The 55096-nt window shown below is 64.7% G+C and carries 57 protein-coding genes and 2 pseudogenes (2 of these 59 cut by a window edge); 31 read left to right on the top strand and 28 right to left on the bottom strand.

Annotated elements, in window-relative coordinates:
• The 3 genes from ACFR99_RS15345 to ACFR99_RS15335 all read right to left on the bottom strand — a co-directional run.
• Positions 1-450, bottom strand: the 5' portion of a protein-coding gene (locus tag ACFR99_RS15345) for a DUF7344 domain-containing protein (RefSeq protein WP_390288936.1). 330 nt of this gene lie to the left of the window's left edge; only the first 450 of its 780 coding nucleotides appear in the window; the start codon lies at positions 448-450; its stop codon lies beyond the left edge, outside the window.
• A gap of 232 nt (positions 451-682) precedes the next feature.
• Positions 683-1732 carry a diphthamide biosynthesis enzyme Dph2 gene (dph2, locus tag ACFR99_RS15340; protein ID WP_390288933.1) on the bottom strand — a complete coding sequence of 350 codons (1050 nt, stop codon included), beginning with the start codon at positions 1730-1732 and terminating at the stop codon, positions 683-685.
• Between the two features lie 66 nt (positions 1733-1798).
• Positions 1799-2386, bottom strand: coding sequence for a HalX domain-containing protein (locus ACFR99_RS15335; protein WP_390288931.1), 588 nt, complete (start codon positions 2384-2386; stop codon positions 1799-1801).
• 241 nt (positions 2387-2627) lie between these two features.
• Here ACFR99_RS15335 and ACFR99_RS15330 point away from each other — a divergent pair, with 241 nt between their 5' ends.
• Both ACFR99_RS15330 and ACFR99_RS15325 read left to right on the top strand, forming a co-directional pair.
• Positions 2628-3545, top strand: coding sequence for a cell division protein CdpA domain-containing protein (locus ACFR99_RS15330; protein WP_390288928.1), 918 nt, complete (start codon positions 2628-2630; stop codon positions 3543-3545).
• Between the two features lie 96 nt (positions 3546-3641).
• A complete protein-coding gene (locus tag ACFR99_RS15325; RefSeq protein WP_390288925.1) occupies positions 3642-4673 on the top strand; it encodes a disk-shape morphogenesis protein volactin in 1032 nt (343 codons plus the stop codon).
• A gap of 62 nt (positions 4674-4735) precedes the next feature.
• On the opposite strand, the gene ACFR99_RS15320 is transcribed toward ACFR99_RS15325, so the two are convergent.
• Positions 4736-4918 carry a hypothetical protein gene (locus ACFR99_RS15320; protein WP_390288923.1) on the bottom strand — a complete coding sequence of 61 codons (183 nt, stop codon included), beginning with the start codon at positions 4916-4918 and terminating at the stop codon, positions 4736-4738.
• A gap of 133 nt (positions 4919-5051) precedes the next feature.
• On the opposite strand from ACFR99_RS15320, the gene ACFR99_RS15315 reads away from it, so the two are divergent.
• Positions 5052-5696 carry an METTL5 family protein gene (locus tag ACFR99_RS15315; protein ID WP_390288920.1) on the top strand — a complete coding sequence of 215 codons (645 nt, stop codon included), beginning with the start codon at positions 5052-5054 and terminating at the stop codon, positions 5694-5696.
• Between the two features lie 20 nt (positions 5697-5716).
• Here ACFR99_RS15315 and ACFR99_RS15310 read toward each other — a convergent pair whose 3' ends face one another.
• The gene (locus ACFR99_RS15310) at positions 5717-7549 is read right to left on the bottom strand and encodes a rhomboid family intramembrane serine protease (RefSeq protein WP_390288917.1); all 1833 of its coding nucleotides are present in this window, start codon (positions 7547-7549) and stop codon (positions 5717-5719) included.
• A gap of 124 nt (positions 7550-7673) precedes the next feature.
• Here ACFR99_RS15310 and ACFR99_RS15305 point away from each other — a divergent pair, with 124 nt between their 5' ends.
• Complete coding sequence (locus ACFR99_RS15305; protein WP_390288915.1) at positions 7674-7955, top strand: DNA-directed RNA polymerase subunit L; 282 nt, start codon at positions 7674-7676, stop codon at positions 7953-7955.
• Between the two features lie 144 nt (positions 7956-8099).
• On the opposite strand, the gene ACFR99_RS15300 is transcribed toward ACFR99_RS15305, so the two are convergent.
• Both ACFR99_RS15300 and hisF read right to left on the bottom strand, forming a co-directional pair.
• Positions 8100-8981, bottom strand: a complete 882-nt coding sequence (locus tag ACFR99_RS15300; RefSeq protein WP_390288912.1) for a hypothetical protein — start codon at positions 8979-8981, stop codon at positions 8100-8102.
• Positions 8982-9041: 60 nt separating this feature from the next.
• Entirely contained in the window at positions 9042-9857 is an 816-nt protein-coding gene (gene hisF, locus ACFR99_RS15295) for an imidazole glycerol phosphate synthase subunit HisF (protein WP_390288909.1), read from the bottom strand.
• Positions 9858-9985: 128 nt separating this feature from the next.
• On the opposite strand from hisF, the gene ACFR99_RS15290 reads away from it, so the two are divergent.
• A complete protein-coding gene (locus ACFR99_RS15290) occupies positions 9986-10168 on the top strand; it encodes a DUF7550 family protein (RefSeq protein WP_390288906.1) in 183 nt (60 codons plus the stop codon).
• Between the two features lie 128 nt (positions 10169-10296).
• On the opposite strand, the gene ACFR99_RS15285 is transcribed toward ACFR99_RS15290, so the two are convergent.
• Together ACFR99_RS15285 and ACFR99_RS15280 are read right to left on the bottom strand one after the other, a co-directional pair.
• The gene (locus ACFR99_RS15285) at positions 10297-10524 is read right to left on the bottom strand and encodes a ribbon-helix-helix domain-containing protein (RefSeq protein ID WP_008014354.1); all 228 of its coding nucleotides are present in this window, start codon (positions 10522-10524) and stop codon (positions 10297-10299) included.
• 157 nt (positions 10525-10681) lie between these two features.
• Positions 10682-10981 carry a hypothetical protein gene (locus ACFR99_RS15280; protein ID WP_390288903.1) on the bottom strand — a complete coding sequence of 100 codons (300 nt, stop codon included), beginning with the start codon at positions 10979-10981 and terminating at the stop codon, positions 10682-10684.
• 321 nt (positions 10982-11302) lie between these two features.
• Here ACFR99_RS15280 and ACFR99_RS15275 point away from each other — a divergent pair, with 321 nt between their 5' ends.
• The 8 genes from ACFR99_RS15275 to menE all read left to right on the top strand — a co-directional run bounded on the left by ACFR99_RS15275 (position 11303) and on the right by menE (position 21181).
• A complete protein-coding gene (locus ACFR99_RS15275) occupies positions 11303-11899 on the top strand; it encodes a sulfite oxidase-like oxidoreductase (RefSeq protein WP_390288900.1) in 597 nt (198 codons plus the stop codon).
• 145 nt (positions 11900-12044) lie between these two features.
• The gene (locus ACFR99_RS15270; protein WP_390288896.1) at positions 12045-13376 is read left to right on the top strand and encodes an isochorismate synthase; all 1332 of its coding nucleotides are present in this window, start codon (positions 12045-12047) and stop codon (positions 13374-13376) included.
• 6 nt (positions 13377-13382) lie between these two features.
• The gene (gene menD / locus ACFR99_RS15265) at positions 13383-15218 is read left to right on the top strand and encodes a 2-succinyl-5-enolpyruvyl-6-hydroxy-3-cyclohexene-1-carboxylic-acid synthase (protein ID WP_390288894.1); all 1836 of its coding nucleotides are present in this window, start codon (positions 13383-13385) and stop codon (positions 15216-15218) included.
• Between the two features lie 212 nt (positions 15219-15430).
• Positions 15431-16321, top strand: a complete 891-nt coding sequence (locus ACFR99_RS15260; RefSeq protein ID WP_390288891.1) for a 1,4-dihydroxy-2-naphthoyl-CoA synthase — start codon at positions 15431-15433, stop codon at positions 16319-16321.
• A 41-nt stretch (positions 16322-16362) separates the two neighbouring features.
• Positions 16363-17565, top strand: coding sequence for a DUF7350 domain-containing protein (locus ACFR99_RS15255; protein ID WP_390288888.1), 1203 nt, complete (start codon positions 16363-16365; stop codon positions 17563-17565).
• A gap of 63 nt (positions 17566-17628) precedes the next feature.
• Positions 17629-18573 (top strand): 1,4-dihydroxy-2-naphthoate polyprenyltransferase, encoded by a 945-nt coding sequence (locus ACFR99_RS15250; protein WP_390288885.1) that lies wholly within the window; start codon positions 17629-17631, stop codon positions 18571-18573.
• Positions 18570-19640, top strand: a complete 1071-nt coding sequence (locus tag ACFR99_RS15245; RefSeq protein ID WP_390288882.1) for a mandelate racemase/muconate lactonizing enzyme family protein — start codon at positions 18570-18572, stop codon at positions 19638-19640. Before ACFR99_RS15250 ends, ACFR99_RS15245 begins: the two co-directional genes overlap by 4 nt.
• On the top strand, positions 19640-21181 hold the full coding sequence (gene menE, locus ACFR99_RS15240) for an o-succinylbenzoate--CoA ligase (RefSeq protein ID WP_390288879.1): 1542 nt from the start codon (positions 19640-19642) through the stop codon (positions 21179-21181). The genes ACFR99_RS15245 and menE overlap by 1 nt, the downstream gene beginning before the upstream one ends.
• A 48-nt stretch (positions 21182-21229) precedes the next feature.
• On the opposite strand, the gene ACFR99_RS15235 is transcribed toward menE, so the two are convergent.
• Positions 21230-22819 (bottom strand): BCCT family transporter, encoded by a 1590-nt coding sequence (locus ACFR99_RS15235; RefSeq protein ID WP_390288877.1) that lies wholly within the window; start codon positions 22817-22819, stop codon positions 21230-21232.
• A 321-nt stretch (positions 22820-23140) separates the two neighbouring features.
• Between ACFR99_RS15235 and ACFR99_RS15230 the strand changes: the two genes are divergently transcribed.
• The gene (locus ACFR99_RS15230; protein WP_390288874.1) at positions 23141-23944 is read left to right on the top strand and encodes an NRDE family protein; all 804 of its coding nucleotides are present in this window, start codon (positions 23141-23143) and stop codon (positions 23942-23944) included.
• A gap of 73 nt (positions 23945-24017) precedes the next feature.
• Positions 24018-24368 (top strand): helix-turn-helix transcriptional regulator, encoded by a 351-nt coding sequence (locus ACFR99_RS15225; protein WP_373616715.1) that lies wholly within the window; start codon positions 24018-24020, stop codon positions 24366-24368.
• Positions 24369-24532: 164 nt separating this feature from the next.
• On the opposite strand, the gene gatA is transcribed toward ACFR99_RS15225, so the two are convergent.
• Complete coding sequence (gene gatA, locus ACFR99_RS15220; RefSeq protein WP_390288871.1) at positions 24533-25801, bottom strand: Asp-tRNA(Asn)/Glu-tRNA(Gln) amidotransferase subunit GatA; 1269 nt, start codon at positions 25799-25801, stop codon at positions 24533-24535.
• Positions 25802-25803: 2 nt separating this feature from the next.
• Complete coding sequence (gene gatC, locus ACFR99_RS15215; protein ID WP_138779227.1) at positions 25804-26082, bottom strand: Asp-tRNA(Asn)/Glu-tRNA(Gln) amidotransferase subunit GatC; 279 nt, start codon at positions 26080-26082, stop codon at positions 25804-25806.
• 265 nt (positions 26083-26347) lie between these two features.
• Between gatC and ACFR99_RS15210 the strand changes: the two genes are divergently transcribed.
• The 4 genes and pseudogenes from ACFR99_RS15210 to ACFR99_RS15195 all read left to right on the top strand — a co-directional run bounded on the left by ACFR99_RS15210 (position 26348) and on the right by ACFR99_RS15195 (position 30644).
• Entirely contained in the window at positions 26348-26473 is a 126-nt protein-coding gene (locus tag ACFR99_RS15210; RefSeq protein ID WP_390288868.1) for a hypothetical protein, read from the top strand.
• A gap of 70 nt (positions 26474-26543) precedes the next feature.
• On the top strand, positions 26544-27464 hold the full coding sequence (locus tag ACFR99_RS15205; RefSeq protein ID WP_390288865.1) for an alpha/beta fold hydrolase: 921 nt from the start codon (positions 26544-26546) through the stop codon (positions 27462-27464).
• Between the two features lie 183 nt (positions 27465-27647).
• Complete coding sequence (locus tag ACFR99_RS15200; RefSeq protein ID WP_390288862.1) at positions 27648-28082, top strand: DUF3054 domain-containing protein; 435 nt, start codon at positions 27648-27650, stop codon at positions 28080-28082.
• 97 nt (positions 28083-28179) lie between these two features.
• A pseudogene (locus tag ACFR99_RS15195) lies at positions 28180-30644 on the top strand (heavy metal translocating P-type ATPase).
• Positions 30645-30763: 119 nt separating this feature from the next.
• On the opposite strand, the gene ACFR99_RS15190 reads toward ACFR99_RS15195, so the two are convergent.
• The 4 genes from ACFR99_RS15190 to ACFR99_RS15175 all read right to left on the bottom strand — a co-directional run bounded on the left by ACFR99_RS15190 (position 30764) and on the right by ACFR99_RS15175 (position 32208).
• Entirely contained in the window at positions 30764-31099 is a 336-nt protein-coding gene (locus tag ACFR99_RS15190) for a DUF7344 domain-containing protein (RefSeq protein ID WP_390288859.1), read from the bottom strand.
• A 278-nt stretch (positions 31100-31377) separates the two neighbouring features.
• Entirely contained in the window at positions 31378-31551 is a 174-nt protein-coding gene (locus ACFR99_RS15185; RefSeq protein WP_390288856.1) for a hypothetical protein, read from the bottom strand.
• Between the two features lie 112 nt (positions 31552-31663).
• Positions 31664-31897, bottom strand: coding sequence for a DUF2249 domain-containing protein (locus ACFR99_RS15180; RefSeq protein WP_390288853.1), 234 nt, complete (start codon positions 31895-31897; stop codon positions 31664-31666).
• A gap of 80 nt (positions 31898-31977) precedes the next feature.
• A complete protein-coding gene (locus ACFR99_RS15175; RefSeq protein WP_390288850.1) occupies positions 31978-32208 on the bottom strand; it encodes a DUF2249 domain-containing protein in 231 nt (76 codons plus the stop codon).
• A gap of 135 nt (positions 32209-32343) precedes the next feature.
• On the opposite strand from ACFR99_RS15175, the gene ACFR99_RS15170 reads away from it, so the two are divergent.
• The 6 genes from ACFR99_RS15170 (at position 32344) to ACFR99_RS15145 (ending at position 38242) form a co-directional block, all read left to right on the top strand.
• Entirely contained in the window at positions 32344-33018 is a 675-nt protein-coding gene (locus ACFR99_RS15170) for a helix-turn-helix domain-containing protein (protein ID WP_390288847.1), read from the top strand.
• Between the two features lie 233 nt (positions 33019-33251).
• Positions 33252-34937: a 4Fe-4S ferredoxin N-terminal domain-containing protein gene (locus ACFR99_RS15165; RefSeq protein ID WP_390288844.1), complete on the top strand. Its 1686-nt coding sequence runs from the start codon at positions 33252-33254 to the stop codon at positions 34935-34937.
• Positions 34934-36286 (top strand): NrfD/PsrC family molybdoenzyme membrane anchor subunit, encoded by a 1353-nt coding sequence (nrfD, locus tag ACFR99_RS15160; RefSeq protein WP_390288842.1) that lies wholly within the window; start codon positions 34934-34936, stop codon positions 36284-36286. Before ACFR99_RS15165 ends, nrfD begins: the two co-directional genes overlap by 4 nt.
• Positions 36283-36594: a hypothetical protein gene (locus tag ACFR99_RS15155; protein ID WP_390288840.1), complete on the top strand. Its 312-nt coding sequence runs from the start codon at positions 36283-36285 to the stop codon at positions 36592-36594. Before nrfD ends, ACFR99_RS15155 begins: the two co-directional genes overlap by 4 nt.
• A gap of 150 nt (positions 36595-36744) precedes the next feature.
• Positions 36745-37836 carry an Mrp/NBP35 family ATP-binding protein gene (locus ACFR99_RS15150; RefSeq protein WP_390288837.1) on the top strand — a complete coding sequence of 364 codons (1092 nt, stop codon included), beginning with the start codon at positions 36745-36747 and terminating at the stop codon, positions 37834-37836.
• A 79-nt stretch (positions 37837-37915) separates the two neighbouring features.
• Positions 37916-38242: a cupin domain-containing protein gene (locus ACFR99_RS15145; protein WP_390288834.1), complete on the top strand. Its 327-nt coding sequence runs from the start codon at positions 37916-37918 to the stop codon at positions 38240-38242.
• A 6-nt stretch (positions 38243-38248) separates the two neighbouring features.
• Here ACFR99_RS15145 and ACFR99_RS15140 read toward each other — a convergent pair whose 3' ends face one another.
• The 3 genes from ACFR99_RS15140 to ACFR99_RS15130 all read right to left on the bottom strand — a co-directional run bounded on the left by ACFR99_RS15140 (position 38249) and on the right by ACFR99_RS15130 (position 40791).
• Complete coding sequence (locus ACFR99_RS15140) at positions 38249-39391, bottom strand: asparagine synthase-related protein (protein ID WP_390288832.1); 1143 nt, start codon at positions 39389-39391, stop codon at positions 38249-38251.
• On the bottom strand, positions 39388-40071 hold the full coding sequence (locus ACFR99_RS15135; protein ID WP_390289127.1) for a PHP domain-containing protein: 684 nt from the start codon (positions 40069-40071) through the stop codon (positions 39388-39390). The genes ACFR99_RS15140 and ACFR99_RS15135 overlap by 4 nt, the downstream gene beginning before the upstream one ends.
• A 180-nt stretch (positions 40072-40251) precedes the next feature.
• On the bottom strand, positions 40252-40791 hold the full coding sequence (locus tag ACFR99_RS15130) for an OsmC family protein (RefSeq protein WP_390288829.1): 540 nt from the start codon (positions 40789-40791) through the stop codon (positions 40252-40254).
• Between the two features lie 344 nt (positions 40792-41135).
• On the opposite strand from ACFR99_RS15130, the gene ACFR99_RS15125 reads away from it, so the two are divergent.
• From ACFR99_RS15125 to ACFR99_RS15115, 3 genes are all read left to right on the top strand, one after another.
• Positions 41136-41684, top strand: coding sequence for an OsmC family protein (locus ACFR99_RS15125; protein WP_390288826.1), 549 nt, complete (start codon positions 41136-41138; stop codon positions 41682-41684).
• A gap of 160 nt (positions 41685-41844) precedes the next feature.
• The gene (gene purL / locus ACFR99_RS15120) at positions 41845-43995 is read left to right on the top strand and encodes a phosphoribosylformylglycinamidine synthase subunit PurL (RefSeq protein WP_390288823.1); all 2151 of its coding nucleotides are present in this window, start codon (positions 41845-41847) and stop codon (positions 43993-43995) included.
• Positions 43996-44090: 95 nt separating this feature from the next.
• Positions 44091-44675: a HalX domain-containing protein gene (locus ACFR99_RS15115; protein ID WP_390288820.1), complete on the top strand. Its 585-nt coding sequence runs from the start codon at positions 44091-44093 to the stop codon at positions 44673-44675.
• 2 nt (positions 44676-44677) lie between these two features.
• On the opposite strand, the gene ACFR99_RS15110 is transcribed toward ACFR99_RS15115, so the two are convergent.
• The 5 genes from ACFR99_RS15110 to ACFR99_RS15090 all read right to left on the bottom strand — a co-directional run bounded on the left by ACFR99_RS15110 (position 44678) and on the right by ACFR99_RS15090 (position 49967).
• A complete protein-coding gene (locus ACFR99_RS15110) occupies positions 44678-46540 on the bottom strand; it encodes a PAS domain-containing protein (RefSeq protein ID WP_390288817.1) in 1863 nt (620 codons plus the stop codon).
• A 328-nt stretch (positions 46541-46868) separates the two neighbouring features.
• On the bottom strand, positions 46869-48026 hold the full coding sequence (locus tag ACFR99_RS15105) for a pyridoxal phosphate-dependent aminotransferase (RefSeq protein ID WP_390288814.1): 1158 nt from the start codon (positions 48024-48026) through the stop codon (positions 46869-46871).
• A 2-nt stretch (positions 48027-48028) separates the two neighbouring features.
• Positions 48029-48514 carry an Lrp/AsnC family transcriptional regulator gene (locus ACFR99_RS15100; protein WP_373616694.1) on the bottom strand — a complete coding sequence of 162 codons (486 nt, stop codon included), beginning with the start codon at positions 48512-48514 and terminating at the stop codon, positions 48029-48031.
• Between the two features lie 216 nt (positions 48515-48730).
• The gene (locus ACFR99_RS15095; protein WP_390288810.1) at positions 48731-49420 is read right to left on the bottom strand and encodes a hypothetical protein; all 690 of its coding nucleotides are present in this window, start codon (positions 49418-49420) and stop codon (positions 48731-48733) included.
• A 91-nt stretch (positions 49421-49511) separates the two neighbouring features.
• Positions 49512-49967, bottom strand: a complete 456-nt coding sequence (locus ACFR99_RS15090) for a pyridoxamine 5'-phosphate oxidase family protein (protein ID WP_390288807.1) — start codon at positions 49965-49967, stop codon at positions 49512-49514.
• Positions 49968-50084: 117 nt separating this feature from the next.
• Here ACFR99_RS15090 and ACFR99_RS15085 point away from each other — a divergent pair, with 117 nt between their 5' ends.
• Both ACFR99_RS15085 and ACFR99_RS15080 read left to right on the top strand, forming a co-directional pair.
• On the top strand, positions 50085-50648 hold the full coding sequence (locus ACFR99_RS15085) for a thioredoxin family protein (RefSeq protein WP_390288804.1): 564 nt from the start codon (positions 50085-50087) through the stop codon (positions 50646-50648).
• Positions 50649-50720: 72 nt separating this feature from the next.
• Complete coding sequence (locus tag ACFR99_RS15080; RefSeq protein WP_390288801.1) at positions 50721-51509, top strand: HpcH/HpaI aldolase family protein; 789 nt, start codon at positions 50721-50723, stop codon at positions 51507-51509.
• A gap of 27 nt (positions 51510-51536) precedes the next feature.
• Here ACFR99_RS15080 and ACFR99_RS15075 read toward each other — a convergent pair whose 3' ends face one another.
• Positions 51537-52655: an NADH:flavin oxidoreductase/NADH oxidase gene (locus ACFR99_RS15075; RefSeq protein ID WP_390288798.1), complete on the bottom strand. Its 1119-nt coding sequence runs from the start codon at positions 52653-52655 to the stop codon at positions 51537-51539.
• A gap of 108 nt (positions 52656-52763) precedes the next feature.
• On the opposite strand from ACFR99_RS15075, the gene ACFR99_RS15070 reads away from it, so the two are divergent.
• Complete coding sequence (locus ACFR99_RS15070; protein WP_390288795.1) at positions 52764-53612, top strand: BtpA/SgcQ family protein; 849 nt, start codon at positions 52764-52766, stop codon at positions 53610-53612.
• A 5-nt stretch (positions 53613-53617) separates the two neighbouring features.
• Here ACFR99_RS15070 and ACFR99_RS15065 read toward each other — a convergent pair.
• From ACFR99_RS15065 to ACFR99_RS15055, 3 genes and pseudogenes are all read right to left on the bottom strand, one after another.
• A pseudogene (locus ACFR99_RS15065) lies at positions 53618-53995 on the bottom strand (tripartite tricarboxylate transporter permease); the annotation flags it as partial.
• A 44-nt stretch (positions 53996-54039) separates the two neighbouring features.
• Positions 54040-54231 (bottom strand): hypothetical protein, encoded by a 192-nt coding sequence (locus ACFR99_RS15060; protein WP_390288792.1) that lies wholly within the window; start codon positions 54229-54231, stop codon positions 54040-54042.
• Positions 54232-54268: 37 nt separating this feature from the next.
• A protein-coding gene (locus ACFR99_RS15055; protein ID WP_390288789.1) for a hypothetical protein crosses the window boundary here: on the bottom strand, positions 54269-55096 show its 3' portion. 51 nt of this gene lie beyond the right edge of the window; the window shows 828 of its 879 coding nt (coding positions 52-879); its start codon lies off the right edge, out of view; the stop codon is at positions 54269-54271.

Genomic DNA, 55096 nt, shown 5'->3' with positions numbered 1-55096 from the left:
GAGCGGGCGATCCGCATCGACCAGTATCGACAGGATCGCCCGCCGGTGTTCATCGGCAAGCGCACGGAACACCGCGTCGAGCGTCGCGTCGTCAGCGCCGTGGCGCGTCGAAACGACTGCCTCGAGATGAGGATCGTCGAAGGCTGCATGCTCACCGAGCGCGACCGTCCCGTCGTCGGATTCCTCGAGGAGGCCGACATCGATCAGCGCTGGGACCAGTCGATGATGGAGGTCGACGAGTGCCTGTCGATGGTCCTCGTCAGTCACCTCGGCGGACCGTTTGTCCATCGTTACTGCTGCGAGATGGCGCGCAAGATCGTCTTTCCCGATCCTGTCGGGCGACTGCCGATGGACGAGCCGGAGAACGGTTCGTCGACGGGTGTCGGCGAGGGCGTCGAAGAACTCATCACGGACAGCGGCCGTCGATCCGCTCGAAGCTGAGTTACTCATCGACTACTGGTCGGTGACTAGTGGGCAAAAGAACACCTCCAAACTGATTTGGGAACCACACCAGAATGCAGTATTTATACACTATCTTCGACAATACACACTCTTTTTGTGAGGATGGTAGTAGCATATTTCGCTATGGCTGCCGAGCTTTCAGTTCCATAAACTCGTCACTGAACAACAACTGACCACGAAACGCGTGACGGCCACGGAAAGAGCGCCGACAGAAAACCCGTTACCAGGTGCCGTGGAACGTATCGAACGAGAGGCTATCGAGTGGTTCGTCGCCGACGGCGATCCGGTACTCGCCGGGAGTGAGCATCGGCTTGTGGAACTGCGGGCCGTCGTCGGTCGTGATCCGCGGACAGCCGGTGTTGACGAACGCGTCCATATCGAAGTTGCGCAGTCGGTCGGGAGTCACCTCGTCCATCGTGATGAGGTAGGCGTTGTCGTTGTCGTCTAAGATCTCCTGGGCGATCTCCCAGCGACCCTGGCCGATCTTGGTACAGAAGATGACTCCCCACTTCTCGGCGTCCATCGCGCGATGGATCGCGCCGTAGCGCTGCTTCATGAACTTCTCCGTGTCCGCGACGGTGACGACGTTGTTGACCGGATCCGCGATGACGACGTGTTTGTCGGGGTGTTCCATCGCCAGTCCCAGCGGGTGGAACTTGCCGCCGCCGACGTACAGCACCTGGTCGGCCGGAACGTCCGCACTCGCGTAGTTACAGCCGAGCACCTGCCCCTCGTGAGTCAGCCGCTCGTCGCCACGACGGCTGTGAACCTCGTACCCGCGCTCCTCTAGGAACGCCGTCATCTCGTCGTACCGGTTCATATGCTGGGCCGTCGTCACGAGGCCGACGCCCTCGGTCTCCTCGGGCGACTCGAGCGTCTCGAGCGCTTCCTCCATGATCGGTTCGACCTCCACGTTCGAGAACAGCGGCACGTAGATGACCTTGTCCGTGTTCTTCATCGGCGAGTGGCCGAAGTGAACGAACACGTCGGTGCGTTTCATCAGATAGGTGTCGAGGTCACAGGCCCCATAGCAGGGCTGGCCCGACAGCATGAACGTCACGTCGTCGTCGGCCAGTTCCCGCAGGTCGTCGGCGACGGCTGGGCCGCGTCGCTTCAGCCCCTCGGGGAACTGCAGTCCGACCTTTTTCGCGTCTCGCTCCTCGATTGCGGCGACGATCTCCTCGAGTTCGTAGTCCCACTCGCGATCGTGTTTGAGACGCATCCCGGTGTTCCTGAGGTCGCCCTCGCTGTACTCCGGCTCCTGACTCATTGACAGCCCTTGCGGCCACGAACGTATATACTGCACGCTGTCGAGAGCGGAGAATATCGGCGCCCCTCAAGACTGCTCGCGTACACGTCGCGGCTGCGTGGTCGTCCCGAACTCACACGTCGCGAACGCGGCCCGGAAATCGTCGTCGTCGAACGATCCTACCAGTTCGTCGAGTTCCGTCAATACCTCGTCGAGCTCCCGTTGCAGCGTCTCGGACTGTGCGGCGACTGCGGTGTCGGTTCCGGCCTCGAGCGCGCCCCGTTCAGTCGCGAGCGTCGTACACTCCGCGATCAGCTCGTCGTACCTGGCGCGACGGACGAGCCTGTCGACGGTCTCGAGAACCGCGTCCTTCTCGACGGGTTTGACGAGCGTGTTGCCGATGGAAAACCGGGAGTCGTGGGTATCCGTGCTCTCGCGGAGGATCGCCATCGTCTGTGTCGTCGCGCGGCGTTCGATCTCGGCTGCGACGACAGCTCCGGACACTGTCAGGAGGTCATGACCGACCACAACTGCGTCGGCAGCCTCGAGGAGTGCGATCGTCTCGTCCCCGTCCGTCGTCGCTTCGACTCGGTAGTCGTCGAGCCACGATCGCAGTCGATCGACGACGGCGGGATCGTCATCCGCGACGAGGACGGTGTTCGTATTACCAGCCATTATTCGAGATAGAAGTAGCTTTTGGCCCAACCGTCATCAAACTATGGAGTCATTCGCTGCAAGTTACACGTTGCGCCGCGATCGACGTGTCGTGTCACTGCTGGTCCTGGCGATGCAGCGGTCCTGCCCAGCAACCATCTGGTAGCAGCTTCCAGTGGCCTCTGCACGGCTCGAGCCAGGCGGTCGTCGAGTTCGTTTCTCGTCCCAACAGTCATAGTACTGGAGCATAAACGGGGGGTCAATGGCAGCGGAACAGGCCCCAGACGGGTATCTCTTCGACCTCTACCGCCAATACATCGGTGAACCGGAGGACCGGACCGACGTCTACGTCGGGTTCGGTCTGTTCCTGGGCGGCATCGGGCTGGCAGTCGTCGCATTGTTGCTCTTTCTCTGGGGCAACACGTACACGCCACGATCCGCCGACTACTTCGCGTGGGTCGGGCCCGCGTACGCGATCGCGATGTTGGGTCTTCCCATCGTCATGCTCGGGATCGTCACGCTTCTCCCGTCGGAACGACGGATGTTGTACACATCGATCGGCGGCGTCGCGATCACTGTCGCCGCGGTCGCCGGCTTCCTCGTCGTCTATCCCCACGATTGGAACGGCTATGGTGACGACTACACCGTTCAGGTGGTTGCGGTGTACGCCGTCGGGCTCGCCGGGATCACCGCCTCGACGGGCGCAGCACTGATCGCCCACTATCTCGACCTGGCACAGCAGGCCGAGGTGGTGGTGACCGACGAGGAAGACGACGACCCTGACGTGACCGACGCGGAGGTCCAACAGGACATCGACGACGCGATGGAGGACGTCGAACTCTCGTGGGGCGGCGTCGAGAAGACCGAACACAAACGCCTGAGTTTCTCCGAGGACGACTTCGACGACGTCAACGTCGACACCGACGTCGGTACCACGACCACCCGATCCTCGGGCGTCGACGCACAGGTCGCCGGCCTCAAGGGCCTGAAAGGGGGCGAGACGAAACAGACCACCTCGAGTTCGACGGTCGACGACCAGACGGCGAAGCTCAAAGAACTCCGCGAGCAACAGCGGGCCGAAGAACTGGCGACGGCCGACGACAGCAGTGCCGTCGAGACGGTGACGTCTCCGGTCTCGAATCTACTCGAGCGGATCCGGGAGCTGGTAAAACGGAATTAACGTCGGACACCCAAAAGAAATAGCGTCTTTCTTCATAGTATCAGATCTGTAAGTGGCGTACATAGATTTATAATCCGTCGGTTTCCTTCCCCACACATGGCCAAAGGCCTAGACGTCGGGACGATGAACATCCTGTCTGCACAGCAGGATGGAACCGACACGGTATTCGTGCAACAGCGTAACTCATTCGTCGAGATCGAGTACTCGGATATGGCCGAGCAGATGCTTTCGCGAAGCGAAGTCCTTCATATTCGCAAAGACGACAAGGTCTATGTCGTCGGCGACGACGCACTCAACTTCGCGAACATCTTTAACAAGGAAACCCGCCGACCGATGAAACACGGGATCCTCTCGAACGACGAACAGAGCGCGATCCCGATGATGAAGCTCATCATCGAACAGGTCGTCGGCGAGCCCGCCTATCCGGACGAGAAGCTCTATTTCTCGACGCCAGCGGACCCAATCGACTCGGATCTGTCGACGCTGTATCACCAGAAGACGATCGAGTCCTTCCTCGATGACATGGGCTACGACGCCGAGCCGATCAACGAAGGGATGTCCGTCATCTACTCCGAACTCGCGGACAACAACTTCACCGGCCTCGGTATCTCGTTCGGTGCCGGCATGACGAACGTCTGTCTGGCCTACTACGCGGTGCCCGTCATGAAGTTCTCCGTCGCCCGCGGTGGCGACTGGGTCGACGAGCAGGCCGCCCGCGCGACCGGCACGCCCGTCGACAAGGTCACCTCGATCAAGGAGGACGACTTCGAACTCGACTTCACGACCGACGTCGGCGGCGTCGAGGGTGCGCTGTCGATCTACTACGAGAACCTGCTGGACTACGTCATCGAGAACATCGTCCAGGAAGTCGACGAGGAAGACGTCGAAGAAGGCCTGGATGTCCCCGTCGTCGTCACCGGCGGGACCTCGAGCCCCGACGGCTTCGAGGCGCTGTTCCGTGACCACCTGGAAGAGGCGAACATTCCGTTCTCGATCAGTGGCGTCTCGCACGCGAACGAACCGCTGTACAGCGTCGCCCGCGGTGGTCTCGTCGCGGCTCGCTCCGACGAGGACGTCGATCACGAGGAGGAAGCGGACGAAGCGGAAGCGGCAGCTGCAAACGAGTAATCCACCGCCGCTGTGGCGGTCCTTTTTCGCGTCTGCGGCGTCCAGAGAGCGGCTCGAACGGGTCAGCGATCAGTCGACTGCTCGTAAAACCGGTTAAACGCGTCCCGCCAGGACTCGACCTCCTCGCCGGTCGGCTGGTGTTCGACGGGAATGTCGGCGAACCCACAGCGAGAACACATGATCGTCGATACCTCGCCGAGCGAGAGTTCTTCGATCGCACCCCCACACCGTGGACACTCCTCCATACCTGTAACTTTCGCGGACTGTCCTTAACTCTATTCGAACGTGTCGTGAAACGGGAACGTCCCTGCGCAGTCGACCGGTCGCCGCGCCCGAGACCTCGGGAAGTCCATTACGCTCGAGCACTGACGATCGGCTATGTCCGATCTCTCACGGCGCACGCTCGCCCGTCGACTCGAGTCGGTCGCGGACTTCGCCGACCCGTCCGCGCGCCTCGAGCAGTATCTCACCCCGCCGGAACTGGCCGCACATCTGTGTCATCTGGCGGGACTGCAGGGCGATCTCGAGGGGCAGATCGTCGACCTCGGGACCGGTACGGGGATGCTCGCGATCGCGGCCACGCTGGCCGGTGGCAACGCCGTCGCGGCGATCGACGTCGACGCCGACGCGCTCGCGACCGCCCGACAAAACGAACGGGCGGTCGCCGGTGGCAACAGCGACGACCGAACGATCGAGTGGCTCCGTGGCGACGTCACCCGGCATCCCTTTTCGTGCACCGACGCCACCGTGCTCTCGAATCCCCCGTTCGGTGCACAGCGCGGAAATCGCCACGCGGATCGGGACTTCCTCGAGACGGCACGCGAGATCGGAGCGGTCTCCTATACGATCCACAACGAAGGGAGCCAGGAGTTCGTCGAGTCGTTCGCCGCCGACGAGGGCGGGGAGGTGACCCACGCGTTCCGGGCTGCGTTCCCGCTGCCCAAGCAGTTCGACTTTCATACCGAAGCCGAGGCGACGCTCGAGGCGGAGGTCTTCCGCATCGAGTGGCCGACGCGGTCGTAATCCGCGACACGGAGTCGCGGTCAGGATCCGTTGTACGTCTCCTCGCTCGCGATCGCGACCCGCGTTCCGTCGGCGGCCGCGTAGATCGTCTCGTCGTCGCGCTCGAAGGTGAGGCCGCCGGCCGTCGCCGTCCCGTTTTCTCGTGGGATCGGCGTCGTCGCGACGGCGTCGGCTTCGCTCGAGTCGACCGCGAGGACGAACGTCCCGTCGTCGGAGCCGACGGTCACGTTTCGGCCGGCGATCCGTGCGTCGGCCTGCGAGTCGTTGGATTCATACGCCAGCTGGCGGTCGTCGCCGCTCTCCCACAGCCAGACCTGATAGACGGTGTCGTTGCCGACCGGTTCCCAGCCGGTGCGCTCGACGTGGACGTCCTCGCGCCAGCCGGGGCCGCCGACAGTGACCGTCTCCTCGCCCGTAAAAGCGAGACGCTGGGTGCTGATCACCTCGAGCCAGATCTCGCGGCGCTCGCTGGCGACGATCACCCCGCTTGCCTCGAGACCCTCGTCGCTCTCGATGGCCTCGATGCCGATCCCGGAGACGAGTTCGTTCGGGACGCCCTCGACGTACTCGACCGTGTAGTCTTCGATCTGGACGGCCGCATCCGACGATGCCGTCGCGTCGTCGACGACGAGGAAGTTCGCGGGGACGGCGACGCCGCCGAGGATCGCGAGCACGACGACGACCGCCAGGAACGCGGCTCGTCTGCGAGTCAACTGCGCAAGCAGGCTCGGCTCACGATCGCGGCCCGCTTTGGCTATCTCGCGGACGCGCTCGAGTCGGGCCGTGACGACGCGATCGCGGGCGCTCCCGGCGAGCTCGAGCGATCTGGCGACCGACGGCGGCTCCACCCCGGCTGACTGCGTCGACCCATCGTCGGATCGGTCGATCAGTCCTCGGAGTCGCGGCGGGAAAAGGGGTGTCTCGGAGGCAGTCATCGACAGCGTGACGACGAGTGCGAGCACCGCGACGACGGCGACGCCGGGCCCCTGGTAGAGAATGAACGTATCGTCGGCACCGTACCAGTAGATCGCCCACAGCCGCTTCGAGAACCCAAAGAGGAGCACGGCAAGCCAGAGCCACAGCGGGTTGGGCCGGGCGTTTCGCCGCTCGAGGAGGGCGATCCCGAGAACGAAGCCGACGAAAAGCCCGAGCGCGTGGCCCTGGATGGCGATGCCGGCCCAGGAGGGTGCCGACGGCGGGCTGGGCTCGGCGGTATAGACGCGGATGGGCTCTTGAAGCGCGTAGTAGAGGCGCAAGACGACGCCCTGGACGCCGAGTGTCGCGATAATCGTCGCGATGGGGTAGTGGACGATCGCGAAGCCGGCGAGCGCGAAGACGACGCCTGAAAAGCCGATCACGGGGCCGAGTGCGAACAGACTCGTGAGGAGGCCGACCCCGACGACGGCAAGCGGGAAGAGCACAAACGCACGGAGTCGCGGATCGGTGTGCCACGCGTCGGGACGGTGTGGATCGCGTTCGGTGGTGTAGTGTCCCCAGGCGTACTCGGCGATCGGGGCGACGACGGCCGTCCCGGCGAGGTTCCCGATGAGATGACCGGGCCCGGCGTGGGAAAACGCTGCCGTCACCATCCCGAGCGGGTAGAAGTACGACCACGTGCGGAAGGGGATCGTCACGGGATCGTCGAAGTCCGCCAGGCCGCTCTGGACGACCAGATAGACGCCGAGGACGAACGCGATCACGACCAGCGAGCCCCACGGGACCCCGTAGACGAGCCGCGCTCGAGCCACGTCGTACCAGTCTCGTGCTGGCCGGTGGACCCATCTGACGACTGCGATCGAGCCAACCAGCGACACGGCGACGACGACCGCCAGCAGGGCCCCGAGGGTGCGCATATGCCGTGGTTCGAACGGCGCCGTATAGTGGTTTGCCTTCAGCGAAGCCGGTCGGCCTCGGCGTCCGCTCCGGATGAGGGCCGGCTTCGAAAGGTACAAGCGGCCGACGGCCGCACTGACTGACATGGAACTGCGGGTCACCGAGAGCACCGAGAACGAACTCTCGATCGAAATCGCCGGCGAGGATCACACGTTCATGAACGTGCTGAAGGGTGCGCTGCTCGAGCACGACGACGTGAGCGCAGCGACCTACGACGTCAACCCCGAACAGTCGGGCGGTCAGACCGAGCCCATCCTGACGATCAAGACCGAGGGCGCGGACCCACTCGAATGTCTCGAGGAGGCGGCCGTGACCGTCCGCGAGAAGGCGACGTCGTTCCGCGACGCGTTCGAAGCAGCCGCATAAGCCGGCAGCACAGTCTCGATCGAACCCGATCGGACAGCTCTCGACTCTCTTTCAGACGGACCGCTGGACGTCACGACTCTCGAGATACCGTAAACTCGTGGGCGCGGAGCCACCGCGGTTGCTTGTGCCTCTCGGGTGATGCCCTCAACACGCCGCGTAGAAGGCGTAGACGTCACCGTTCGGCGCGACGTGGACGTCGATCCCTTCGGCGTCGTAGCCGGTCTGCATATCCTCACCATACCGTGAGCCGAGTTCGCCGGCGATGGCGTCGGCGAGTGCGGATTCGTCCTCGTACTCCCCGATGGAGGAGTTGGGAAGCGTCACCGGTGCACCGACGACGCTCGCCTCACCACAGCCGTGATCGAACTCGTCAGCATCGACGCCGCCCGGCTCTCGCTCCTCGAACTCGATCGCCACGAGCCGGCGGTTCTGGTACTCCGCGTACGCGGCGAGTCCGTCGTCGTACGCCCGACTATCCGACGAGGTCCGATCCGCCTCGAGCCGGTCGTGGACCAGCTCCGCCGTCGCCGCGAGATCGATGCCCGATGCCTCGGCTCCCTCGCCGGGTGCGTCCGGCGGCGACGGTGGCCCGATCCCCGGCAGCACCGACGGTGGCACGATCCCCGTCACGAACAGGGCGATGACGAGCGCGATGACGGCAAGTACCGGAAGATAGGGCTTCGCGACCGCGAGCCAACTCGGGGTCTCGAGATCGCGCTCGAGCCCCTCGTAGGTCTGCTCGACTTTCTCGAGGTCGGGGTTGCCACAGCGAGAACACGGCGGGGTGTTTCGGACGTGTTCTCGGCCGCAGTTCGTGCAAGCCCAGACGTAGTCGGGACCGGTGTCGACGGTGCCGGACGGCACCGGTTCGCCGTCGGGATCGCCGCTGGCAACTGCGCTGTGCTGGCCCTCGCGGTTCTCGTCCGCTCGGACGACTGCTTTCTCGAAGGTGTTATGCCCGCAGTTGTCACAGGGGGGATCGTTCTCCGCGTGTGGCTTGCCACACCACGTACACCGCCACTTCACTACTTGAGGAGGAGGACTCCGAGAAAATAAACGTGTGGGTGTTAGCCGCGTCAGCCGCGTCTAGCGACGAACCGGGACGCCGTGCTCGTCGAGATAGGCTTTCGTCTCCTCGATCGAGTACTCGTCGAAGTGGAAGATCGAGGCCGCGAGGCCGGCGTCGGCACCGGCCTCGGTGAACACGTCGTACATGTCTTCGGGGCTGCCACAGCCCGAGGAGGCGATGACCGGCGTATCGACGGTCTCGCAAACGGCGTTCGTCAGCGGCAGGTCGTAGCCGTCTTTCGTGCCGTCCTTGTCGATCGAGTTGACGAACAGCTCGCCCGCACCGCGGGATTCGGCCTCCGCGGCCCACTCGAGGACGTCGATCCCGGTCCCTTCGCGGCCACCTTTCTTCGTACACTCGAACCAGCAGGACTCGCCGTCGATCTCGACGTAGTGCTCTCCTTGCTCGTCGAAGCGCCGTCTGGCGTCGACGCTGATGACGATACACTGGTTGCCGAAGGCTGCTGCGCCCTCGTTGATCAGCTCGGGGCGCTCGAGCGCGCCAGTGGTGATCGAGACCTTGTCCGCGCCGGCCCGCAGGGTCTCTTTGATATCGTCGGTGGTGCGGATACCGCCGCCGACGGTCAACGGGATGAAGACCTCGTCGGCGACGTCGCGGACGACGTCGAGCATCGTCTCGCGGCCCTCCGCGGAGGCAGTGATATCGAGGAAGACGAACTCGTCTGCGCCCGACTCGTTGTACGCCTTGGCCATCTCGACGGGATCGCCGGTGTACTTCAGGTCTTCGAAGTTGACGCCGGTGTAGACCGCCGGATTGCCGTCCTCATCGAGGTCCACGTCGATACAGGGAATGACTCGTTTGGTCAGGACCATGTGGTAACTACTACACGGTTCGAACCGAGGATAGTAAAGCCGTCTGGATCGGGCGGTGTCTGCCATCGGTTCCGCCGTCCCAAGCCAGTGTAGGTGGTGTTAAGTGCCAGAGCCGAAAACGGGCGCGTATGGCAGACGACACCGAAACTCCCGACGATTCTGGAGCCGACGTCGGTCACGATCTCGAGGCCGAGCGAACGACCGCACCGATGAGCCCGTACTCGGCACGGGACGTCGCGATTGGCGGCGTCGTCATGCTCGTCGGCGTGGCAGTCGCGTTCGGGATCCCGCTGCTCACGATGGGCGTCTGAGACTGTCGACGACCCGCCCGGCTTTTCCGGCAGCATGCGATCGGACGATACAGCGTCTTTTCCCAGAAGCGGCGGGGCTGGATGCGTACGCTGTCGGATGGCTGAACTGACTGCCGAAAATCCAGACGTTAGAAGACGTATTCGTCGTCGTGGCCCATCATCCCGTCGTCTTCCAGGCCGGTTCCGCCAGTCGCGCCCTCGTCTTCGTCCATCGGTCCACTCGTCTTGTAGGCCTTGATACCCGTCGACAGGAGGTCCTCGATCGCTTCCTCGCGGTTGACGAACTCACCGCGTTCGACCATCTGCGCGATCTGCATCTCGAGGTGCTCCGGGATAGTGATCTCTACTTTCGGCATCTGATTCGGCTTTCGGCGAGGGGGTATTTAGGTTTGACGGGGAATCTACACGGAGTGGAAAGAAAAATTCAGGCAGCCGAAACGACAGTTGGTGCTCGAGCGGCGTTCGCCCATCGATACCGTGACGGAGGAACGTGTCCACACGGTAGGCGTCGACCTACCGGTTACCCATCATCGAGTCGAACGCCTCCCGCAGCTTCGTCCCTGGCTGGGTCAGCGTCTGGAGTTGCCGGCGCATCTTCCGCTGGTTGAAGTAACTCGCGAACGCGAGAATCGTCGGCGGCCAGAGCCCGACGAACGTCCCGAGCTGGCGCTCACCGCGGATGAAGAAGTAGTACAGCGAGAGTCCGACCGACGCGGCCGACGCGACGAACGCGGGGCCCATTGCGTCTTCGCCGATCTCTTGCGGTTGCGTCTCGGTTACGTCTTGCTCCGTTAGTTGTTGTCTGCTCGCCATGCATCGATAGCCTCGGGGAGATTGTACTAAGGAGTAGCGAGGGTTTCGCTGGAAATCGACGCGTGGTGATCGTTTCGTGATCGTTTCGCACCGTTTTGACGTCTGCGCCGGCTGCTGAATACGGCGTTTCTCGAGGGGGCCTGGTCGGCCGATACTGGTCTCCGAGCTGACTGTTGGGAACGCCACGTTCGATCAGCTCGGTCCCACCGGCGATCGCTCGAGCCCGGTATTGAGCGCTCGAGTCGTGCCGGTTCTCTCGTTACAGCCGACAGTTGCAGCCGATGGCGTCACACCTACGGCCATCGGCACGAACCAACGCGTATGGACGCGACGGACGTCACTGACCTGTATCGGGAGTTCGGCGACGAGCGATTGCCGCCGGGGCAGCGCGAGACGAGCGAGTTTCCCGTTCTGTCGAAGAGCGCGACGCCCGACTGGGACCCCGAAACCTGGGAGTTCACCGTCACCGGGGCGGTCGACGAGGAGTTGTCCCTCTCGTGGGACGAGTTCCGATCGCTGCCGAGCGTCACCCAGCGCCAGGACTTTCACTGCGTGACCGGCTGGAGCAAGTTCGACTGCGAGTTCACCGGTGTCCCGTTCCCCGACCTCGCCGAGCGGGCCGGCGTTCACGACGACGCCGTTCACGTGCTGTTTTCTGCGCTGGACGACTACACCACCGACCTCCCGCTCGAGGACTGCATGCGTGAGGAGGTCCTGTTCGCGTGGGCGTTCGACGGTGCCCCCCTCCCCGACGACCACGGCGGGCCGCTTCGGGTGGTCACGCCGCACAAGTACGCCTACAAGGGCGCGAAGTGGGTCGACGGCATCGAGTTCCTCACCGAACCCCAGCGGGGCTACTGGGAACGACGGGGCTACTCGCGGACTGCAGATCCCTGGCAGGAAGAACGCTACAGCTAGTACCGTTCCAACCGTCGACTGATGGGTGAAATCGATGGTTGTCGTGTGATTTCACCCATCAGTTTAGGCTTGGACCGCCACTAGACGTATACACCAAGTCAGCGAATAGTTAGGCTGAAGGCTGGGCGGTCCTGAGGTTGTGTCGATGGACCGATCGTCGGGTGAGGGTCGACTAACGGGGGAGACCGAGTCGGTCGACCTCATCAGCCGGAGTCGCGAACTCGAGACCGCCGCGTTCGGTGCGGTGCTCGAGGGTGATACCGAATCGCGGATGCAGTGGGCCACGCCCGACGGCCACGAGATCGTCGGTCGCGGCGTCGCCGCTCGCTTTACTGCGACTGGCGCTGACCGGTTCGATCGGATTCGAACACAGGCACGCCGTGCCTTCGACGGACTCACACACGACGGTCCCGACCACGCCCGGCCGCGGGCGTTCGGCGGCTTCTCGTTTCACGACGGTCACAAAGCCGCCCCACCCTGGATCGGCTTCGGCGCGGCCTCGTTCGTCGTCCCGCAACTTTTCGTGACACGAACTGACGACGGGACGTGGCTGACGGCCGTCGGACACCGAGTCGACGAGGCCGAGGACCGCCTCGAGCGCTGGCACGACCGCCTGACTGACCTGCCGGTGACGCGGAACGACGAGACGACCCCCGGCGTCGCCGCGACGCGGCGGACGACCTCGCAGGCGACCTGGACCGAGCAGGTCGAAGCCGCCCTCGAGCGGATCGACGACGGTCGGCTGACGAAAGTCGTCCTCGCACAGTCGCTCTCAGTGGATCTCGAGGACCCGATCGACGTCCCGGCGACGCTCGAGCGACTGCGCCGCCGGTATCCGAACTGCTATGGCTTTCAGATCGGCCACGACGCTGGCGGCACGTTCTTCGGCGCGCCACCCGAGCGGCTGGTCTCGAAACGTGGCGCGCACGTCGAGACGGAAGCACTGGCTGGGTCGGTCCCCCGCGGGGACACGCCGGCCGAAGACGAGGCACACGTCGAACGGATGCGCGCCGACGCGAAGTTCCAACACGAACACGGCCTCGTCGTCGACGCGATCCGCGAGCAACTCGCGCCGTTTGCACGGGAACTCAGCGTTAGCAAACAGACCATCCGCCGGCTGGCGACCATCCAGCATCTGCGGACGCCGATCGAGGCCACGCTCGAGGGTGATCGCCACGTCCTCGAGCTCGTCGAGGCGCTACATCCGACGCCTGCGGTCGGCGGCGTCCCGCCGGAGGCGGCCTGGGAGACGATCCGCGACACGGAGCCGTTCGACCGTGGCTGGTACGCCGCACCGGTCGGCTGGTTCGACGCCGCCGGCGACGGCGAGTTCGCGGTCGGGCTCCGGTCCGGTGTCGCGACCGGCGAAACGGTAACGCTGTTTGCGGGCAACGGGATCGTCGCCGACAGCGACCCCGACGAGGAGTGGGACGAAGTTCAGCTGAAGTTCCGACCGATTCTCGACGAACTGCGGTAGTATCCAATGTCTGCACCCAACCGTGCGACCCTCTGGGGTCGCGTCCTCGCCGACGAACTCGCAAAGGGCGGCCTCGAGGCCGTCTGTATCGCTCCCGGCAGCCGATCGACGCCGCTGACGGTCGCGTTCGCCGAGCACCCGGAAATCGATGTCTACTCGCATTTAGACGAGCGCTCGGCGGCCTACTTCGCGCTCGGTCGCGCTCGTCGGACCGGTGAGCCGACGGCGCTGGTCTGTACCTCCGGGACGGCGGCCGCGAACTTCCACCCCGCCGTGATGGAGGCCGATCAGGCCCGTGTGCCGCTGCTCGTGCTCACGGCCGACCGCCCGCCCGAATTGCGCGACAGCGGCGCGAACCAGACTGTCGATCAGGTCAAACTCTACGGCGACGCGGTGCGGTGGTACACGGAACTGCCCGAACCCGAAGCCGACGAGCGGAAGGTACGGAGCCTCCGGACGACCGCTGCCCGCGCGCTCGCGGAGACGACCGGCGTCCAGCCGGGTCCTGTCCACCTGAACTGTCCGTTCCGCAAGCCCCTCGAGCCGATCGACGTTCCGGGCGATGTCCCCGACTCGTTCACCGAGACGACGGCTGCGACGGGGCGAGACGGCCCGTTCGTCGAAACGACTGGAGGTGCGCAGACACTCGCGGGCGACGACCATCGGCGGCTCCTGAAAGCGCTCGAGACCGCTGCCCGCCCGCTGATCGTCGCTGGACCCGCTGATCCGACCGCTCTTCCCTCCCTCGAACCCAGTGCAGTCACCGACCTCGCCGATCGACTCGGTGCGCCGATCCTCGCGGACCCGCTTTCGGGGCTGCGATACGGCCCACACGTCGGGCGAACGGACGGGGACGCCAACGCACGGCGAACTGTCTACGGCGGCTACGACGCCTATGTCGACGCGCTGCCGACGCCGGATGTCGTCCTCCGAATTGGGGCGTCTCCGACGTCGAAACGGCTCAGCCACTGGCTTCGCGACGCCGACGCGCGACAGTTCCTGTTCGATCCCGCAGGCGCGTGGCGCGAGGCGACGTTCACGGCGACCGATCTACTGGCCGCCGAACCCGGGGCCGTCGTCGACGGGCTGCTCGAGGCGATAGCCGAGCGCGAGCACGCTGATTCGGCCACACCTCCATCGGTCGACGACGAGTGGCGCGCCCGGTTCGCGGCGGCTGAACGCCGCCACTGGGCGATCCGCGACGAGGCACTGGCCGCGGACGCGCTCGCGTCCGAGCCGTTCGAGGGTGCGATCCTCGCATCGACCATCGTGAACGCGCCGGACCCGGCGACGGTGTTCGTTTCGAACAGCATGCCGATCCGAGACGCCGACCGCTTCGGCCGGCCCCGAACGGCCGACCTGACGGTGCTCGCCAATCGCGGCGCGAGCGGTATCGATGGCATCGCGAGCACGGCGCTCGGCGCCGGCAGCGCGACCGACGACCCGCTCGTACTGGTCACTGGCGACCTAGCCTTCTACCACGACTCGAACGGGCTGCTCGCGGTCGATCGCTGCGATGTCGACGCGACGATCGTCCTGCTGGACAACGACGGCGGCGGCATCTTCCACAAACTCCCGATCGAGGAGTTCGACCCACCGTTTACGGACCAATTCAAAACGCCTCACGGCCTCGAGTTCGAGGCGCTCGGCGACATGTACGGGCTCGAGTTCGAACGTGTCGCGCCTGTGGACTTCGCGGCTGCCTATCGACGGTCGCTCGAGTCCCCGGGCACGCAGGTCCTCGCCGTCGCGTTCGATTCCGAGCCGAGCCATCGACGGCGCGAAGCACTCGACGCGCGGGTGACGAGCGCCGTCGAGGACATCGTCGACGAGTCGGACTGAACTCGAGGATTTCTCCGTCGTCCTGTAGTCGTATGCCGATCGCTCGAGTCGGTTCTCGTTGCTCACGTCTGTGAGTAGTGTTTGTTCCCACCATGGTGCCAGTTATCGCCCGACATGGTCTGCTTCAAACAGATAAACTAATATATGCGATACAAAATTCGGAAGATCGCGACGCGAACCTATTTCACGCATCGCCGACGACACTCGAGCACATGGTTTCGGACCTCTTCGATCCGGCACAGTGGGAGCCGACGGACCTGAACGACGAGTTCAAAGACATCACCTACCACCGTGCGGTCGACTCCGGGACGGTGCGGATCGCGTTCGATCGACCCGACGTGCGCAACGCCTTTCGACCCGGGACGGTCGACGAGCTCTACGACGCCCTGGATCACGCGAAACGCCAGACCGACGTCGGCTGCGTGTTACTGACCGGGAACGGTCCCTCCTCGAAGGACGGCGGCTGGGCCTTCTGCTCGGGTGGTGACCAGACGATCCGCGGCGAAGATGGCTACCAGTACGAAGGCGACGAAGAACGGGCATCGGAGCAGGGGCGGCTGCACATCCTCGAGGTCCAGCGGCTGATCCGTCACATTCCGAAGGTCGTCGTCTGCGTCGTCCCGGGCTGGGCCGTCGGCGGCGGCCACTCGCTGCACGTCGTCTGTGATCTCACCCTCGCGAGCGAAGAACACGCGAAGTTCCTCCAGACTGATCCCGACGTAGCTAGCTACGACGCCGGTTTCGGCTCGGCCTATCTCGCCAAACAGATCGGCCAGAAGAAGGCCCGCGAGGTGTTCTTCCTCGGAAAGACCTACTCCGCCGAGGAAGCCGCGGAGATGGGGATGGTCAACGAGGCCGTCCCCCACGAGGAGTTAGAGGAGACCGCCCTCGAGTGGGGCCGGCGGATCAACTCGAAGAGTCCGACGGCGATGCGGATGCTCAAGTACGCCTTCAACATGACCGACGACGGGATGATCGGCCAGCAAGTGTTCGCCGGCGAGGCGACGCGGCTGGGCTACATGACCGACGAGGCGAAGGAAGGCCGGGACGCCTTCGTCGAGGGGCGCGAGCCCGACTTCGACGAGTTCCCGTGGCACTACTGACGACGGGCGGCCGATCGTGAGACGACTCGAGTGACCCACCGATGAACCGGCGTACGTTCCTTCGACGGGCGACCCCGCTGTCGGCTGCGATCGCCGTCGCGGGGTGTACGACACCGGATGGCGGGGCCGACGACCGCAACGCGAGCGACGGTGCTCGCGAAAACGAAACCGAACGCGACGGCGACGCAGGGGTGGGCACCGCGCCGATTCCGATGCTCGAGGACCCGCCGGATGCGGTGTACCGCCCCGGTCACCGGACGGCGATGCGGATGCTCGAGCCGATCGACGCCGGTGCGTACCGGCTGGCACCGATGCTCTCGTATCCGCATCCGTTCTGGCTCGTCACGGGGTCCGATCGCGAGCTCGTCGAACCGACGGCCGACCGCGGCATCCACCTGATGCTCGTCGTCTGGGACCCGGAGACGGGTGTCGTGCTGCCGGGGAATGTCGAGCCGAGAGCGACGATCACGGGGGCGGACGGCTGGACCGAAACCCGACCGCTGTGGCCCATGCTCTCCCAGGAGATGGGGATTCACTTCGGCGACAACGTCACTCTTCCCGGAGACGGTCGCTATACAGTCAGCGTCGACCTTCCACCGCTCTCGACGCGACGAACCGGCGCGTTCGCAGAGCGGTTCGACGACGGTGCGAGCGCGACGTTCGACTTTACCTACGATCAGGCGTTCCGTGAGGCTGTCGTCGACGGGATCGAACTCCTCGAGCGGGACCGCTGGGGGACCCGTGGTGCGCTCGAGCCGATGGGAAACGGCGATGACGGGAACGAAGGCATGCAGTCCGAGATCCCGTACTCTGCACTCCCACCTGCCCAGGACTATCCCGGCACCCCGTTGCGCGAGCCCGACACTGAGTCACAGGATGGGCTGGCACAGAGCGGTGACGCGGCGTTCGTAATTACGCTGCTCGAGTCCGGGTCACGACTCGCCGGTGGCGACGATCGGTATCTGCTCGTCTCGCCGCGGACGCCGTACAACCGGGTGCCGCTCACGAACATGTCGTTGCGCGTCGTCGTCGAACGAGACGGCTCGACGGTCGTCGACCGTGACCTCGTCGGGACGCTCGACGACGCGGTCGGGTTTCATTACGGCCGGACAGTCGGGACCGTCCGTCCGGGCGATTCGGTGACGGTTACGGTTGAGTCCCCACCGCAACTGGCCCGCCACCAGGGGTACGAAACGGCGTTTTTCGGGATGGAGCCGCTCGAGTTTGTCGTCCCCACGGCGTGAACGTGCGACCATGGTGGCTCACAATGCCAACGTTGACACTCTTTCGAGTCGGATAGACGAGTAATGAGTTCGGCCGAGGTCGACATTTCACGGACGAAGGCGTGGCTGATGGCAGCCCGTCCCCAGACCTTGCCCGCGGCTGCGGCCCCAGTGATCGTGGGGACGGGGCTGGCAGTCGCTGACGGCGTGTTTGCGCCGGTGCCGGCGCTGTTGGCGTTCGTGGGGGCGGCGCTGATCCAGATCGGGACGAATTTCGCGAACGACTACTACGACGCGATCAACGGTGCCGACACCGAGGATCGTGAGGGCTTCACCCGGGTCACACAGTCGGGGCTGATCTCGCCCGAGCAGGTCAAGCTCGCGACCGTCGTGACTTTCGGGCTGGCAATCCTCTCTGGGACCTACCTCGTCTACGTCGGTGGGCTCCCGATCCTCGTCATCGGACTCGTGAGCGTCGTCTGCGGGTGGGCCTACACTGGCGGTCCCTACCCGCTCGGATATCACGGCCTGGGCGACCTCTTCGTATTCGTCTTCTTCGGGCTCGTCGCCGTCACGGGAACCTACTACGTACAGGCCGCGGCCGTCCTCGCCGAGCCGCTGACCACGACGATTCCCGCAGGAACGATCACGGTCGCGGCCGTCATCGCGAGCCTACCGATCGCCGCGATTTCGACGGCGATTATCGTCGTGAACAACATTCGCGATCTGGAGACCGACGCCGAGACCGGCAAGCGAACCCTGGCGGTGCGACTCGGCTACCGGTGGAGTCGCCTCGAGTACGTCGCTATGCTCGCACTCGCCTACGTCGTCCCCGTCTGGTTCTGGCTCGGGACCGAGTACGGCCCCAGTGTGTTGTTGCCGCTGGTCACGGTGCCCTACGCCGCGATGGTCGCCCGAACCGTCGTGACGCGAACCGATGGTGACGCGCTCAATCCCGCACTCGAGCAGACGGGCAAGCTGCTCGCACTCTACGCCATCGCTTTCGCCGGAGGATTGGTGGTGCTATGATCCCCGACGACCTCTCGCTCGAGTATCGACCGTTCTCGCTGGCCCTGGCTGAGCCACTCGAGACGGCTGCCGGCTCGATCGACTCGCGAGACGGCTTTCTCGTACGACTCGTCGACGAGGCCGGCGACGATCCGGCCGTCGGCTACGGCGAGGCGACGCCGCTGACGGGCTGGACGGAGTCGCTCGAAGACTGCGAACGCGCCCTCGAGCGCGCACAGGATGCGATCCGAACGGGCGGCCCGAGCGAGGCCCTCGAGGTCGTCGATCAGCAGGTCGCGGCCCGGCATGCGCTCTCGCTGGCACTCGCCGATCTGCGGGCGACCCGCGAGGCGACGCCGCTGTATCGCTATCTAGGTCAGGGACCGATGGTCGGCCGCGTACCGGTCAACGCGACGATCGGCGACGGTTCCCCGGCCGATACTGCACGTGACGCACGCGCGGCCGTCGACCGGGGCTTTGACACCTGCAAGTTGAAGGTCGGCCTCCGCAGCGTCGAGGAAGACATCGAACGCGTTCGCCGCGTGCGCGAGACCGTCGGTCCTGACGTCGAACTCCGGGTCGACGCCAACGAGGCCTGGACCTACGAACAGGCCCAGTCGGCACTCGAGGCCTTTGCGGACCTCGACGTCTCGATCCTCGAGCAACCGCTGCCCGCGGGAGCGCTCGAGGGCCACGCCGACCTCCGGGCGGAGAGTCGAGGCGTTTCGATCGCGCTCGACGAGGGCTTGCTCGAGCACGGCGTCGACACCATCTGTAACGCCGACGCCGCGGACGTCGTCGTCCTGAAACCGATGGCGCTGGGCGGGCCCGACGTGGCGCGCAAGGTCGCGGCCTGGGTGACCGAACTTGACGTGACGCCGCTGGTCACGACGACGATCGATGGGGTCGTTGCGCGGACGGGTGCAGTCCACCTGGCGGCAGCGATCCCCGACGTCCCGGCCTGTGGCCTCGCGACCGGCGATCTGCTCGCGGAGGACCTTGGGCGCGATCCCGTCTTGCTCGAGAAGGGGTCGGCGGTCGTTCCGCAAGCGAAAGGGCTCGGCGTCGCCGACGTGTGGACCGAGTGATGACTGCCCCGATCGACTGGCCGACACGCGACCCGGTCGCCCACCGCGTCGCGGCGACGCCACAGCGGACGGCACTGATCGACGTCGCAACGGACACCGACTGGACGTTCCGCGAGTACGACCGCCGGGTCGACCGCCTCGCGGCGGCACTCGAGTCGCACGCTCTCGACGGCGAGCGGATCGGCGTTCTCATGAACACCCGCCCGGTCTTCGCGACGCTCTTTTTCGCCGCGATGCGGACCGGCACGACCGTCGTCGCGTTGAACGTCCGCGAGACGACCGGCGAACTCGCCGCGAAAGTCGCACGGACCGACCTCACCGCTATCGTCTGCGAGCGCGAGACCGAGATGGCCGCGCGCGAGGTCGCGGCCGAAACCGACTCGGTCGACGTGCACTCGGTCGACGAGCCACAGCGCGATGGAACGTGTGCGCTCGAGAAAGCAGACACGAGCGCCACATCGATCGAACCGGTTGATCTCGAGCGCGACGACACACAACTCGTTATGTTCACCTCCGGCACTTCGGGCGAGCCGAAGGCCGTCCGGCTGACGGTCGGCAACCTCGTCGCGAGTGCGACCGCCTCCGCGTTCCGGCTGGGCGTCGATCTCGACGACCGGTGGCTGTGTTGCCTCCCGATGTATCACATGGGTGGGCTGGCACCCGTCGTCCGGTCAGCGCTGTACGGCACGCCGGTCGTGATCCAGCGTGCGTTCGACCCGCCGACGACCGCGCGCGTGCTCGAAGACTACAGTGCAACCGGCGTCTCGCTCGTCCCGACGATGTGCAAGCGGCTGCTCGACGCCGGCTGGGAGCCGGTCGACACGTTGCGGTTCGTCTTACTCGGCGGCGCGCCAGCCTCGAGCGAGTTGCTCGAGCGCTGCCGGGAGCGTGACGTGCCGGTCTGTCCGACCTACGGCATGACCGAGACGGCCTCCCAGATCGCGACGGCGCTGCCTGAAGAGGTCGTCGCCCACGAGGGGACCGTCGGCCAGCCGCTGTTGTTCACCGAGGTCTCGGTCGTCGACGAGACCGGCGCACCCGTCGAGCCCGGCCAGCAGGGCGAGCTCGTCGTCTCGGGGCCGACGGTGACACCAGGCTACCTCGACGACGAACACACCGACGCGGCGTTCGACAATCGGGGCTTGCACACCGGCGACATCGGCTATCGCGACGCGGACGGCCGGCTCTGGATCCTCAATCGCCGCAGCGACCGCATCGTCACCGGCGGCGAGAACGTCGACCCCGGCGAAGTGGTCGCGGCCCTCCGGGATCACCCTCGCGTCGATGACGCCGCGGTCGTCGGACTCGAAGACGCGGAGTGGGGCGAGCGGGTCGCGGCGCTCGTCGTTCCAGCTGGCGACGAAACACTCGAGCCTCGAACACTCCTCGCCCACTGCGACGACCACCTCGCCGGATTCAAACAGCCGAAGACGATCGGGATCGTCGACACGCTGCCCCGGACTGCGTCGGGAACCGTCGATCGCGACGCGGTTCGGGAGCGGCTGCTCGAGGACGGGATCGACGCGAGCGAGGCTGCGTAATTCGGTTTTCGTTCCGGACGGAGGATGGCCCGAATTCGGAGCGATCGATCAGTCGTCGTCGGTGACGTTCCGGATCGCCGGCTGCGGGCGGGTCGGCTGCGGGTCCGGTTGTGCCGTCTCGTCGTCGTGGACGGAGTCTCGAGCGACGACGTAACTGCCATAGAGGACGAGCAACAGGAACAGCGAGAACGGGAGCGCCATCGTCACCGAAAGCGACTCGATGGCGCTGAACTCCTCGAGTCGGAGCGACATCATCCCGAAGACTGCCAGCAGCCCGCCCCACCACGCGCGGTTTCGCGGGTTCGGGTTCTCGTCGCCGAGCGTGATCGCCGAGATCATAAAGACTGCCGAGTCCAGCGACGTGATAATGTAGCCGGCGATGATGAAGACGAACAGCACCGCAAGCACCGTGCCAAAGGGCGTGATCTGGAGCGCTTTCGCGATGGCTGCTGGATTGCCCGCCGACGACATCGCCTCGGCGACCGGTTCCTGGTAGCCCGGCGCGAGTACCCAGCCGCCGATGAGGCCGTGTTGGATCCAGGTGAAGACCGTCGGGACCACGACGAGCACGGCGAACATCTCCCGGATGGTCCGGCCTTTCGAGACGCGGGCGACGAAGCTCCCGACGAAGATACTCCAGGCAGCCCACCAGGCCCACCAGAACCCGGTCCAGTTGGCTGCCCAGTTGCCGTCGGCGTTCGGGGCCGTATACAGCGTCAGACGGAACATATTACTGAGCCAGACGCCCGTCGCGTCCAGACTCAACTCGAGCATATAGAGGCTCGGCCCGACGACCACGAGCACGGCCATCGCGACGCCGATGAGGATCACCGTCGCGCGGGCCGCGTTGCGGATGCCCTTTCGCAGCCCGAGCCAGACGTCGCCGAGGAAGACGATTCCGATGAGCGCGAACACCACGTACGTCAGGATCGTCGCATCGAGCCCGAACACCCGGCCGAGGATCGCCGACATCGTCTGTGCGCTGAAGCCGAGCGTCGTCGAAATACCGCCGATCGTCGCGATCAGTGCCGCCAGATCGACCAGCCAGTAGAGGCCGGGAATTCGATCCTCGCTGACGACGCCGGCGAGCATCGAACTGATCTTGTAGTCACCGACGCCGTCCGTGTAGACGACGATCCCGAACGCGATCGCGACGGGAAGATACCACATCGCCAGCCCCGGGAACACCTCGTGGATGAACATGAAGGCGAGCGCCATCGCCTCGAGGGACGTGCCCTGAACGGGGGCCGGCTCCGGTGGCGGATGCTGGACGATCGAGATCGGCTCCGCGACGCCCCAGATGAGCACCGAGGCACCGAACCCGACGGTAAACACCATCGCCAGCCACGAGAACAGATCGAACTCCGGTTCGGCGTCGGGCCCGCCGATACGGAGCCGCCCATATTTCGAGGCCGTAAAGGCGATCACGGCCGCGAGCAAGACGAACCCCAGCAGGATGAACCACCAGCCGAAGTAGGTAAGGATCCACTCTTTCGCGCCAGTGAGCGCGCGACTCAGCAGCGACGGCCGCGCCAGTCCGAGCCCGCCGAGCGCGAGCATCACGCCCATCGTCACGACGAAGAGGACGCGTTCGGCCCGTGAGGCGTCCTCGAGTCCGAAGAGCCGCCCTCCGTTCATCGTTCGCCCCTGTCGATACTGCCGTCGTCTTCACGACAACCGATCGACCACATGACGTTGCTACTCACGGTTCTGTGAGTCACCATCAGATGTGTCTCTGATCCCACCACCAGTCACCCAAGTACTCTTTGTCTCGAGATCGGGGTTGGTAGTGCTACCACACGGCATACGCGGATCGGTTTGCAGTGTGCTGCTCGAGCGGACGCCGCTCGAGAACCGGAGCGTCCGGACGATCCCACGGTACTCGTCCCGGACCGCCGTCGTCCGAGCCGGATTGCCGCCGGAATCGAAGTTAAGACACTGGCGTTCCTACCCGGACGCGTGTGTACGCTCACGCTCGCCTGGCAGGTCTTCGACGACGCGCCGGTCGCAGTCGCCGCCAACCGTGACGAGGCCGTCGATCGGGAGTCAGTCCCGCCGACCGTCTACAACGAGGAGCCGCTGGTGATCGCTCCCCAGGACGTCGAGGCCGGCGGGACGTGGATCGGCTACAACGAGTTCGGCGTCTTCGTCGGCCTCACGAACAAGTGGACCGACGGCGAGCTGGCCGGCGAGCGCTCACGTGGCCTGCTCGTCGCGGACGTCCTCGAGGCTCGATCCGCCGCGGATGCGAAAGCGATCGTCGCAGACGCGACCGATGCCGACGAGTACAGCGGCTTCTACCTCGTCGTCGCCGACGCGACGGACGCGTTCTGTTACCAGTGGGATGGCACGCTCTCGCTGACTGCGTTCGAGCCGGGTGTCCACGTCGTCGTCAACGTCGCCGTCGATGACGACGTCGACGTCCCCGAGCACCGGGCCGAGATCGGCCGCGAGCAGGCCGACGGCGCTCGCGCGCTTCGGGCGGCGCTGACGGTCGAGCCGGACGAGACGGCGATGGACTGGCTCGAGCGGGCGAGCGACGTGCTGGGCGATCACGAATACGGTGCCTGCGTCCACGAGAACGGATACGGCACCCAGTCGTCGTCGTTGCTCGCGCTCGGCCCCGAGATTGAATATCATGCCTTCGCGCCGGGGCCGCCCTGTCGAACGAGCTACGACGAGGTCGACCTCGCGATCGGTGACGGCCTCGAGGGCCTCGAGACTGTGGTCGAACCGACGGTCGACGACGAAGGGCACATTTAAGCGGCTCGCCCTCCCTTGGCTGTAGTATGGACGCACTCCTGCCTGTAGCGACGCGAACGGCGAGGTGGTCACCGTGAGCGTTTCCGAAGCCGAAGCCGAACTCACCGAGGACGAGCGCGCTGGCCTCGAACTCGTCCGCGAAACCGGCGGCATTCACCAGAGCGACTTTTGGAAGGAACTGGACGTCTCCTCGCGCAAGGGCAGTCGGATCGTCGAATCGCTCGTCGAAAAAGATCTGGTCGATCGGGAAGAGACGGTCTACGACGGTCACAACACCTACTACATCTCGCCGACCGCTCGCGACCTCGATTTCAGACTGCTGATGGCCGGCGACATGCTCTCGCCGTTTATCGGCGAAGAGGAGGTCGACCCGAACAGCGACGCCTTCTCGCAGTGGATCATGAACCTCGCCTACGAGGAGTAGTCGATCCGTCGGCCCACACGCGGATCGCTCTCGAACGGTCGCATCTCGAGAACTGGCTGCTTTTGTGCTCCCATCGCCGCCGGTAGTCACAACGGCGACTGGTTGGCGTCCACGAATGAGAGAGCGATGTCTGTGCTGTCGACGGGACGGTGCGAGGCTGCCGATCAGGCGAGTGCGCTCGCAGCCCGGATCAACTGTTCCTCGCCGAAGGCCGGGCCGACGAGCTGGAGGCCAACGGGGAGGCCGTCGGTTTCGCCCGCCGGGACCGAGATCGCGGGCAGATCCGCGAGATTGACCGGTGTAGTGTTGGCGTCGGCGAGGTACATCTTCAGCGGATCGTCCAGACTCTCGCCGAGTTCGAACGGCGGCACCGGCATCGTCGGGCTGGCGAGGACGTCGGCTTCCGAAAGTGCCTCGTCGAAGTCCTGTTTGACCCACGCGCGAGCGTCCTGGGCCTTCTTGTAGTACTTGTCGTGGTAGCCCGCCGAGAGCGCGTACGTGCCAAGCAGGATGCGACGCTTGACCTCGTCGCCGAAGCCTTCCTCGCGGGCTTTCGCGAACGTCTCGTTCCAGTTGCCGTCGTAGCCACCCGAGTGGCCGTAGCGGACGCCGTCGAACCGCGCGAGGTTCGACGAAGCTTCCGACATGGCGATCACGTAGTAGGCCTCGACGGCGTGTTCGACCGACGGCAGGCTGACTTCGTGGTACGACGCGCCCTTGTCCTCGAGGTCATCGATGGCGTTCCAGAACGTTTCGACGACGCCCTCGTCAGCCCCCTCGAGCAGCTCCGTGGGGACGCCGATCTGCAGCCCGTCGACGTCACCGGTCGCGGCGTCGGCATAGTTCGCGTCGTCCCCCTCGCTGCGCGTGGTCGCGTCACGTTCGTCGCTGCCGGCGATGACGTCGAGCAACTCCGCGGCCTCTTCGACGGTCTCGCCGAAGGGGCCGATCTGCTCTAAGCTGTTGCCGTAGGCGACGAGGCCGTACCGCGAGACGAGGCCGTAGGTGGGCTTGATGCCGACGACGCCACAGAAGGCGGCCGGACAGCGGACCGAGCCGCCGGTGTCGGAGCCGAGCGCGAGGTCGGCCTCGCCGGCGGCGACGGCAGCCGCCGAGCCACCGGAGGAGCCACCGGGCACGTGACCCGGCGCAGCCGGGTTGTCCGTCTCCCCGAAGTAGGAGGTCTCGGTGGTCGTCCCCATCCCGAACTCGTCCATGTTGGCCTTGCCGACGATGGTTGCGCCGGCCTCTTTGAGCCGGGAAACGACCGTCGCGTCGTAGGGCGGGACGTACTCCTCGAGCATCTTCGAGCCGCAGGTCGTCCGGACCCCTTCGGTCGAAATGTTGTCCTTGACCGCGACCGTTTTGCCGGCCAGCGGGCCGTCGTCGGCACCCTCGATCCGCTCCTCGGTAATGAAAATGTTTTCCGACATGATTACGAGACGTTCGGTCCTTTGAAGTAGCCGTCTTCCGTTTCCGGCGCGTTCCGGAGCGCCTCCTCGCTGTCGAGGGAGGCTCGTTCCTCGTCCGGCCGCATCACGTTCGCGAGGTCGGCCTCGCGGTCGACCTCCGGCACCTCGTCTAGGGTCTCGAAGTACTCGAGGATGTCCGCGAACTGTCCGGCGAACCGGTCGACCTCGTCGTCGGCGAGGTCGACGCGGGCCAGCTCCGCGACGTGGCGGACCTCCTCGGGACTGACGGCGTCGTCGCTCATACGTGTTCGCACCGGCCTCCGGAGAGTAAGGGTTTCGATACCGGTGTCCTGCGGCGACGCTGCGTGGTTGGCGCGTTCGACACGCAGCGGGTCAGTAGGGTCGACGCGCTCGGTGACGGGATAGGTCTACCAGCGTTTCTGCAGCTAACAACGGGAGCGAAACACCGTGTTTACCGCGACAGTATGCAGCTGAAACAGGTTCTTACTCGTGAAACTATTCGATTAATAGGTTTATACTCAAGCATGTCGTCCGGGAACGGTGCGTATGGGTTGCGATAACTGCGAGTCCGACGAGATCGCGTACACGCTCACGACTCACGTCGACTCCGGCAGCACGGAGTCCGTCGACCTCCACTTCTGTTCGAGCGAGTGTCTTCGCGTCTGGACGTGACCGCCGTTGGAGGCTCGAGACGTCGGGGAGCCATAATCGCTATTCCGGTCCGCGCTCCAATGACTCGGACATGGACTCCACCGCGCGCGCGACGGCCTCGAGCGAGACGCTCGACGCTGCCATTCCGTCAGTCGTCGACGCGACGGCGTCACGTCGAACGGCCAACGACATCGAATTGCACGTCGTCGCTGCTGGCGACGAGGCTGCCCCGCTCGTCGTCTTGCTCCACGGTTTTCCCGAGTACTGGTACGGGTGGCGAGCCGTGATCGCCTCGCTCGTCGAGGCCGGCTATCGCATCCTCGTCCCCGACCAGCGGGGCTACAATCGCAGCGAGAAGCCCGACGGAGTGCGGGCATATCGAACGCGCGAACTGTCGCGAGACGTCGCTGCCCTGATCGCGACTGAGGGCCGCGAAGCCGCACACGTCGTCGGCCACGACTGGGGAGGAGTCGTCGCCTGGGACCTGGCGTGTCGGTTCCCCGCGGTCGTCGATCGGCTCGCCGTCGTCAACGCGCCCCATCCGACCGCCTACCGGCGGCAATTGCTCTCGAACCCCGACCAACTCCGCCGGAGCTGGTACGCGGCCTGCTTCCAGTTCCCGTGGCTTCCCGAACTCGCCTGTCGGTACGACGACTATCGCCTCCTCGAGCGGGCGCTTCGAAACACGTCCCAGCCGGGAACGTTCACCGACGCGGAACTCGACCGCTATCGGCGAGCCTGGGACCGGGACGGAGCGCTCACCGGAATGCTCGACTGGTATCGGGCGGCCGCGCGGTATCCGCCGCGGCTGCCGACCGATCGGGTCGACGCGCCGACGCTCGTCGTCTGGGGCGACGAAGATACGGCACTTGTCCCCGCGCTGGCGGTCGATAGCGCGGCGTTCTGTGCGACCGGCCGCCTCGAGTTACTGTCGGGGGTGAGCCACTGGGTGCCCCACGAGGAACCTGACCGGCTGGCGGACCTGCTGGTGGACCACGTCGGCAGCGCGTAGCCCGGCGCGTGAGATCCGTCCCCCTCGTGGCTCGCCTACGAGCGAGCCGACCGGAACACGTTCGGGAGAGGACTCGCATCCCCGGTGTGCGTCGGTTCGAGTATCACTGGACCCGATCTCGAGGCGCGGACAGTCGCGGCTTCCGGCCGCCGCCGTCGGCGCCTTCGGTGATGGATGACAGCCATGCTCGAATCACACCCGCGCCCGGACCCAGTCGGACGAGTCGCTTCGGAACCGTTCGCCGTCGGCCTCGCCGTCGCCGACGCGGTCGTCGTCACTGCCTTTCTGGCCGTCGGGCTGTTCACCCACGGGCTCGAGCCGTGGGCGTACCCGATCTATACTCTCCGGACGGCGGCCCCGTTCGTGGTCGCGTGGGGGCTCGTCGCACCGCCGTGTGGCGCGTATCGCCGTCTGACGATCGACTCGTTCCGACGGACGATCGCCGTCGTCAGTGCCGCGTGGATCGTCACGACGCTGCTCGGGGGCGTGATCCGTGCTTCGTCGGTTTTTCCCGGCGGTGCACCCCTGTCGTTTCTCCTGGTTAACGCCGCCGTCGGCCTCGCGTTCGTCCTCCCGTGGCGGCTCGCGGTGACGGGCGGTCGCCGCGTGCGGCGGTGACGATACCGGTGGTCCGATCCGGCCGGTCGCTCGATCACAGGGGTGCGAACGTATTCGGCACCACGGCTACCCGCCGTCTCCGAGTATCGGTCGTGAGATGAGTTCGTGTTCGCTTTGCGGGCTGCCGACGCCCGAGCAGCCGGTGACCGCGGACGACGTCGAGGGACGCTTCTGTTGTCGCGGGTGTCTCGAGGTGAGCGCGACGCTCGGCGAGATCGACGACGTCGATCGGGAGGCCGTCGTCGACCGCGCGGCCGACGTCACCGAGCGCGAGGTACCCGACGGCGCCGCGGAGGCGTTCCTGGCGATCGAGGGGATGCACTGTTCGACCTGTGAGGGGTTCGTCTCCCTGCTGGGCGAGCGCGAGGACGGGATTCTGATCGTCGAGGCGAGTTACGCGACCGACACCGTCCGCGTCGTCTACGATTCTGACCGGGTCGCCGAAGCGGTCCTCCCTGACGTGCTCTCTGGCTACGGCTACGAGGCGCGGTTCCGCAGCGACGACGCGGACGCCGAGCGCGCCCGCGCCGACGAGGACCTCGTCCAGCGGCTGCTCGCCGGCGGCTTTCTGACGATGCTCGTCATGCCGTGGTACCTGTTTTACCTCTATCCGAGCTACGTCGGGATCGAGACGGGGATCCTCTCGGTCGACGCGACCTCGTCCGTCGGGATCTACCTGCCGCTGGCGATGATCAGCCTGCTCGCGAGCGGCGTGTTGTTCTACACCGGCTACCCGGTCCTGCGAGGTGCGTACGTCAGTCTGCGGGTCGGGCGGCCGAACATGGATCTGCTGATCGCGATCGCCGCGACGGCGGCATACGCCTACAGTACGGTCGCGCTGGCAATGAGGAGCACGCACCTCTACTACGACGTGACTGTCGCCGTGATCATGGTCGTCACCCTCGGGACCTACTACGAGCGTCGGATCAAACGCCGGGCGACCGATCTGCTCGCAGACGTGACCACCGCACAGGTCCGCGACGCGACCCGTCGCACCGACGGCGGAACCGAAACGGTGTCGGCCGACCGACTCAAGGCCGGTGACGAGGTCCTCGTCAAGCCCGGCGAGCGGATCCCCATCGACGGCACGGTACTCGAGGGGACGGCGGCCGTCGACGAGTCCGTGCTGACAGGCGAATCCCTGCCGGTCACGAAACGACCGGGCGATCGGGTCGTCGGCGGCTCGATCGTGACCGACAGCGCGCTCGTCGTCGCGGTCGGTGCGGACGCCGAGAGCACGCTCGATCGTATCGCGACGCTCATGTGGGAGATCCAGAGTTCGACGCCCGGCGTCCAGCGGCTGGCCGATCGGCTCGCGACGGTCTTCGTCCCGTTCGTCCTGACGGTCGCGGTCCTCGTTACTGGCTGGCGTCTCGCGACGGGAACCCCGATCGGGGACGCGGTCCTGACGGGGCTGACGGTCCTGGTCGTTTCCTGTCCCTGCGCGATGGGGCTCGCGACGCCGCTTGCGGTCGCGTCCGGCCTGCGCGACGCCCTCGATCGCGGGCTCGTCGTCGCGAACGCGACCCTGTTCGAGTCCGCGCCGGCGGTCGAGACGGTCGTCTTCGACAAGACCGGCACGCTGACAGCCGGCGAGATGACGGTCCGCGAAGTCCACGGGGACGAGGACGCAATCGAGCGCGCCACGTCCGTCGAACGTCGCTCGGAACACCCCGTCGCCGACGCACTCGTGGCCCACGCCGCGGGCGAGGGTGTGGACGGAGATCGTGTCGCGGCCGACGGCGGTCGCCTCGAGCCCGACGCCGGCAACGCAGCCGCGGACGGGACTGCCCACGAGGTGCGTGACTTCGACCGTCACCCCGGCGAGGGCGTGAGCGCGACGGTCGACGGCGAGCGCGTCGTCGTCGGCACGCCCGCGCTCGTCGAACGGCTGGTCGGCCCGGTGCCGGCCGCGCTCGAGCGGCCGATCGACGACGCACGAGCTGGCGGCCGACTCCCCGTCGTGATCGGGTACGGCGATCGGGCGCGAGCCGTCGCCGTCGTCGGAGATCGAACCCGAACGGAGTGGCGATCGGTCCTCGAGTCGTTCGCCGACCGCGAGGTGGTCGTCCTGACCGGTGACGACGAGGCCGCGACGGCCACGTTCCGCGAGCATCCGGCAGTCGACCGCGTCTTCGCGGGGGTTCCGCAAATGGCAAGGTCGAGACCGTCCGGCGGCTCTCCCGCGAGGGCGTGACGGCGATGGTCGGCGACGGGACCAACGACGCCCCGGCGCTGGCCGCGGCCGACGTCGGGATCGCACTCGGGCACGGCACTGCCCGCGCGACCGACGCCGCCGACGCGGTCGCGACCGCGAGCGACCTCCGCGCCGTCGCCGACGTGTTCGACCTCCGCGCCGTCGCCGACGTGTTCGACCTCGCGGCCGGGACGCGCCGGCGCATCCGCGAGAACGTCGTCTGGGCGCTGCTGTACAACGCCGTCGCGATTCCGCTGGCGGCGGCCGGACTGATCAACCCGCTGTTCGCCGCGGTCGCGATGGCCGCGAGCAGTACGATCGTCGTCGTCAACTCCTCGAGACCGGTGCTCAAGGAGGCGACGTAAACTGCTTTTGCGCTCCTGGAACCCCAATACAGCAACAGTCGTTCTCGAGGACAGCCTCGCTCGTTGCGCTCGGTCGACCCGGGTGAGCCGCTCAAAAGAGCCCGTCTACCGGATTCGTATCAGTCCGTCTCGAGCAACTCGAGCGGATCGGCGACGAGTGGACAGCCGTGATATCGAACGCTCGAGTCGCTTCGATCGTAGTCGACGACTCCGAGCTCTGCAAGCCGCGGAAGGTAGTTGTGAGTGAGGGCGATCAACCAGCGGCGTCGTTCCGGTTGCCCACTCCCCGGGAGTCGCTCGAGAACGGTGTCGAGGGAGAGCCGGTCGCCCTCGTGTGTCTCGAGGATCGATAGTAGCCGCCGGAAACGGGGGTTTCCCAGCGCGCGGACGAATTCGTCGACCTCGGCTTGCGAGTAGTCCGTATCAGGGCCGTTCGTGAGCGGCCAGGCAGACATCGTCACCATACTGGTTTCCAAAGTGGTGCCACCCACTACTCGTTGTGCTACTTCCCAGTGTCTGGGCTTCATTCAGCCATAGAGACGGTATCCTCGGCCTGTTTCTCGAGCTAATCAGTACGTCTCGACGACGAGATACTCGCGCGAGTAGCAGTCCGTGCCACCGAACGAGTGCCGCACGATCGGCTCAGGTGGGACGGTGGCGACGGTCGACCGATCCTCGAGACGAGTCGCTCGTCTCGACTGTGAACCGGAAATACGGGTCCACAGAGACGGAGTTAGCCGTCGGGAACGGACGAGGCGTACCGACGGTATCGGCGTAGCGTCTCGTCGTCCTCGTCGCGGAGTTCGACGATGAATTCCTTCTGGCCAACCGTCTCCTCGAGGTCGCGTTCCGGGAACGAGACCTCGTAGGGCGGCTCCTCGATCGGTTCCGGGGTCGAGCGATCCACCACCGACCGTCGCCTGAGGCCGGTCGGACGGGACGTTCGTTCGATCGACGATGGACACCGTCTGAGCATGGTCGGTATCAATACCGGTGGTCAGCCGTCGCGTCCTCGTCGATCAGACCTCCTGTTTCGGGAATCGGGCGACGAACTCGTCGGGGGCGACCCGTTCGACCTCGTACCCGTCCGCGTCGAAGCTCTCGACTTCGGCCTGGAACTCGTAGAACAACGGCTTCGGCTCGTGATCGTTGACGATCGTCAGCGTCTCACCCGGCTCGAGGTCGGCAAACTCGTCGTGGATGGTCGGGTGGCGGTTCACCGGTGGAATGTCTCTGACGTCGAGTCGCGTCATGTGCTTCGGAGTCGGAACGGCTGTCGCATGGCAGTTTGTGCGAACACGTTCGCCGCGCCCGGTCGTCCGTCAGCTCGCGTTCACGCCTCCTGCTCGATACGGACGTGCCAGATCCCACCGTCACGTGGCTCGCTCTCGTGGCTGTACCCACGGGCTTCGAGTTCCTCGTACAGCGGTTCCGGCTCGAACGGCGCGAGCAGCCGCAACGACTGTTCCGGTTCGAGCGCCTCGAGTGTGGAAACGATCTCGTCGAACGGCGGTCCGTCGATCTGCCGGACGTCGAGCGTCCGTGCTGTTGGGTCGGTCGTCATCACTCCGGCGTTCGATCCGCGGTGAGTTGGGCGTTCAGCCGAACGCGTTCACGGCCATCGGTCGTCTCGCAGCACCGGGATCGCCCGCACGTGGTCGTAGTCACCGGTATATACGTTCGGTTCGAATGCGCTCGTATGGCTCACGCCACGCTCACGCTCACGCTGCCTGAGGAACTCTGGATCCAACAGGTTTCGACACAGTTCCCCGAGGCCACGTTTCGGGTGCTGGCGGCCGTTCCTGGCACCGACTCCGGCTTCGCCCTCGTCCGGATCGCCAGCACGGCGGTCTCCGAGATCGTCGACGCGATGGACGATCACTCGCAACTCACCGACTGCTCACTCGTCCAGTGGGACGACGACGAAGCGACGATCCACTTCGAAACTACCGCGCCGCTCTTGCTGTTTTCCTCCCGCGAGTCGGGCATGCCGATCGAACTCCCGGTCGAGATAGAAGACGGGCAGGCGACGATCGACGCGATTGGCTCCCGGGAGCGGTTGAGCGCGTTCGCCGACCAACTCGAGTACTTCGGCCTGGAGTATCGGATCGAGCACGTCCGGGAGCGGTTCCACGAGCAGCACCTCCTCTCGGACCGCCAGCGCGAAGTCCTCGTCACTGCCGTCGACGCGGGATACTACGACACCCCGCGGTGTTGTTCGCTGACGGACGTCGCTACTCGTCTCGGCATCGCCAAATCGACGTGTAGCGAGATACTCCACCGGGCCGAGGGGCGGATCGTCAAAGGATTCGTCAACGAACTCCCAGACGTCGCCACGGAGGATGGTCTCGAGGAGCGGCTCGCGAAGGCGTGAAACCGCGCTCGTCTCGTTTGTTACCGCGCGATCTCGGTATCGGTCCAACGAGCACTGACTTATACTCCCGAACATAATCGCCCCGATTCTCACACGGTGGAAATCGGCTCCATATTTCATCTAAGTCTGGTTGTGAGACGCGGACGAGGAACCACAAATGAACGATTTCAAGTGCATGCCGTCAAGTACTCTCGGCATGACACCAGTGTCATATTCAGAGGTGTTCTGATCTGATGAGTACGGATGACGAATCATTCCATCCACTCGGAAATGAGTGGGAAGGCGAACTCGAGTCGATGCTCGACGATACCGAGTACGATAGTCAACTCGGTATGGACATGGCTCGCGACGCGATGCGGGTCACCAAAGGCGAGCTTTCTGAGGCCGAATTCCACGAGAAATATCACGAGGACGTGATGGAGGAGTTCGGCGAGGACGAGCGCCCGACCAAGGAGGCCTACGAGAAGGCCCAGGAAGAGGCCAAGGGCACGTTCTCCCGAATGCTCGACAAGTTCGACGGTGACGGCGAGCAGACCCGTCGCGAAACGATGAAGAAGATGGGTGTCGGCGCGGCAGCCGTCGGCGTCGGTGCGTGGGGCACCGTCGACGACGGTCCCGAGGCCAGCGTCGCCGAAGAAGGCGGCCACGGTGCCACTGAGACCCACGAGAAGCCCGATACCCAGTGGGGCATGACGATCGACCTGGAACGCTGTGACGGCTGCCTCACCTGTATGACGGCCTGTCAAGAGGAGAACGACCTCGACGCAGGCGTCAACTGGATGTACGTCATGGCCTGGGAGGACCGCAATCACTCTTCTCCCGATGGTGGGCAAGGTCTGACCGACTCCGGCGCCTACACGGACTTCAACATGGGAAGCGACTTCAACATGCTCGTGCGACCGTGCCAGCACTGCACGGACGCCCCCTGTGAGAAGGTCTGCCCGACGACCGCCCGTCACACTCGCGACAAGGACGGGATCGTGCTGACCGACTATGACGTCTGTATCGGCTGCCGATACTGTCAGGTCGCCTGCCCGTACGGCGTCAACTACTTCCAGTGGGAAGAACCCGAGGTGGCCTACGAGGACATCGACGGCCTCGAGGACCCCGAGGACCCTGACGAGATCACGCACGCCGAGTACGAATACGGCGAACGGTGGGTCGACAGTCGTGCCCCGCGTGGCGTCATGAGCAAGTGTACGTTCTGCCCGACCATGCAGGACGGCAAGCAGGGCGAAGAGCAGGTCGGGACGACCGCCTGTGAATCGGCCTGTCCGCCGAACGCGATCCAGTTCGGTGACGTCAACGACGAGCGCAGTGACTCCTACCAGCACCGCGAGCATCCGGTCAAGAGTCGAGCCGTCGCCCACCTGAGCGGCGACCACATCAGCAGCGGCCGGTACGTTCCGGAGCCGGACACGGTCGACGAAACGCTCAGCGAGGGCGACGACGTTGAGTCCGCAATCGAGGCCCTCGACGCCGCCAACGACAGCACCTTCGACGTGGAAGTGCTGTCGATGATGAAAGCGATCGACATCATCAGCGAACGACTCGAGCCTGACGACAACAAGAACAGCACCCTGCTCCAGAACGAACGGACCATTCTCGAGTCCCTCGACGCCATCGAAGAGTACGTCGACCTCGAGAGCGAGGAGGCCCTCGAGACGCTGCGCCTCGCCGACGGTAGCGAGCAGGAGGCACGGGCCCAGCTCCAGCAGTACGTGGGCAAGCCGAGCACGTTCAATCTGCTCGACGACATCGGGACGAACCCGAACGTCACGTACCTCGGTGCGGAGCCCGATTCGAACGCCTACCAGGTCGAAGGGCCGACCAAGTACGAAGACGCCGGTCTCCTCGACAAGCGGCAGGAAAAACTCGATGAAGAGACCGTCGGTCGCGTTGACGGGGTGTCGCTATGAGCACGAAGGAGCCAACCGAAGCGGACATCCTTCGTCCTGTCAACACGCTCACGAAGAAGTACTTCATCCTATACGGCATCGCGACCCTGGGCCTCGTGGCCTTCCTCGTGGGCTGGGCCTACCAGCTCCAGCAGGGACTGGTCGTCACCGGGCTCGGTGACTGGGGCTCCGGTGGTGGCTCGACCTGGGGACTGTACATCGGCGCGTTCATCTGGTGGGTCGGTGTCGCACACGGCGGTATCATCCTCTCGGCTGCCGTCCGGCTGCTCGGGATGGATCGGTACATGCCGATCGCCCGACTCGCGGAGATGACGACCATTGGTGGCCTCTCGGCCGCCGGTTTCTACATTCTGGTCCACATGGGCCGACCGGACCGGATGGTTACGAGCGTCATCGGTCACTACCACATCACGGTCAACAACTCGCCGCTGGTGTGGGACGTGACGGTCATTACGGCCTACTTCGTGCTGTCGGCGACCTATCTCGCGCTCACGCTCCGATACGACGTTAACCGACTGCGCGATCAGCTCCCTGACCGCTTCGAACCGATCTACAAGATCATGACGATCGGTTACACCAAAGAAGAAGACGAGGTCATCGAGCGGATGGTCTGGTGGCTCGCAGCCGCAGTCATCATCATGGCCCCGCTCTTGCTCCACGGTGGCGTTATCCCGTGGCTGTTCGCACTGCTTCCGGCGATGCCCGCCTGGACCGGCGGCATTCAGGGACCGATGTTCCTGAGCATCGCGCTGATGTCGGCGATCGGTGGTGTGACCATCATCTCGTATGCGTTCCGCCGCGCGTACGACTGGGACCACATCATCACTGACGACATCTTCCGCGGGCTGCTCCTGTGGCTCGGATTCTTCACCCTGCTGTTCCTCTGGTTCCAGCTCCAGTTCGTCCTCAACGGCGTCTTCCTCGGACCAAACGCGAAGGCAGTCTCGGCCGAAGCGAAGCTCGCTCACCCGCTGTACCAGATCGCGATGTTCATGATCTTCAGCACGCTCGTGTACATCTTCCTGCAGGCGATCCGTCCGTCGCTGTTCAGCAAGAAGCGAGCGCTCCTCGCCAGCGGGGTCATTCTCACGGGGACGCTGACCGAGAAGGTCCTGTTCGTTGTCGAAGGGTTCAAGCACCCGGTGTTCGACATCTACGCCAACACGCCCGGGACCTACTTCCCGAGCCTGATCGAGTGGCTGTCGCTCGCTGGCACGGCTGGACTGGTGGCACTTTTATTCCTCAACGTCTCGAAGCTCGTCCCAGTGGTCGAGCTCCACGCCGTCGAACACATGCGTGGCGACCACGCACACGGTGACGAGGCGACCGAACCGGAGGTGGAAGCATGAGTCCAGCACTGACAACGATCCCAACAGAACTCCTGTATCACGGCTACGACGGCACGGCCGGCTTCACCGGCTTCCCCAACGAGGGGACCTGGGTCATCTTCGCGATCATCCTGGTCCCGGTCTACATCATGCTCGCAGCATGGTTCCTCGGGAAGCCCCGCGACACGTCGTCCGGACTGCTCGGCGTGGGCTATCTCGTCGGTCTGACGACCTCGATGTGGGTCGGGATGTTCATCCTGACCGTCCTGATCGGCGTCGTCTTCTACGGCGGCCCACCGGAGCCGATCAGTAGCGTCGGCCCGCCGTAACCGACTCCCGTATCGCATCCGAATATCGTTTTCATCTTTTGCAGCCGGACAGTCCACCTCGACAGTCCCAACTCCGTCTGTCAGTCTCGACGCTCGAACCATCACACGTATCCCGTTCCAGGCCTTTCCTACGGCTAGCACACCGACATTATGACCATCACAGCACACGAGCTCGAAATCAAACTCGAGGAGGTCGAGGATCCGGACATCGGCGAGGACATCGTCTCGCTCGGGCTGGTCAACGACGTCACGATCGACGACGAGACCGCCCGTATCTCGCTTGCGTTCAACGCGCCGTATGCACCCTCCGAGATGGAGATCGGCAACCAGATCCGCGACGTCATCGAAGACGCCGGCCTCGAGGCCGACCTGCGGGCACACGTCGGCGAGGAACACGGCTTCGACGACGAGGTCTTGCCACGCGTTCGCAACGTCATCGCCGTCTCCTCGGGCAAAGGTGGCGTGGGCAAGACGACGGTCGCGGCCAACCTGGCGGCCGGACTCGAGAAACGCGGTGCGATGGTCGGACTGCTCGACGCCGACATTCACGGACCCAACGTCCCTCAGATCCTCCCGGCCGAGAGCGACCCCGGCGTCACGCCCAACGAGGAGATCGTCCCGCCGCGCTCGGACGGCGTTCGCATCATCAGCATGGGCATGATGATGGAAAACGAGGACGACCCCGCGATCCTCCGGGGACCGATGGTCAACAAATTCATGATGAAGTTCCTCGAGGGCGTCGAGTGGGGCCGACTCGACTACCTGATCGTCGACCTCCCGCCGGGGACCGGCGACGCGACGCTGAACCTGCTGCAGTCGATGCCCGTCACCGGTGCCGTCGTCGTCACGACGCCCCAGGAGATGGCACTCGACGACACCCGCAAGGGGATCCAGATGTTCAACAAACACGACACTCCCGTCCTGGGCGTCGTCGAGAACATGAGCTCCTTTATTTGCCCGTCCTGTGGCGACCAGCACGGTCTGTTCGGCACCAGCGGTGCTGACACCATCGTCGACAAGTACGACATCCCACTGCTGGGTCGGATTCCGATCCACCCCGACTTCGGGGCCGACGGCAGCCAAGGTGCCCTCGTCAAAAACGACGACAGCGAGGTCCAGAGCCACCTCGAGGACGTCGTCGGCGAGGTCGCCGATCGGGTCGGCGAGACCAACCGCCGGACGGTCTCGGAAAACGTTACGCAGGAACCGGCGAACAAGCTGCCGACCGAGACGGAAGACTAAGCGCATCCGCCACACCGGCGGCCGACTCCCTCGTTTCTCTCCCCTGCCGTTATAACCCTGTCCGTCGAATCGACTCGATATGCGCGACGAATACGCCGATGCGATCACCGACCTCGAGCCAGCCGACGGCGAGATCGAAACCACGGAACTGGTCGTCAGCGACGATGTCCTCGTGAAAGCGTTCGCCCTCGGACCGGACGCGGAACTCGAGGCTCACGACCACGGCGAGAGTACGAACGTCTTTCACGTGCTCGAGGGGACGGTCACGGTCGTTCAGGGAGATGAGACCGAGGAAATCGATGCACCCGGCGTTGTCCACCACGAGCGCGGCGTCGTCCACGGCGCGAGAAACGAAACCGACGAGACGGTCGTTTTCACTGCGAGTCTCTGTCCGATGCCGTCCTAATCGCAGTCAGTCGGAACCGGGCGACTGCGGCGCGTCTTCGAGCAGCGACGCGACGTACTTGGTGACGTGGTCGTCCATCCGGCGCTTGTAGCCGGCCTGGCGGGCGAGGCGGTCGAGTTCGCGGGCGACGAGGCTGCCGTACTGGACGGCCTTCTTGTCCCGGGTTGCGACCTCGGTCGGGAGGTGGCGAGTCGCCACGCGTCGGAAGCCACGTTTTCGCTCGTCCTCGTCGGCCAGCAGCTCGTCCGGCAGGCGAAGCGCGGCCGCGACGACGGCGTCGTGAAGCAGCGGCGCGACCGGCTCGAGTCCCGTCGCCTCGATCGTCAGCACGTCCCGCGGGAGTTGCTCGGGCAGGCTCCTGATCCCCTCGCGGACGGCCCCGCGGACCGTCTCGGCATCGACCCGGTGGTCGAGACGGACGACTTTCTCGTAGCCGCCGAACAGTTCGTCGGCTCCCTGTCCGACCGCGAGCGCGTCGAACCCGTCGGCGGCGACGCGTTCGCCGACCAGATACAGCGGCAGGGCGATCTGGACGTCCATCGCGTTCGTTCGCCCGATCGCCCGTGCGACCTCGGGGACGGCGCGCTCGAGGTCGGCCGGCTCGAGGTCGACGATCGTGAGCTCGCGGCCCATCGCGTCGGCAGCCGTCCGCGCGGCTTCGACGTCGTGGCTGTCGGGGAAGCCGACGACGTACAGCGGCGCGTCGAGCAGTTCGGCGACCAGCGCCGAGTCGACGCCGCCGGAGAAGGCGACGGCGACGTCTCGATCGTTCCGCCGGACGGCGTCGGTTGCCGTCTGGATAGCGCGCTCGAGGGCGTCGATGGCGGTCTCGTGGTCCGATTCGGGGATCGGATCGGGCAGCGACCAGCATGACTCCGGTTCGGGAAGCGGTTCACCGACGGGTGCGGCCGCGCCGGCTGGGAAAAGCGTCGGCTCTTCGAGCGCACTCGGCTCGAACGCCCACGCCAGATTTGGACTCGCGGCGGCGGGGTCGGTGTCGACGAACAGGGGCACTCGTCCGAGGACGTCGCGAACGAGGCGGCCGTCGATCTCGCCGGCGAAGCCGGTCGTTCCCGGGAGCGACTCGGCGTCGGCGAGTGCGTCGCGAACGGTCGTCGGATCGGCACCGCGAAGCGTTGGCTCGGTCATCGGAAGAGGTTCAGAACACGGCCGACTCGTCTCGTGACGCCGCCGGCGAACTGCTGGACGCTGATCCGCCAGGGCGTGCGCTTTCCCTCTACTGTGGTTCGGCCGTCCGCGATCGCCGCGAGGATCGCCGCGGCGGAACGCTCCTTGGCGTCGACGCGCGTGACCGCTTGCCCGACCATCTCGCTGATATGGGCGTCGCTGCCGGCGGTCATCGGCAGGTCCCGCGACCGTGCGTAGCGTTCGGCCTGTCGGTTCGCCCGGCCGGTAAACAGCCGCGAGTTGTAGACCTCGATCGCGTCGCCGGCCGCGAGTTGCTCGCGAGAGATCCGGGCCATCACGCCGTGGCGAGCCTCCTGAAAGGGATGTGGAATGACCGCCAGGCCATCCTGGTCGTGGATCGCCTCGAGCGTCGACTCGAACGACAGCCCCGGTGGCACCGCCTCCTCGAGGCCAAGACCCAGGATGTGGCCAGCCTGACTCGAGATCTCCATGCCCGGGATGCCGACGAGACCGTAGTCGGGGGCGCGCTCGACGGCCTCGAGACTCGCGTCGATCTCGTCGTGATCGGTCACCGCGATCGCGTCGAGACCGACGGCTTCGGCCTGCTCTAGGATGAGCTCGACCGGATCACGGCCGTCGTACGACAGCGACGAGTGCGTGTGGAGTTCGACCGACAGCACGACCGTACGTTTAGACGGCCTGATCAAAAGCGACTCGATTGGCCGTGCCACTCCAATCGCGATCACGCCTGCGTGTCGAAACGGAAAACGAGTGGGCTTGAAGCCGGCTCGAAAGCGGCGATCGAGCGTTCGATCAGTCGAGGCCAGAGTGAGTACGCACGGATCGAACGCGACGACGCGTTACTCCGCTGTCGCGTGGTGAATGTCGACCGTCACTTCGTTCTCGAGATTGTCGAGGATGGGCGAACTCGCGTGAGCGGCCTTCTGTACTTCCTCGAGTTCGGCTGTCGATGCGGGCGACTCGATGTGTGCGGTACACTCGATCCGATCGAAGCCGGGACGGACGTCGTCGGCGAGTCCGAGGAGGCCGCGCATGTCGGCCCGGCCCTCGAACTCGAGGCGGATCTCGGAAATCTCGATGTCACGCTTTGCGCCGTGGGCGGCGTAGGTAATCGTTAGACAGGTCCCAAGCGAGGAAAGCAACTGCTCGAGTGCGTTCGGTGCGTCACGGTGGCCGAACAACGCACCTTCCATGGTGAACTCGGGCGAGTCGACGAGCGTACCCCCTTTCTCGATCTCGCTGACGGTTGTTTCACACGTCGTATCGCCGGTCCACTCCGTTTCCGCGAAAAACCGGAAGTCGGCGTTTTCCGGGTCGTCCTCGGCAGCGGCAGTGAGCTGTTCGAACTTCTCCATATCGATTCCGTTCTTCAGAGTCATGCAGATACTATCCAATACCAGGTAGCGCCGGCCCGGTTGTAAACTCGGTGGAAAGAAACATTATTTCCGAATGAGGTTGGGTATCTATACTCGGCGTCCAACTGGTTCCGAGCCGTGCTGTCGCGCATGACTGGATCGGAAAAACGGTACGAAGACGCCGGTACTGTTCGTTTCCCCTCGTTAGACAACTAGCGTCGACCGCAACCGATCCCAGGAATCCGAAACATTTGCTGTGAATCATACCGAGAATATTGTTGGTTATTGCTAACCCGACATTAGATGTTGTGTCCACTTCGAAAGGGTTATGCACGTTTGTGGGGAAGAGAGTGTTGTACAATACACTCATGACCGACGTAAACGGACTCGACGTCGACGAACTCGAGTCGCTCATCGAAGGCGTCTCTGCAGAGCCGGAGCAAGCGTCGTTCACGTTCCGTGCCGAGACGGAGTGGACGGGTGGCTTCGCCAGCGAGACACGCATTAGCGACTTCGAACAGAACGAGACGACGATCGAATCGCCGGAGTTCACCGTAACCGGCGACGAACCAGCGGCATTGCTCGGCGAACGGACCGGCCCGAACGCGGTCGAACACCTCCTGGCTGCTATCGGCTCGTGTCTCAGCGTGACCTACGCGGGCCACGCCGCCGCGAAGGGCATCGAAATCGACGACATGCGATTCGAGTTCGAGGGCGACATCGACCTGCGGGGCTTCCTCGGGCTGAGCGACGAGGTCCGGGCAGGATACGAGGAGATTCGTGCGACGACCCACATCGACGCGGACGCCGATGACGAGGAACTCGAGGCGTTACACGAGGAAGTACTCGAGACGTCGCCGCTGTACGACAACGTGACGAACCAGGTCTCCCTCGAGTTCGACCTCGACTTCGCATAAGGACGTCGCGGCGCGTCACGTCGGATATCAGTAAACTCCTGCTTCGTTTTCCTGGCGTCGAGCGCTCGACTGCGAACCAGCCGCTCGAGCGACCGAAATCGATGTTCACGAACGTGCATATAGAAACCCCTTTACCGGCCGACTTTCATCACCTAGATGAATGAGTCTTGCCGATTCGGACCGCGAACTCGTCGTCTCCGAGTTAGACCGAGAGCCCACCCGGGCGGAGGCGGCGCTGTTCGAGAACCTCTGGAGCGAGCACTGTGCGTACCGCTCCTCGCGACCGCTGCTGTCGGCGTTCGACAGCGAGGGCGAGAACGTCGTCATCGGGCCAGGCGACGACGCGGCAGTCGTTGCCCTCCCCGACAGCGACGGGGATGGGGCTGGTGACACGTACATCACGATGGGGATCGAGAGCCACAACCACCCCTCCTACGTCGACCCGTTCGACGGCGCGGCGACCGGCGTCGGTGGTATCGTCCGGGACACGCTTTCGATGGGCGCGTACCCGATCGCACTCGCGGACTCGCTATACTTCGGCGAGTTCGACGCCGATCACTCGAAGTACCTCTTCGAGGGCGTCGTCGAGGGAATCAGCCACTACGGCAACTGTATCGGCGTCCCAACGGTCGCCGGCAGCGTCGACTTCCACCCCAAATACGAGGGCAATCCGCTGGTCAACGTCGCCTGCGTTGGGCTGACCAACGAGGAGCGACTCGTCACCGCCGAGGCCCAGGAGCCAGGCAACAAACTCGTCCTCGTCGGCAACGCCACCGGCCGTGACGGACTCGGCGGCGCAAGCTTCGCCAGCGAGGACCTCGCCGAAGACGCCGAAACCGAAGACCGCCCCGCAGTCCAGGTCGGCGATCCCTACGCCGAGAAGCTGCTCATCGAGGCCAACGAGCAACTCGTCGACGAGAACCTGATCGAATCGGCCCGCGACCTCGGTGCCGCCGGCCTCGGCGGTGCCTCGAGCGAGATGGTCGCCAAAGCCGACCTCGGTGCCCACATCGAACTCGAGCGCGTCCACCAGCGCGAGCCGAACATGAACGCGATGGAGATCCTGCTCGCCGAGTCCCAGGAGCGGATGTGCTACGAGGTCGAGCCGGACAACGTCGAGCGCGTGCGCGAGATCGCCGAGCGGTTCGACCTCGGTTGTTCGGTCATCGGCGAGGTCACCGACGGCAACTACGTCTGTACGTTCGAGGGCGAGACGGTCGTCGACGTCGACGCCTACTTCCTCGGCGAAGGCGCGCCGATGAACGACCTCCCGACCGAAGAACCCGAACAACCCGAAACCGACCTCCCAGATGCCGATCTCGAGGAGGCGTTCGACGCCGTCGTCGCGAGTCCGAACACGGCCTCGAAGCGGTGGGTCTACCGCCAGTACGACCACGAGGTCGGCGTCCGCACGAGCGTGGGGCCGGGCGACGACGCGGCTATTATCGCGGTTCGAGAAGCCGAACAGGGACTAGCGATCTCCTCGGGTGCGGCACCCAACTGGACCGACGTCGCACCCTACGAGGGTGCCCGCGCGGTCGCCCTCGAGAACGCGACGAACATCGCGGCTAAGGGCGCGACGCCGCTCGCGGCCGTGGACTGTCTCAACGGCGGGAACCCGGAGAAAGACGACGTCTATGGTGGCTTCACTGGTATCGTCGATGGCCTCGCCGAGATGTGTGAGACCCTGTCGACACCGGTCGTCGGCGGGAACGTCTCGCTGTACAACGACTCCGTTGCGGGCCCGATCCCGCCGACGCCGACGCTGGCGATGGTCGGTGCCAAAGACGGCTACGACGCGCCGCCGCTGTCGGTCGAGGACGACGGCGACCTGGTTCTCGTCGGTGACCTCGGCCTCGAAGGCGACGCCCGACTGGGTGGCTCCGAGTACCTCGCCCAGTTCGATGGCAGCGACCGGTTCCCCGAACTGCCCGACGACCCCACCAGCGTCGTCGAAACGTTGGCGGCGGTCGCCGACGACGACGCGACGCTGGCCGTCCACGACGTCAGTCACGGCGGCCTCGCCGTTGCGCTCGCCGAGATGGTCACCGACGACGCCGGCCTCGAGGTGTTGCTTCCGGGCGACGACCCCGCAGGCGAACTCTTCCACGAACAGCCCGGTCGCGCACTGATCCAGACCGAGTCCGTCGAGGCGGTCCGCGAGGCGTTCGACGGCATCGCACCCGTCGTCGAACTCGGCACCGCGACCGACGACGGTCGACTCACGATCGACGTCGGCGACCGGACGATCGAGACCGACGCCAGCGCGATCAGCGAGCGACGCGCAACGATCGAACGCGAACTCGAGTAACGGCCGGATCGGCGGCTCTTTTTCGCGATTGGCCGGTATATTGATTATACTGCCGAGCCCATTCGTTCACTAAATGGACAGTTCCGGAAAACGTGATGACTACTGAGACCTCGTCCATTCTGATCGTCAACGACGAGCCCGATCTCGCCACCCTCTATACCGCCTGGCTCGACGGCGAGTACGATGTCGAGACAGCTATTGACGGCGCTGACGCGCTCGAGACGATCGACGATACGATCGATATCGTCCTGCTCGATCGGCAGCTGTCGGACCGCTCTGGCGAGGCCGTCCTCGAGACCATCCGTGAGCGATCGCTCGACTGTCAGATCACGATAATAACGGCGATCGAGCCCGACTTCGACATCGTCGAACTGGGATTCGACGACTACCTCGTCAAACCGGTCTCACAGGGCGAACTCACCGGCGTCATCGAGCAACTCTGTCTGCGGGCGACCTACGACGAGCAACTCCAGGAGCTGTTCATGCTCGCGTCGAGGAAAGCGCTGCTCAACGAGCGAACGACGGAGCCCGAACGCCAGTCAAGTCATGAGTACGCCGAACTCACTGATCGAATGGCCGTTCTCCGTGCCCGCGTCCACGAGACCGTGACGGAACTGCTGGACCAGGACGGGTTCCGACAGGTCTGTCAAGACATCGCTCGCGATTCTCTCGAAGAGTAGGGCTACGAGAGACGGCGCTCGAGGGTCGTGATATCCCGGATTTCGATCCGCGTGCCACCGTTGTGGCCGTTGGTGACGGTACACGTCCAGTCGTGGGCTTCGGCGATAGCGCGGACGAGCGCGAGGCCGAGTCCGTCGATCGCGGTCTCGTCGTCGGCGGTCGGATCGAGGACGCGGTCGTGTGCGTTCGGAGGGATTTCGGTAGCGTCGTCGAGCATGAAAAAGCCGCGCGTCCCGTCGTCGTCGAATCCGACCAGGCCGATCTGGATCGTCACGTCGTCGTCGGCTCGTGCGGCGGCACTATCGAAGGCCGTCTCGAGGAGGTGGACGAACCGGTCGGGATCGGCCCGGAGCGTAGCCGTCGCGTCGACGACGAGTGCGTCCTCGTCGATCTGAGAGCCGCTGACCGCAGCGGCGATCGCCGATTCGAGACGAAGGCGGCTCCGGGTGCCGACGGCCGTCGCGTTACGGGCGAACTCGCGAACGTCGTCGACGAGGCGTTCGGCCCGATCGAGCGTGGTTTCGACGGTGTTCTCCGCGAGGGGGAACTCCCACTCGTCGGCGTCGTCGTCATCGAGCGCGTCGGCGACCGCGTCGAGTTGGTGCTGGAGGTCGCTCGAGAGGATGTCCGCGACGGCTTCGAGGCGTTCGGTCTGGCGCTCGAGTTCGGCGGTCCGGTCTCTAAGGACCTGCTCCCGGTCGGCCTGATCGAGGGCGGCGCGCGTGTTCTCGACGAGCGTCGAGACGAGGTCGACGTCGGTTTCGTCGAACCGATGAGGGTCGAACGAGCCGGTCATGAGCACGCCGTGAGTGCCGATGGGCGCGATGATCTCCGAGCGAAGCGGCGTCTCGGGATTGTAGAGACCATCGGTCTCCACGAGGTCGTCGAACAGTTCGACATCACCGGCCTCGAAGACGTCCCAGACGAGGCCCTCGCCGGGATTGAATCGGGGGAGGCCGCCGAACTCGTCGTAGGCTCTGGCAGTTCCGGCGACCGGCTCGAGATAGCCCTGGTCGCCCTCGAGCAGCCAGATGCCGCTGATGGGCAGATCGAGCAGGTCGCTGCCCGAGTGAACGGCGATCGCACAGATCTCCTCGGGATCGTCGGAGCCGAGGAGCCACCGGGTAACCTCGTGGAGCGACGTGACGACGCGGTCGTACTCGTGTTGCTCGGTGACGTCCCGGACGATAGCGGCGACGGTCGCCGCGTTGTCCTCGACCGGGACGAACCGGAACTCGCCCATCCGGTCGTCGCCTTTGGGGCCAGTATACGGTAACTCGAGCTGGCGACGGTCGGCAGTGCCGATGTCGACATCGGTGATTGCCCGCCCGATCTCGACGGCGTGTTCATCGTCGATCCCCGCGAGTTCGGTCAGCGTCTCGACGTGTTCGCCGACGAGCTGTGACCGGGATGTGCCGAGAACCGACTCGGTCGCGCCGTTGACGGTGACGATCTCGCGGTTGCGATCCAGCGTGACGACCGCATCGCGGATCGCCTCGACGACCGCGGCGTGTTGGGCCAGCGTCGTCTCCTGGGCCTTGCGCTCACTGACATCGCGCATGTAGACCGAAAGTCCGGTCTCGGAGGGATAGGCGCGGGCCTCGAACCACGTCTCGAGGTGGGTGTGATAGATCTCGAAGGAAACCGGCACCTGTTCGTCCATCGCGCGGTGGAACCCGTCGGGGAACTGCGTCTCGACGGTCTGGGGGAACTCATCCCACATGACCCGGCCGATCAGCTCCTCGCGGGAGCGTTTCAGCAGCGTCTCGGCCCGCTCGTTGAGGTAGGTGAACCGGAAGCCGGTGTCGAGCGCGAAGAAAGCGTCGGTGACGCGATCGACGATCGGGACTGATCGCGTCGTCACGGCGCGACACCTCCGCACACTGGTCGACTCGGCTTCTCCCCACGCTCGAGACTCGTTCCTCTCACAGTCGTTGACACCATCGACGGCCAGTCAGCCCATTTGTTTGTGAACCCCCTATTTGAGTGCCGTGGCCGAGCGTCACTGTGGGGTGTGTCCAACAGTGTCTGTCCGTTGAGTAGCAGTTCGCCGACGTAGCTGGTCGGGTATCCGCTCGTTCGATCAAACCGGGACTGACGTCGAGCCCGGTTCATACGGTCTGTTATTACTGTGTCCCAGAGCACACGCACTATGTCGCAGATGTGCCGGCACTGATTGACAGGTGCCCGTATCAGGCGTGGTCCGCGACGAACGCCTCGATCCGATTCAGTGCTTTCCGGAGGTCTTCTAAGCCAGTCGCATACGAGACTCGCAGGTGCCCCTCGCCGACATCGCCGAAGACGTCGCCGGGGACAACCGCGACACCTTGCTCGCGGAGGACTGCCTCGGCGAACTCCTCGGCGGTAAAGCCCTCGGGCACCTCGGGGAAGCAGTAGAACGCGCCCTTGGCCTCGAAGACGTCCATGCCGATCTCGCGAAACCGCGAGAGGACGAACCGCCGGCGACGATCGTACTCCTCGACCATCTCCGCGACGTCGTTGTCACAAGAGTCCAGCGCCTCGAGCGCGGCGTACTGGGCCGTCGTCGGGGCCGAGAGCATCGTGTACTGGTGGATCTTGTTCATCGCACCGATCGCGTCGGCGGGTCCGAGCGCGTAGCCGAGTCGGAGGCCGGTCATCGCGTGGGCCTTCGAGAAGCCGTTGAAGACGATGGTGCGTTCGCGCATCCCCTCGAGGCTCGCGATCGACGTATGGTCGCCGTCGTAGGTGAGTTCGGCGTAAATCTCGTCCGAGAAGACCGTCAGGTCGTGTTCGCGGGCGAACTCGGCGATCGGCTCTAGATCCTCCTCGGGCATGATCGCCCCCGTCGGGTTGTTGGGATAACAGAGGACGAGCACGTCGGCGTCGGCTGCGCCGGCCTCCTCGAGACCCTCGACGGTGAGTCGGAAGTCGTCTTCCTCCCTCGTCGGGACCGACAGCACCTCGCCGCCGGCGAAGATCACGCCGGGCTCGTAGGAGATGTACGCCGGCTGGGCGATCGCGACCGTGTCGCCGGGGTTGACGAACGCACGGAAGGCCAGATCGACGGCCTCGCTGGCGCCGGCGGTGACGATGATTTCCTCGTCGGGATCGTAGCCCAGCTCGAACCGGTCGGCGACGTAGTCGGCGATCGCCTCGCGGAGTTCGCGCTTGCCGCGATTTGCCGTATACGAGGTCTTGCCCTGCTCTAAGGAGGTGATCGCGGCATCGCGGGCCGCCCACGGCGTCGCGAAGTCGGGCTCGCCGACGCCAAGCGAGATGACCTCGTCGCGTTCCTCGGCGATCTCGAAGAACCGGCGGATGCCCGACGGCGGGACCGCCTGCACCCGGTCTGACAGTTCGAACGTCATTGTCAGGGTGAATAGGAGAGGCGGTCGTCGTCCTCGCCGTCACCGAGTTCGATCCCGTTTTCCTTGTAGGAGGTCATCACGTAGTGGGTGACCGTCTGGGTGATCTCGGGGACGGGCGCGACCTTTTCGCTAATGAATTGCGAGACTTCGCGGATGGAGTCGCCCTCGACTTCCATGTCGAAGTCGTAGTCGCCGCTGACCAGCCGCAACGCCGTGACCTGTGGGAACCGTGCGAGGCGCTCTGCGATGTCGTCGTAGCCCGTCTCGCGGTCGAGACGGACGTTCAACTCGACCTCGGCGCGGACGCGCTCGTCCTCGAGCCGATCCCAGTCGACGACTGCCTGGTAGCCACGTACCAGACCTGCTGCCTCGAGTTCCTCGATGGCTGCCTCGACCTCGTCTTCCTCGAGGTCGGTCATTCGCGCGATATCGGCCGCGGAGTATCGCGCGTTCTCACGAAGCAACTCGAGCACCTCGCGTTCGCTCATATCCCTTCGAAGCGCGAGCGCGAGTAAAGGTCTAACGTTCTTGTCGCGTTCCTCGCACCGGCGACGGACTACGTCCCGCGTGATTGCTCGCTCGGATGCGCTGAGGACTGTACGTCATTCGTGACCAGGGCTATTATACGGACTACTGTCAGTGGGTGCCGGCACACCTGCAGGACAGGTCGCGGGTGCGCCGAGACATGGGTACAGTAGACCATCTCAGCGGTAGTTCTTGAACAGCAACGCCCGCACGTCGTCTTTCGTCTGGACCTGTTCGGTCGAGCCGTCGGGGAGGTCGACGGCGTACCGGTAGTCCGCCGAACTCGACTCTCGCCACTTGTCGTCGTGGGTCTCGAGCAGGCTCATCATCTCGTCTAACATGTCGTCATCGTCGGCCGATCCGTCCCCGTCGCTGCCGTCGTCGGTCGATCCACTCGCAGCAGGGCCGTCGTCGGTACTGTCCGCAGCAGCGTCTTTGTCGCTGTGCGCATCGATCTCGTCGACCGCATCCGACTCCGCACCCGATTCGTCGTCCGTCTCCGGTTCGCCCGCTGCGGATTCATCATCGGTCGCCGCCGTGTCGGTCTCCTCGGGCTCGAGGTCGGGGCCGTCATCCAGCCGATCGTCGGCGGTTGCCGCCTCGTCTTCGATGTAGGAGACTTCCTCGAGTTCGTGAGGGTCATCGTCGCCGTCGATGGCGGCGCCGACGGAGGCCGCAACGTCGTCGGTCGCCGAGGAGTCGAACTCGTCGGCGTCGAGTTCGATCTCGCCGTCGAGATTGTCGATCAGGAACTGGACGGCGTCCCGTTCGCGGACGAAGCCGTACTTGCCGACGACCGATTCGGAGATCTCCTCTCGGAGGTGCTGGATAAAGGCGTACTGTTCGTCGGTGACCTCGAGCGTCTTCATACCCCGTCGATGATCCTGAAGGTACAAATATGTAAGTCGTCACGAGCCGCGGAGCGACCGATTCCGACGAGCAGGCTAGACGGAATGCCGGTCAGGAACGGGATGGAACCTCTTTCCGTCCCGTCAGCGTGTCGGGATTGAGGCTGAAAAAGTGGAACGTGACCTCTTCTCGCGGTCGTTCGAAGATATCGACGCGCGGAATCTCGATCGCCCACATTCCCTGGACTGCACTGGACTCGTACGGTTTGCCCTCGATGTCGTCGAGCGTCCCCGTCGCGACGATACTCTCCCACCGACTGTCGGTCTGGTCGTACACGACGAAGGAGACCGGTTTGTCGACGAGGTCGGCTTTCCGGCTGTCCTGTGGCGTCGAGAGCTGATAGTACAATAACCCTTCGTCGGCGTTGTAGCCGTACGAGATCGGGATCGAAACCGGCGGCTCGTCTGACCCGGTGGCAAACGAGAGGACCCCCGTTCCACCGCGGCCGAGGAACTCGTCGATCTCGTCGTCGGTCATCTGGAGCCAGCGTAGTCCTTGCCCTTGCATACCTGGATCGACGATCCGCGCGTCAAAAATACGCTGTCACGACTCTCCTGACAGTCAGCCAAGTCTGTATGCGAGCCGGGCGGGACGATTAAGGACGAACGAGCCGAACAATCGGGCATGGTACTGACGGAATCCGAACCCGAACTCGAGGCCGGCGACGCCGCACCCGACTTCGAACTCGAAGGCGTCGACAGCGAGACGTACACGCTCGAGTCGTTTGCCGACAACGAGGCATTGCTGGTCGTCTTCACCTGCAACCATTGCCCGTACGCGCAGGCGAAGTTCGACCTGTTGAACGAGCTGGCCGCCGAGTACGACGACGTCGCGGTCGTCGGGATCAACCCCAACGACGCCGAGGAGTACCCCGAGGACTCCTTCGAGGTGATGCGCAAACGTGTCGAGGAGGGAACGATCCAGTACGACGCCTATCTGCGCGACGAGAGTCAGGACGTCGCCCGCGCGTACGGCGCGGTCTGTACGCCCGACCCGTTCCTGTTTACGAACACTGACTCCGGCTTCGAGTTGGTCTATCACGGGCGCCTCGACGACGCGCTGAACCCCGACGACGAGCCGACCCGGTTCCACATCCGCGAGGCGATCGACGCCGTGCTGGCCGGCGAGGCGGTCGACCTCGAGTGGCAGCCCTCGCAGGGCTGTTCGATCAAGTGGAAAGACGAGTAGAGACGAGCTGACTGTCTCGACGGGCAACCGGTCGGCAGATCGATTTTAATGGTGGCCGTGGGAGCCCGAGTCGTGAGCCATCAGCCACGCGGAAACGACCTCCGTGAAACGCTCGAGGCCGGCGACGTCGCGCTCGGCGTCCTCGAGAGCACGTACAGTCCGACCATCGTCGAACTCTACGCGGCGCTTGGCGTCGACTTCGTCTGGATCGACCTCGAGCACGGCGGGCCGAGTCCGTGGGACGCCGAGCGCCTCGAGGGACTGCTCCGGGCCGTCGACGGCACGAAGACGGAACTGCTGGTGCGCGTCCCCGACACCGATCCGGCGCTCGTCCGCAAGGCGCTCGACGCCGGCGTCCGGAACGTGTTCCTTCCGCGCGTCGGCAGCGCCGAGGAACTCGAGCGGGCGGTCCGTGCGGGCCGGTTCGAGTACGACGGCGATCCTGGCCGGCGCGGGCTCGCGAACCCCCGTGCGAGCCGCTGGGGGCTCGCCGACGACTACGTCACGACGGAAGACGAGTCGGTCGTCGTCGGTGTGACTGTCGAGACCCAGTCGGCGCTCGATGACCTCGATGCGATTCTCGAGGTGCCCGAACTCGGCTTCGTCTTCATCGGGCCGCTCGATCTCTCGGTTTCACTGGGGCATCCGGGCGAGTTCGACCACCCCGAGGTTGAAGAGGCCGTCGAGACGATCCGGTCGGCAGCCGTCGACGCGGACGTCCCGGTCGGCGGACTCGGATTCGGAATGGACGACGTCAACGAGAAGGCACAGCAGGGGTATCAGTTGCTGAACATCGGCACGACGACGGGCGCGTTACAGTCGGCAGTGACGGGGTGGTTAGACGACTACGACGCTACGTGACCGCGCGAGGAGTCGGCCGCGAGCGGGCTATCGATGGGCTGCACGGCGGTACTGCACCGGCCACTGCTGTGCGGCGTCGTCCGGGTCGCGCTCGAGTTCGTCGGACGCCCGGAGCCCGAAGTACGGATCGCGCAGGAACTCACGGCCGACGAGCACGAGGTCGGCGCGGTCGTTGCGAACGATCGCGTCGGCCTGTTCGGGTTCGGTGACGCCGCCGACCGCGCCGACGGCGACGTCGGCCTCCTCGCGGACGCGTTCGGCCAGCGGCACCTGGAAGTTCGGGCCGCCAGGGACGGCCTGGTCGGGGTGGAGCCCGCCCGAACTGACGTCGACGAGATCGACGCCCAGTTCGGCGAGGTCGTCGGCCAGCCGCACGGACTGGTCGAGATCCCACGACTCGCGGTCGTCGAGCCAGTCAGTGCCGGAGATGCGGACGAAAAGCGGCTTGTCGTCGGGCCAGACCTCGCGGACGGCGGTGACGATCTCGCGAACCAGCCGCGTGCGATTTTCGAAGTTCCCGCCGTAGTCGTCCTCGCGGCGGTTCGTGACAGGCGAGAGGAACTCGTGGAGCAGGTAGCCGTGGGCCGCGTGGACCTCGGCGATTTCGAAGCCGGCCGCGAGCGAGCGCTCGGCCGCGGCGCGGTAGGCATCGATGACGCCCTCGATATCTTCCTGGGTCGCCTTCCGCATGGCGGGGCGATCGCCCTCGAACGGCGGGTAGGCATCGGGCGAGGGAGAGAGGACCTCCCAGCCTTCCGCGCCGTCGGGATCGGTCTCGTCCGGCACGATCGGGACGTTGCCGTCCCACGGACGCGTCTTACTGGCCTTGTGGCCCGCGTGGGCGAGCTGGATGCCCGGTACGCCACCCTGGTCGCGGACGAATTCGGTAATCGGCTGCAGCGCCTCGGCGTGCTCGTCGCTCCAGATGCCAAGGTCGTGGGGCGAGATCCGGCCGACCGGATCGACGGCAGTCGCTTCGGTCATGACGATGCCAGCACCGCCGACGGCGCGGCTCCCAAGGTGAACCCGGTGCCACTCGGTCGCCAGCCCGTCGGGCTCACAGGAGTACTGACACATCGGTGACACGGCGATCCGATTCGGCACCGCTGTTTCACGCAGCGACAACGGGGAGAGCAAATCAGCCATCGGCCCCTCTAGCCGCGTCGGGGAGAAAACGTGTGTGAAGGAGGAGGAGATTGCCGACTCGACCTCCCTATCACAGCACGTTATCCCGCTCGCGCCCGCAGCACCGATATGGCCACGCCTACACCACCCCTCGAGCGTTTCGAGGCCGACCGGCCCGTCGTCGGAATGGTCCACCTCCCGGCACTCCCTGGTGCGCCGGGGTTCGACGGCGACCGCGACGCCGTCCGCGCTCGTGCACTTGAAGACGCACGCCGGCTCGAAGACGGTGGAGTCGACGGACTCATCCTCGAGAACTTCGGGGACGCACCGTTCTATCCGGACGCCGTCCCGAAACACGTCGTCGCCGAGCTGACGGCGATCGCGACGGCCGTGACCGACGCCGTCGACGTCCCGGTCGGTATCAACGTGCTTCGCAACGACGCCGACGCGGCGCTGTCGATCGCCGCGGCCGTCGACGCCGCGTTCGTCCGTGTCAACGTCCACGTCGGCACCGCCGCGACCGATCAGGGGGTCCTCGAGGGCCGCGCCCACGAGACGCTCCGGCTCCGTGATCGGCTCGCAGCCGACGTGGCGATCCTCGCAGACGTCCACGTCAAACACGCGACGCCAGTCGGCGACCAGGCGATCGACCGGGCAGCGCTCGAGACGGTCGAGCGCGGCCGGGCGGACGGTGTGATCGTCTCCGGACCGGGGACGGGCGTCGAAACGCCGCTTGCGGATATCGAGCGCGTCACCGACGCGCTGGCAGAACACGACCACGAGCAAGCCCCGGTGTTCGTCGGCAGCGGCGTGACAAGCGACACGGTCGACGACTGTCTCGCGGCGGGTGCAGACGGCGTCATCGTCGGGACCGCGCTCAAGGAAGGCGGCGAGACGACCGCGCCGGTCACCAGCGAGCGCGTCGCGGCTCTCGTGGCGGCCGCTCGAGCGGCAGACTCGGACGACAGCTACCGCTGAAGCCATCAGATCCCAAGCATCAGCGGCCCGATCAGGACACCCATCAGGTGGACGCGACGGGCCCGCAGTCGGACCGGTACCATCCCGACGGCAGCTGCAGCGAGGAAGATCGCGATGCCCACCACGCCGGTAAACAGAAACGAGAGCACGAGCAACAGCGCGAGCACGGCGGCCGATACCTGCCAGTAGGGGAGTCGCCCGACGACCTCGAGATAGGCGTCCCCGACGACGAGGACGAGCGCGAAGCCGACGAGCCCCGCGAGAACGACGGCCGCGAGCAGTATCGGCACCTCGAGTGGCACGCCGATGCTGTCGACGGCGACCAGTACGCCGGTCCGGGGCTGGCCGATGGCGACCAGCGCGAAGAGCGCGAAGACCGTATTGTGGTTAACTCTGTAACCACATTGTATAGACAATCGGAACAGACCTAATTCCGACCTTCAAATCCGCCATTTATAAGGGTTGTAATCCCACCCAATGTTCCACATGCAGTTCCTGTTTCCTTCATTACTGTAGAAATTAAATCAATAGCCATTAGGCTATCTCCTTCTATTCCAATTGTAGCCGCTCCAAAATAAATGCCCACAAGGTAGAATACAAATCCGAGTATCAGAATCATATATGAGATTAACCGTATTTCCTCCCAGATATACAAGTTATCCATTGTTGTTTGTGTGAATATCCTGGTAGATCATAGTTGCTATGAGTGCAGTGAACGCTATAACAGCAACATAGTCCCCATAGGAGTTATAAAAGCTATCTAATGTATCGGGAGTGACTAAGATAGTTGCCAGAATAGTAGTAAAAACACCTATGAATACCTCAGAGATAGAAATATCTATACTATTCGTATTAATCTGCTCCCCACTTCCATTATCAACTTCTGGTATATTATATTCAGATATATTATAGTCAATTACAGCACCTGATGACCTATTTATGATTATTTTTTCATCATCAGGCAACCAACTACTGAAATCGGTGATAGTGATAGAGATTGGGATATTCAGTATTCCTCTTGAAGTGTAGTAATCATAGTTAGAAGTAGCTGCGACTACACGGTTATCATCGTATTTCACCATGAAATCCACGAGTGGTTTTAATTTTTCAAGTGAGTTGATAGAAGCACGAAATATACAACCCGTTTTAATCTCCAAAACTTCATTTGGGAATTCATCGATTCGATCCTTCTTAAACATAATTTCATCTTCCCCCATCCCAAATGATAATAAGACTACATCTGATTCGTCTTTTCCACCTAGTGTATCAACTTCTTTTCTGCCAATAATATATGGGGTCAATGGAGTTTCATTTGCTATAGTTTCTTGCACCCCTTCAGACATCAGTGTGAGGATCGAATACTGTGAAATCTGTCCGAGAATAGTTCTAATATCATTCTTATCAACAAATAGATCATCAGTTATGTTGTTGAAATAGTCAAGAAGGAAATCATCAGCAGGAACTGATTGAGAATTACTTCTATC

The organism is Haloarchaeobius amylolyticus (assembly GCF_042678045.1).
GTDB classification, from domain to species: domain Archaea; phylum Halobacteriota; class Halobacteria; order Halobacteriales; family Natrialbaceae; genus Natrinema; species Natrinema amylolyticus_A.
This window is presented reverse-complemented; position numbering and strand designations above follow the sequence as displayed.

Excerpts from the sequence above, each read along its gene's own strand:
- dph2 (WP_390288933.1), bottom strand. The coding sequence starts at position 1,732 with ATGAGTCAGGAGCCGGAGTACAGCGAGGGCGACCTCAGGAACACCGGG.
- ACFR99_RS15335 (WP_390288931.1), bottom strand. The coding sequence starts at position 2,386 with ATGGCTGGTAATACGAACACCGTCCTCGTCGCGGATGACGATCCCGCC.
- ACFR99_RS15330 (WP_390288928.1), top strand. The coding sequence starts at position 2,628 with ATGGCAGCGGAACAGGCCCCAGACGGGTATCTCTTCGACCTCTACCGC.
- ACFR99_RS15325 (WP_390288925.1), top strand. The coding sequence starts at position 3,642 with ATGGCCAAAGGCCTAGACGTCGGGACGATGAACATCCTGTCTGCACAG.
- ACFR99_RS15320 (WP_390288923.1), bottom strand. The coding sequence starts at position 4,918 with ATGGAGGAGTGTCCACGGTGTGGGGGTGCGATCGAAGAACTCTCGCTC.
- ACFR99_RS15315 (WP_390288920.1), top strand. The coding sequence starts at position 5,052 with ATGTCCGATCTCTCACGGCGCACGCTCGCCCGTCGACTCGAGTCGGTC.
- ACFR99_RS15310 (WP_390288917.1), bottom strand. The coding sequence starts at position 7,549 with ATGCGCACCCTCGGGGCCCTGCTGGCGGTCGTCGTCGCCGTGTCGCTG.
- ACFR99_RS15305 (WP_390288915.1), top strand. The coding sequence starts at position 7,674 with ATGGAACTGCGGGTCACCGAGAGCACCGAGAACGAACTCTCGATCGAA.
- hisF (WP_390288909.1), bottom strand. The coding sequence starts at position 9,857 with ATGGTCCTGACCAAACGAGTCATTCCCTGTATCGACGTGGACCTCGAT.
- ACFR99_RS15290 (WP_390288906.1), top strand. The coding sequence starts at position 9,986 with ATGGCAGACGACACCGAAACTCCCGACGATTCTGGAGCCGACGTCGGT.
- ACFR99_RS15285 (WP_008014354.1), bottom strand. The coding sequence starts at position 10,524 with ATGCCGAAAGTAGAGATCACTATCCCGGAGCACCTCGAGATGCAGATC.
- ACFR99_RS15280 (WP_390288903.1), bottom strand. The coding sequence starts at position 10,981 with ATGGCGAGCAGACAACAACTAACGGAGCAAGACGTAACCGAGACGCAA.
- ACFR99_RS15275 (WP_390288900.1), top strand. The coding sequence starts at position 11,303 with ATGGACGCGACGGACGTCACTGACCTGTATCGGGAGTTCGGCGACGAG.
- ACFR99_RS15270 (WP_390288896.1), top strand. The coding sequence starts at position 12,045 with ATGGACCGATCGTCGGGTGAGGGTCGACTAACGGGGGAGACCGAGTCG.
- menD (WP_390288894.1), top strand. The coding sequence starts at position 13,383 with ATGTCTGCACCCAACCGTGCGACCCTCTGGGGTCGCGTCCTCGCCGAC.
- ACFR99_RS15260 (WP_390288891.1), top strand. The coding sequence starts at position 15,431 with ATGGTTTCGGACCTCTTCGATCCGGCACAGTGGGAGCCGACGGACCTG.
- ACFR99_RS15255 (WP_390288888.1), top strand. The coding sequence starts at position 16,363 with ATGAACCGGCGTACGTTCCTTCGACGGGCGACCCCGCTGTCGGCTGCG.
- ACFR99_RS15250 (WP_390288885.1), top strand. The coding sequence starts at position 17,629 with ATGAGTTCGGCCGAGGTCGACATTTCACGGACGAAGGCGTGGCTGATG.
- ACFR99_RS15245 (WP_390288882.1), top strand. The coding sequence starts at position 18,570 with ATGATCCCCGACGACCTCTCGCTCGAGTATCGACCGTTCTCGCTGGCC.
- menE (WP_390288879.1), top strand. The coding sequence starts at position 19,640 with ATGACTGCCCCGATCGACTGGCCGACACGCGACCCGGTCGCCCACCGC.
- ACFR99_RS15235 (WP_390288877.1), bottom strand. The coding sequence starts at position 22,819 with ATGAACGGAGGGCGGCTCTTCGGACTCGAGGACGCCTCACGGGCCGAA.
- gatA (WP_390288871.1), bottom strand. The coding sequence starts at position 25,801 with ATGTCGGAAAACATTTTCATTACCGAGGAGCGGATCGAGGGTGCCGAC.
- gatC (WP_138779227.1), bottom strand. The coding sequence starts at position 26,082 with ATGAGCGACGACGCCGTCAGTCCCGAGGAGGTCCGCCACGTCGCGGAG.
- ACFR99_RS15210 (WP_390288868.1), top strand. The coding sequence starts at position 26,348 with ATGGGTTGCGATAACTGCGAGTCCGACGAGATCGCGTACACGCTCACG.
- ACFR99_RS15205 (WP_390288865.1), top strand. The coding sequence starts at position 26,544 with ATGGACTCCACCGCGCGCGCGACGGCCTCGAGCGAGACGCTCGACGCT.
- ACFR99_RS15200 (WP_390288862.1), top strand. The coding sequence starts at position 27,648 with ATGCTCGAATCACACCCGCGCCCGGACCCAGTCGGACGAGTCGCTTCG.
- ACFR99_RS15190 (WP_390288859.1), bottom strand. The coding sequence starts at position 31,099 with ATGTCTGCCTGGCCGCTCACGAACGGCCCTGATACGGACTACTCGCAA.
- ACFR99_RS15180 (WP_390288853.1), bottom strand. The coding sequence starts at position 31,897 with ATGACGCGACTCGACGTCAGAGACATTCCACCGGTGAACCGCCACCCG.
- ACFR99_RS15175 (WP_390288850.1), bottom strand. The coding sequence starts at position 32,208 with ATGACGACCGACCCAACAGCACGGACGCTCGACGTCCGGCAGATCGAC.
- ACFR99_RS15170 (WP_390288847.1), top strand. The coding sequence starts at position 32,344 with ATGGCTCACGCCACGCTCACGCTCACGCTGCCTGAGGAACTCTGGATC.
- ACFR99_RS15165 (WP_390288844.1), top strand. The coding sequence starts at position 33,252 with ATGAGTACGGATGACGAATCATTCCATCCACTCGGAAATGAGTGGGAA.
- nrfD (WP_390288842.1), top strand. The coding sequence starts at position 34,934 with ATGAGCACGAAGGAGCCAACCGAAGCGGACATCCTTCGTCCTGTCAAC.
- ACFR99_RS15155 (WP_390288840.1), top strand. The coding sequence starts at position 36,283 with ATGAGTCCAGCACTGACAACGATCCCAACAGAACTCCTGTATCACGGC.
- ACFR99_RS15150 (WP_390288837.1), top strand. The coding sequence starts at position 36,745 with ATGACCATCACAGCACACGAGCTCGAAATCAAACTCGAGGAGGTCGAG.
- ACFR99_RS15145 (WP_390288834.1), top strand. The coding sequence starts at position 37,916 with ATGCGCGACGAATACGCCGATGCGATCACCGACCTCGAGCCAGCCGAC.
- ACFR99_RS15140 (WP_390288832.1), bottom strand. The coding sequence starts at position 39,391 with ATGACCGAGCCAACGCTTCGCGGTGCCGATCCGACGACCGTTCGCGAC.
- ACFR99_RS15130 (WP_390288829.1), bottom strand. The coding sequence starts at position 40,791 with ATGACTCTGAAGAACGGAATCGATATGGAGAAGTTCGAACAGCTCACT.
- ACFR99_RS15125 (WP_390288826.1), top strand. The coding sequence starts at position 41,136 with ATGACCGACGTAAACGGACTCGACGTCGACGAACTCGAGTCGCTCATC.
- purL (WP_390288823.1), top strand. The coding sequence starts at position 41,845 with ATGAGTCTTGCCGATTCGGACCGCGAACTCGTCGTCTCCGAGTTAGAC.
- ACFR99_RS15115 (WP_390288820.1), top strand. The coding sequence starts at position 44,091 with ATGACTACTGAGACCTCGTCCATTCTGATCGTCAACGACGAGCCCGAT.
- ACFR99_RS15105 (WP_390288814.1), bottom strand. The coding sequence starts at position 48,026 with ATGACGTTCGAACTGTCAGACCGGGTGCAGGCGGTCCCGCCGTCGGGC.
- ACFR99_RS15100 (WP_373616694.1), bottom strand. The coding sequence starts at position 48,514 with ATGAGCGAACGCGAGGTGCTCGAGTTGCTTCGTGAGAACGCGCGATAC.
- ACFR99_RS15095 (WP_390288810.1), bottom strand. The coding sequence starts at position 49,420 with ATGAAGACGCTCGAGGTCACCGACGAACAGTACGCCTTTATCCAGCAC.
- ACFR99_RS15090 (WP_390288807.1), bottom strand. The coding sequence starts at position 49,967 with ATGCAAGGGCAAGGACTACGCTGGCTCCAGATGACCGACGACGAGATC.
- ACFR99_RS15085 (WP_390288804.1), top strand. The coding sequence starts at position 50,085 with ATGGTACTGACGGAATCCGAACCCGAACTCGAGGCCGGCGACGCCGCA.
- ACFR99_RS15075 (WP_390288798.1), bottom strand. The coding sequence starts at position 52,655 with ATGGCTGATTTGCTCTCCCCGTTGTCGCTGCGTGAAACAGCGGTGCCG.
- ACFR99_RS15070 (WP_390288795.1), top strand. The coding sequence starts at position 52,764 with ATGGCCACGCCTACACCACCCCTCGAGCGTTTCGAGGCCGACCGGCCC.
- ACFR99_RS15060 (WP_390288792.1), bottom strand. The coding sequence starts at position 54,231 with ATGATTCTGATACTCGGATTTGTATTCTACCTTGTGGGCATTTATTTT.